At 55.5% G+C, this 57,671-nt stretch carries 44 protein-coding genes and 1 tRNA gene (2 of these 45 cut by a window edge); 13 read left to right on the forward strand and 32 right to left on the reverse strand.

Translation table 11 applies throughout. The features are described 5' to 3' along the window. From thrS to AC13E3_RS09350, 14 genes are all read right to left on the reverse strand, one after another. Nucleotides 1-65 carry the 5' end (the start) of a threonine--tRNA ligase gene (gene thrS / locus AC13E3_RS09285; RefSeq protein ID WP_008170491.1) on the reverse strand. 1,861 nt of this gene lie to the left of the window's left edge, so only the first 65 of its 1,926 coding nucleotides appear in the window; its start codon is at nucleotides 63-65; the stop codon falls past the left edge of the window. Between the two features lie 152 nt (nucleotides 66-217). Then, nucleotides 218-2,821, reverse strand: coding sequence for a TRAP transporter permease (locus AC13E3_RS09290; RefSeq protein ID WP_008170492.1), 2,604 nt, complete (start codon nucleotides 2,819-2,821; stop codon nucleotides 218-220). A gap of 81 nt (nucleotides 2,822-2,902) precedes the next feature. After that, nucleotides 2,903-3,886: a TAXI family TRAP transporter solute-binding subunit gene (locus tag AC13E3_RS09295; RefSeq protein ID WP_008170494.1), complete on the reverse strand. Its 984-nt coding sequence runs from the start codon at nucleotides 3,884-3,886 to the stop codon at nucleotides 2,903-2,905. 184 nt (nucleotides 3,887-4,070) lie between these two features. Further along, entirely contained in the window at nucleotides 4,071-6,455 is a 2,385-nt protein-coding gene (locus AC13E3_RS09300; RefSeq protein WP_482901938.1) for an efflux RND transporter permease subunit, read from the reverse strand. 46 nt (nucleotides 6,456-6,501) lie between these two features. Continuing rightward, a complete protein-coding gene (locus AC13E3_RS09305; RefSeq protein ID WP_227497736.1) occupies nucleotides 6,502-7,650 on the reverse strand; it encodes a WD40/YVTN/BNR-like repeat-containing protein in 1,149 nt (382 codons plus the stop codon). Between the two features lie 146 nt (nucleotides 7,651-7,796). After that, a complete protein-coding gene (locus AC13E3_RS09310; protein ID WP_008170500.1) occupies nucleotides 7,797-9,182 on the reverse strand; it encodes a DUF1329 domain-containing protein in 1,386 nt (461 codons plus the stop codon). Between the two features lie 139 nt (nucleotides 9,183-9,321). Further along, the gene (gene pepN, locus AC13E3_RS09315; RefSeq protein ID WP_405418975.1) at nucleotides 9,322-11,964 is read right to left on the reverse strand and encodes an aminopeptidase N; all 2,643 of its coding nucleotides are present in this window, start codon (nucleotides 11,962-11,964) and stop codon (nucleotides 9,322-9,324) included. Nucleotides 11,965-12,046: 82 nt separating this feature from the next. Continuing rightward, a complete protein-coding gene (locus tag AC13E3_RS09320) occupies nucleotides 12,047-12,886 on the reverse strand; it encodes a DUF2797 domain-containing protein (protein ID WP_405418973.1) in 840 nt (279 codons plus the stop codon). Further along, nucleotides 12,883-13,173: a YeaC family protein gene (locus AC13E3_RS09325; RefSeq protein WP_008170505.1), complete on the reverse strand. Its 291-nt coding sequence runs from the start codon at nucleotides 13,171-13,173 to the stop codon at nucleotides 12,883-12,885. Before AC13E3_RS09325 ends, AC13E3_RS09320 begins: the two co-directional genes overlap by 4 nt. A 165-nt stretch (nucleotides 13,174-13,338) precedes the next feature. Next, on the reverse strand, nucleotides 13,339-14,202 hold the full coding sequence (locus AC13E3_RS09330; protein ID WP_053114787.1) for a rhomboid family intramembrane serine protease: 864 nt from the start codon (nucleotides 14,200-14,202) through the stop codon (nucleotides 13,339-13,341). A gap of 43 nt (nucleotides 14,203-14,245) precedes the next feature. Then, nucleotides 14,246-15,259: a metallophosphoesterase gene (locus tag AC13E3_RS09335; protein WP_008170510.1), complete on the reverse strand. Its 1,014-nt coding sequence runs from the start codon at nucleotides 15,257-15,259 to the stop codon at nucleotides 14,246-14,248. A gap of 2 nt (nucleotides 15,260-15,261) precedes the next feature. Next, nucleotides 15,262-16,146 (reverse strand): NAD(+) kinase, encoded by an 885-nt coding sequence (locus AC13E3_RS09340; protein ID WP_008170512.1) that lies wholly within the window; start codon nucleotides 16,144-16,146, stop codon nucleotides 15,262-15,264. 111 nt (nucleotides 16,147-16,257) lie between these two features. Then, nucleotides 16,258-17,505, reverse strand: a complete 1,248-nt coding sequence (locus AC13E3_RS09345; RefSeq protein WP_286804082.1) for a DNA repair protein — start codon at nucleotides 17,503-17,505, stop codon at nucleotides 16,258-16,260. A 205-nt stretch (nucleotides 17,506-17,710) separates the two neighbouring features. Next, complete coding sequence (locus AC13E3_RS09350) at nucleotides 17,711-19,780, reverse strand: oxidoreductase (protein ID WP_286804081.1); 2,070 nt, start codon at nucleotides 19,778-19,780, stop codon at nucleotides 17,711-17,713. 154 nt (nucleotides 19,781-19,934) lie between these two features. Here AC13E3_RS09350 and AC13E3_RS09355 point away from each other — a divergent pair, with 154 nt between their 5' ends. Then, entirely contained in the window at nucleotides 19,935-20,984 is a 1,050-nt protein-coding gene (locus AC13E3_RS09355; protein WP_273073179.1) for an AraC family transcriptional regulator, read from the forward strand. A 249-nt stretch (nucleotides 20,985-21,233) separates the two neighbouring features. On the opposite strand, the gene AC13E3_RS09360 is transcribed toward AC13E3_RS09355, so the two are convergent. Together AC13E3_RS09360 and AC13E3_RS09365 are read right to left on the reverse strand one after the other, a co-directional pair. Beyond that, nucleotides 21,234-21,310: transfer RNA gene (locus AC13E3_RS09360), tRNA-Asp, on the reverse strand. Nucleotides 21,311-21,448: 138 nt separating this feature from the next. Next, a complete protein-coding gene (locus AC13E3_RS09365; protein ID WP_008170520.1) occupies nucleotides 21,449-22,480 on the reverse strand; it encodes an AraC family transcriptional regulator in 1,032 nt (343 codons plus the stop codon). A gap of 285 nt (nucleotides 22,481-22,765) precedes the next feature. Between AC13E3_RS09365 and AC13E3_RS09370 the strand changes: the two genes are divergently transcribed. Beyond that, nucleotides 22,766-23,641 carry a MaoC family dehydratase gene (locus AC13E3_RS09370; RefSeq protein WP_288365871.1) on the forward strand — a complete coding sequence of 292 codons (876 nt, stop codon included), beginning with the start codon at nucleotides 22,766-22,768 and terminating at the stop codon, nucleotides 23,639-23,641. On the opposite strand, the gene AC13E3_RS09375 is transcribed toward AC13E3_RS09370, so the two are convergent. From AC13E3_RS09375 to AC13E3_RS09385, 3 genes are read right to left on the reverse strand one after another with little or no spacing between them, the layout of a single operon-like run. Then, entirely contained in the window at nucleotides 23,638-25,215 is a 1,578-nt protein-coding gene (locus tag AC13E3_RS09375) for a response regulator (protein WP_476157744.1), read from the reverse strand. The two genes, AC13E3_RS09370 and AC13E3_RS09375, sit on opposite strands and share 4 nt — an antisense overlap. Nucleotides 25,216-25,260: 45 nt before the next feature. Continuing rightward, nucleotides 25,261-25,887 carry a response regulator FixJ gene (gene fixJ, locus AC13E3_RS09380; RefSeq protein ID WP_008170525.1) on the reverse strand — a complete coding sequence of 209 codons (627 nt, stop codon included), beginning with the start codon at nucleotides 25,885-25,887 and terminating at the stop codon, nucleotides 25,261-25,263. 39 nt (nucleotides 25,888-25,926) lie between these two features. After that, on the reverse strand, nucleotides 25,927-28,335 hold the full coding sequence (locus AC13E3_RS09385; protein WP_092031537.1) for an ATP-binding protein: 2,409 nt from the start codon (nucleotides 28,333-28,335) through the stop codon (nucleotides 25,927-25,929). Between the two features lie 217 nt (nucleotides 28,336-28,552). Between AC13E3_RS09385 and AC13E3_RS09390 the strand changes: the two genes are divergently transcribed. After that, on the forward strand, nucleotides 28,553-28,930 hold the full coding sequence (locus AC13E3_RS09390) for a PilZ domain-containing protein (RefSeq protein ID WP_008170530.1): 378 nt from the start codon (nucleotides 28,553-28,555) through the stop codon (nucleotides 28,928-28,930). 15 nt (nucleotides 28,931-28,945) lie between these two features. Here the strand turns inward: AC13E3_RS09390 and AC13E3_RS09395 are convergent, their stop codons facing one another. The 4 genes from AC13E3_RS09395 to AC13E3_RS09410 form a co-directional block, all read right to left on the reverse strand. Next, nucleotides 28,946-29,416, reverse strand: coding sequence for a flavodoxin family protein (locus AC13E3_RS09395; protein ID WP_482901939.1), 471 nt, complete (start codon nucleotides 29,414-29,416; stop codon nucleotides 28,946-28,948). A 20-nt stretch (nucleotides 29,417-29,436) separates the two neighbouring features. Then, nucleotides 29,437-30,483 (reverse strand): recombinase RecA, encoded by a 1,047-nt coding sequence (gene recA, locus AC13E3_RS09400; protein ID WP_008170534.1) that lies wholly within the window; start codon nucleotides 30,481-30,483, stop codon nucleotides 29,437-29,439. A gap of 164 nt (nucleotides 30,484-30,647) precedes the next feature. Next, nucleotides 30,648-31,148 (reverse strand): nicotinamide-nucleotide amidase, encoded by a 501-nt coding sequence (gene pncC, locus AC13E3_RS09405; protein WP_273044418.1) that lies wholly within the window; start codon nucleotides 31,146-31,148, stop codon nucleotides 30,648-30,650. Between the two features lie 693 nt (nucleotides 31,149-31,841). After that, nucleotides 31,842-32,882 carry a LacI family DNA-binding transcriptional regulator gene (locus AC13E3_RS09410; RefSeq protein WP_286804076.1) on the reverse strand — a complete coding sequence of 347 codons (1,041 nt, stop codon included), beginning with the start codon at nucleotides 32,880-32,882 and terminating at the stop codon, nucleotides 31,842-31,844. A gap of 119 nt (nucleotides 32,883-33,001) precedes the next feature. Here AC13E3_RS09410 and ltnD point away from each other — a divergent pair, with 119 nt between their 5' ends. The 10 genes from ltnD (at nucleotide 33,002) to AC13E3_RS09460 (ending at nucleotide 42,959) form a co-directional block, all read left to right on the forward strand. After that, on the forward strand, nucleotides 33,002-33,937 hold the full coding sequence (gene ltnD, locus AC13E3_RS09415) for an L-threonate dehydrogenase (RefSeq protein ID WP_286804075.1): 936 nt from the start codon (nucleotides 33,002-33,004) through the stop codon (nucleotides 33,935-33,937). A gap of 2 nt (nucleotides 33,938-33,939) precedes the next feature. Next, nucleotides 33,940-35,220 carry a 3-oxo-tetronate kinase gene (otnK, locus tag AC13E3_RS09420; protein ID WP_286804074.1) on the forward strand — a complete coding sequence of 427 codons (1,281 nt, stop codon included), beginning with the start codon at nucleotides 33,940-33,942 and terminating at the stop codon, nucleotides 35,218-35,220. Further along, entirely contained in the window at nucleotides 35,217-35,864 is a 648-nt protein-coding gene (gene otnC / locus AC13E3_RS09425; RefSeq protein WP_286804073.1) for a 3-oxo-tetronate 4-phosphate decarboxylase, read from the forward strand. The genes otnK and otnC overlap by 4 nt, the downstream gene beginning before the upstream one ends. A gap of 20 nt (nucleotides 35,865-35,884) precedes the next feature. Continuing rightward, nucleotides 35,885-36,700 (forward strand): 2-oxo-tetronate isomerase, encoded by an 816-nt coding sequence (gene otnI / locus AC13E3_RS09430; protein ID WP_286804072.1) that lies wholly within the window; start codon nucleotides 35,885-35,887, stop codon nucleotides 36,698-36,700. Nucleotides 36,701-36,705: 5 nt separating this feature from the next. Beyond that, nucleotides 36,706-37,668 carry a D-erythronate dehydrogenase gene (denD, locus tag AC13E3_RS09435; protein WP_286804071.1) on the forward strand — a complete coding sequence of 321 codons (963 nt, stop codon included), beginning with the start codon at nucleotides 36,706-36,708 and terminating at the stop codon, nucleotides 37,666-37,668. Nucleotides 37,669-37,730: 62 nt separating this feature from the next. Then, complete coding sequence (locus tag AC13E3_RS09440) at nucleotides 37,731-38,732, forward strand: TRAP transporter substrate-binding protein (RefSeq protein ID WP_339621510.1); 1,002 nt, start codon at nucleotides 37,731-37,733, stop codon at nucleotides 38,730-38,732. 69 nt (nucleotides 38,733-38,801) lie between these two features. Then, entirely contained in the window at nucleotides 38,802-39,314 is a 513-nt protein-coding gene (locus AC13E3_RS09445) for a TRAP transporter small permease (RefSeq protein WP_106763744.1), read from the forward strand. Next, nucleotides 39,311-40,585: a TRAP transporter large permease gene (locus AC13E3_RS09450; RefSeq protein WP_106763390.1), complete on the forward strand. Its 1,275-nt coding sequence runs from the start codon at nucleotides 39,311-39,313 to the stop codon at nucleotides 40,583-40,585. The genes AC13E3_RS09445 and AC13E3_RS09450 overlap by 4 nt, the downstream gene beginning before the upstream one ends. Before the next feature lie 22 nt (nucleotides 40,586-40,607). Continuing rightward, entirely contained in the window at nucleotides 40,608-42,056 is a 1,449-nt protein-coding gene (locus tag AC13E3_RS09455; RefSeq protein ID WP_106763392.1) for an aldehyde dehydrogenase family protein, read from the forward strand. Between the two features lie 30 nt (nucleotides 42,057-42,086). After that, nucleotides 42,087-42,959, forward strand: coding sequence for an NAD(P)-dependent oxidoreductase (locus tag AC13E3_RS09460; RefSeq protein WP_286804067.1), 873 nt, complete (start codon nucleotides 42,087-42,089; stop codon nucleotides 42,957-42,959). Between the two features lie 393 nt (nucleotides 42,960-43,352). On the opposite strand, the gene brxL is transcribed toward AC13E3_RS09460, so the two are convergent. From brxL to pglX, 9 genes are all read right to left on the reverse strand, one after another. Further along, nucleotides 43,353-45,410, reverse strand: a complete 2,058-nt coding sequence (gene brxL, locus AC13E3_RS09465; RefSeq protein WP_482901940.1) for a protease Lon-related BREX system protein BrxL — start codon at nucleotides 45,408-45,410, stop codon at nucleotides 43,353-43,355. Beyond that, entirely contained in the window at nucleotides 45,397-48,018 is a 2,622-nt protein-coding gene (gene pglZ / locus AC13E3_RS09470; RefSeq protein ID WP_339621503.1) for a BREX-1 system phosphatase PglZ type A, read from the reverse strand. Before pglZ ends, brxL begins: the two co-directional genes overlap by 14 nt. A 130-nt stretch (nucleotides 48,019-48,148) precedes the next feature. Then, nucleotides 48,149-49,753: an SNIPE associated domain-containing protein gene (locus tag AC13E3_RS09475; RefSeq protein ID WP_286804065.1), complete on the reverse strand. Its 1,605-nt coding sequence runs from the start codon at nucleotides 49,751-49,753 to the stop codon at nucleotides 48,149-48,151. 59 nt (nucleotides 49,754-49,812) lie between these two features. Next, on the reverse strand, nucleotides 49,813-50,766 hold the full coding sequence (locus tag AC13E3_RS09480; protein WP_482901941.1) for a toll/interleukin-1 receptor domain-containing protein: 954 nt from the start codon (nucleotides 50,764-50,766) through the stop codon (nucleotides 49,813-49,815). Between the two features lie 24 nt (nucleotides 50,767-50,790). Next, nucleotides 50,791-51,099, reverse strand: coding sequence for a hypothetical protein (locus AC13E3_RS09485; RefSeq protein WP_482901942.1), 309 nt, complete (start codon nucleotides 51,097-51,099; stop codon nucleotides 50,791-50,793). Nucleotides 51,100-51,199: 100 nt separating this feature from the next. Next, nucleotides 51,200-51,970, reverse strand: coding sequence for a hypothetical protein (locus AC13E3_RS09490; RefSeq protein WP_286804062.1), 771 nt, complete (start codon nucleotides 51,968-51,970; stop codon nucleotides 51,200-51,202). A gap of 2 nt (nucleotides 51,971-51,972) precedes the next feature. Beyond that, the gene (locus AC13E3_RS09495) at nucleotides 51,973-53,121 is read right to left on the reverse strand and encodes an AAA family ATPase (protein ID WP_286804061.1); all 1,149 of its coding nucleotides are present in this window, start codon (nucleotides 53,119-53,121) and stop codon (nucleotides 51,973-51,975) included. A gap of 147 nt (nucleotides 53,122-53,268) precedes the next feature. Beyond that, nucleotides 53,269-55,278, reverse strand: a complete 2,010-nt coding sequence (locus AC13E3_RS09500) for an AAA family ATPase (protein ID WP_339621498.1) — start codon at nucleotides 55,276-55,278, stop codon at nucleotides 53,269-53,271. Between the two features lie 57 nt (nucleotides 55,279-55,335). Further along, nucleotides 55,336-57,671, reverse strand: partial view of a BREX-1 system adenine-specific DNA-methyltransferase PglX gene (gene pglX / locus AC13E3_RS09505; protein WP_482901943.1) — the 3' portion only. 1,255 nt of this gene lie beyond the right edge of the window; 2,336 of the gene's 3,591 nt are visible here — the last part of the coding sequence; the start codon falls outside the window, past its right edge; it ends in the stop codon at nucleotides 55,336-55,338.

Below are 57,671 nucleotides of genomic sequence, written 5' to 3' on the forward strand. Positions count from 1 at the left end.
TCATGAACGGTTACGGGTTCGGCAAAACTGCGATGGCTACCATCGGGCAGGGTTACGACGGGCATGAAAGGCTCCTGTTGGTTACTCAGCGGTGATCTATACCAGAGACCACATGGTGACGGCACGGCGCGATACAAACCGCGGGCCGCTTCGAGGCGAAGTCTAACAGAAAAAAACCCGGCAGGTTAATGCCGGGTTTGCACGGACAGGTGTGGCGTCAGGCTGGCTGGCCGGCGGCTTCCTCCCTGGCCCGCCGACGCAACTGACCAAACGCCAGAAGGCCGAGTAACACCAGAGCAGGAATGAACATCAGCTCTTTTGGCGGCCGTTCCAGGTCAACCTGCACGGCATCGATGGTCCAGCCAAACTGGATGCCAGCATCCTCCGCCGGGCTACCGAAACCAACGAAGTCTACCGCCATCTTTTCGCCATCCGGGCTGAGTTCAAGGCCGGCGTCCATCAGACGTTGCTCGGGCGTGTCGCCAGCGGGAATCTCAAGCCGCACATAGGTGGTCACCTCGTCGCCGTCAATCGTCATCCCGGAAGCCTTCAGGACAATCGGTTTGTCTGCTGGCACATCCTCAACATACTCCATGATCTCGGCGCCGGGCCGATCTGCCGTGGGCGGGTAAACCATATCCCACCAGAAGCCGGGCCGGAACATGGTGAACGTAATCAGCAGCAATAACAGCGATTCCCACTTATAGCTCTTGGTAAACCAGAACCCCTGCGTGGCCGCGGAAAAGACCAGCATCGCAGTGACTGCACTGAAGATCGTAACCAGCAGGTCAAACCATCCGGTCAACCCAATGAGCAACAACTGGGTATTGAAAATAAACATGAACGGGAGGATCGCCGTACGGATGTCGTAGGTGAAGCCCTGGATACCCGTTCGTATGGGATCGGCGCCGGATATGGCAGCGGCGGCATAAGCCGCCAACCCCACGGGCGGCGTATCGTCCGCCAGAATGCCAAAGTAGAACACAAACAGATGCACCGCAATCAGCGGCACGATCAGCCCATTCTGGGCGCCCAGAGTGACGATTACCGGCGCCATCAGCGTGGACACAACGATGTAGTTGGCAGTGGTCGGCAAACCCATGCCGAGGATCAGGCTGATAATGGCCGTGAAGATCAGCATCAGCAGCAGGTTGCCGCCAGACAGGAACTCGACAAATTCGGTCATCACCAGGCCAATACCGGTCAGGGTAACCGTACCCACCACGATACCGGCGGTGGCAGTTGCCACGCCAATACCCACCATGTTTCGGGCACCGGTGGCGAGCGAATGCGCAAGATCAAACACGCCATCCTTGAACGCAGTGAGGAAGTTGCCGTGCTTGTAGAAAAAGGCCTTCAACGGTCGCTGTGTAACAACAATGAAAATCATGAACAGCGTGGCCCAGAACGCCGACAGCTGTGGCGAGAAACGCTCAACAGTAAGGCACCAGACCAGCACTACAACGGGCAGAAGAAAGTACAGCCCGGTCTTTACAGTTGGGCCAACCGGCGGCAATTCGCCCATGTCCTTATCCGGATCGTCTTCCTCGAGTTCCGGAAATCGGGTGGCATAGCCAACCAGGCCGATATAGATCAGCACCAGCAAAGGTGCCAACACCCACATCGCCGCTTCACCGAAAAGCGTTTTCGTCCAGCCGATCCCGTAATACACCACCAGGGTCAGCACACTCAGGCCGATGAGGATAACGACCCAATTCAGCATCCGCTGGGCAAGAGTCGGCTTGTTGAGACGCTCAATGCCCTGCATGTTCAGCTTGCAGGCCTCAAGGTGCACGATATAAATCAGTGCCACATAGGAAATCATCGCAGGGAGGATGGCGTGCTTGATGACCTCCAGGTAGGAGATACCCACATATTCGACCATCAGGAAAGCGGCCGCGCCCATGATGGGAGGTGTCAGCTGGCCGTTGGTTGATGCGGCCACTTCCACTGCGCCGGCCTTGGTAGCCGGAAAACCAACCCGCTTCATCAGCGGAATGGTGAACGTGCCGGTAGTGACGACGTTGGCAATAGACGAACCGGAAATAACGCCGCTTAAACCACTGGAAACCACCGCAGCTTTGGCGGGACCACCACGCATATGCCCCAACATGGCATAGGCGACTTTAATAAAGTAATTACCGGCGCCTGCTCTCTCAAGCAGCGCGCCAAACAACACGAACAGAAAGACGAAGCTCGTGGAAACCCCAAGTGCAACGCCAAACACGCCCTCAGTGCCCAACCACTGGTGCGACGCCAGCTTACTGAGGCTCACGCCTTTATGGGCAATCACATCCGGCATATAGGGGCCGGCAATCGAGTATGTGATGAAGACCGCAGCAACGATAGTCAGCGGGAGCCCGAGCGACCTACGCGTGGCTTCCAGCAAAAGCACGAGACCGATAAGCGCAACCCACAGATCCTGGGTGATCGGCGCGCCGGGCCGCGTTGAAAGCTCTTCGTAAAAAACGTAGAGGTATGAGGCGCAGAAAGCGGCAACAAGCGCCAGAATCCAGTCATAGATGGGGACGATATTTACATGCCGCCCCTTGATCATCGGGAAGGCAGAAAACGCCAGGAAAACGGCAAACGCAAGATGGATCGAGCGCGCTTCCGTGGAATTAAAGATTGCGAAATTGAAGATATAGGGCAGCGGTGACGCAATCCAGAGCTGAAACAACGACCACACCAGGGGAACGATAAAAAGAATAACCGCAGCATATCCGCTGGTCGCCCTGCCCCCGGTTTCAGTCTGCAGGATCTGGTCTACATTACTGCTACCACCAGCACCAGCTCCGTTAGCCGGATCGCTCGTCGCCATAAATTAGTCCCGTACGTAAAAATCAATCTCTGAAAGGGCGTCACAGCGGGCTTGAGCCCGCTGTGACGGAGTGCAGGCAGATCAGTCGATCAGACCAGCTTCTTTGTAGTACTTGGCAGCACCCGGGTGCAGAGGCGCACTCAGGGCATCAGAGACCATTTCTTCCTTGTTCAGGTTGGCAAATGCAGGATGCAGGCGCTTGAAGCTGTCGAAGTTCTCGAAAACAGCCTTCACAACCGCGTAAACAACGTCATCGGGCACATCAGTGGATGACACAAAGGTTGCCGCAACGCCGAAGGTGGTAACGTCATCGTCACTGCCACGATACATACCACCAGGGATGACTGCCTTACGATAGTACGGGTTTTCGTCGATCAGCTTCTGTGTGGCAGCGTTATCAACGTTAACCAGTACACTGTCACAGGAGGTGGTCGCTTCCTTGATTGCACCAGAGGGGTGGCCAACCGTGTAGAAGAAGGCATCAATGTTACCGTCACACAGGGCCTGGGACTGCTCCGCGGCCTTGATTTCGGCAGCCAGTGAGAACTTGTCCAGCGTCCAGCCCATCTCATCCATCAGGACTTCAGCAGTGGCGCGCTGCCCTGAACCGGGGTTGCCGACAGATACCCGCTTGCCTTCCAGGTCTTCAAAGGTTTTGATGCCTGAGCCCTTGCTGGCAACAACGGTGAACGGCTCCGGATGCAGGGAAAACACCGCCCGAAGGTCCTTGTTCGCGCCATCGTCCTTGAACTGGCTGGTGCCGTTGTACGCGTGGTACTGCCAGTCGGACTGGGCTACGGCCAGATCGAGTTCGCCCTGGCGAATCGCATTCAGGTTGTATACGGAACCACCGGTACTCTCAACGGAGCAGCGGATTCCATGCTCTTTACGGTCCATGTTCACCAGACGACAGATCGCACCGCCGGCCGGATAGTAAACACCGGTTACACCGCCGGTACCGATGGTCACGAAACGCTGCTCCTGCGCGGAAACAGAGGTTGAAGCAGCACCCAGGCTGACTGCGGCAGCGACAGCAAATGCGGAGGCTTTCAGTTTCAGTGTCATGTGAGTTCTTCCTTTTTCTGCTCGTTGTAATTAGATGACCGCCTGTAGGGCGGGCAAGACATACGGTCACGGTAAAACATAGACCACTTCACGTCATAAATAAAGCACGGATTAGCTCGCTAACCGGTTGACCAGACAACAAAAAAGCCCGCAGTGCGGGCTTTTTTGCAGGTCAGTGCGAATGTTATTTCGCAGCTCGGGCCTTGGCAAGCATCTGATCCGGCCGCAGCAGGAACCGGGCCAAAGCCGGCAACAGCCAGATAGCCCCCACCATATTCCAGAGGAACATGAAGAACAGCAGGAAGCCCATGTCAGCCTGGAACTTGATTGGCGAGAATATCCAGGTAACAACGCCCAGACCCAGGGTCACGCCAGTAAACATAACGGCCTTGCCCGTCGAGCGCAGGGTTTCATAGTACGCGTCCTGAAGGGTCTTGCCTTCCAGCAGGTATTTCTCCAGCTTGCTGTAGATATAGATGCCGTAGTCGACACCGATACCGACCCCGAGGGCAATCACCGGCAGGGTGGCCACTTTGATACCGATGCCAGATACCGCCATGATTGCCTCACAGAGGACCGAAGTCAGCCCCAGAGGTATCACGATACACAGCACCGCACGGATCGAACGGAAGGTCGCGAAGCACAGCAAACTCACCACACTGTAAACGAGGATCAGCATCTTATCCTTGGCGCCGGAGATAACCTCGTTAGTAGCGGCCTCGACACCGGCGTTACCCGCCGCTAGCAGGAACCTGTGCTCATCAGTGCTGTTGTTCCCGGCAAACTGTTCGACGCGCTCAACGACGGTTTCCAGAGTTTCTGCCTTGTGGTCCTCAAGGAAGACCAGTACTGGCGTCAGGCTGCAATCAGTGTTGATCAACCCGGCAGGCGCCTCACGAATGGACGCATTGATAATGGTCTGGTTGCGGGAGATCTCATACCACTTCCAGTTGCCCTCGTTCAGAGCCTTGGTCACCATCTTGGAAACATCTGCAAGTGATACCGAAGACTGAACGCCCGGCGTGTTCTGAAGCTCCCACTGCAGAGTATCCATGGCCCGCAGCACATTATACTGCGTGCACTGCTCTTCCGGTGTTTTGACCATCACCACCAATACATCCGCACTGGTCGAGTAATTATTGATGATGTAGGCATTGTCCTTGTTGTAGCGGGAGTCCGCACGAAGCTCAGGCGCACCCTGATCCAGGTCGCCAATCTTCAGGTCCTGCTTGTAATAAAGACCAAGACCGAGACCAATTACAGCAATCAACAACGAAATTGGCGCAACGCCCGGATGGGAGAAGTAGGACAAAACACGCCATTTCCGATCCTGTTTTTCGCCGTGATTCTGCACGTGACGAATACCCCCTTTGGAGATACCGACATAGGACATAATCAATACATGCAAAACCAGGTTGGTGAAGATCACGAACGCCACACCAATACCTGCGGCAACAGCCAGGTCCCGGATAACGTCGATCTCGATAAAGAACAGGGTCAGGAAACCAAAGGCATCCGAAATCAGAGCCAGCATGCCCGGAATGTAAAGAGCACGGAAAGCCAGGCGCGCAGCGGTCACCGCATCAAAGCCCTTGGCAGCTTCAACCGCCATGGCATTCACAATCTGAACGCCGTGACTGATACCAATCGCAAACACCAGGAATGGCACCAGCACCGAATAAGGATCCAGCCCGTAGCCCAGCAGCCGAAGCGTACCCAACTGCAGGAACACTGCAATGATTGAGGTAAAGACAGGAACCAGGGTGCCGGCAATAGCCCGCGAGTACCAGAACAGAAGCAGCGTGGTCAGCAGAATGGTAATCCCTGCAAACCAGGCAATAGAACCAATCCCCTCAATCAGATCGCCGACCTTCTTGGCGAAACCGACTATATGAATCTTGATGTTCGGGTTCTGTTCTTCGTACTTTTCACGAATCTTTTCTTCAAGCTGACGGGAAAATTCGCCGTAGTCCAGAGCCTCACCGGTCTCCGGATTCTTCTCGTACAGCGGCGCGTAAACGATCGTTGATTGGAAGTTATCAGAGATCAGGCGCCCGACTTCGTTGGAACGAAGAACGTTCTGGCGAAGCTTCTCCAGACTGTCCCGGGAGCCGTCATAGCCGTCCGGTATGACAGTGCCACCCTGAAAACCCTGTTCGGTAACCTCAACCCAGCGGACATTCGACGTCCAGAGGGATTTGAGACCCGAACGATCCACGCCGTTGAGATAAAAAACCTCGTCGGTGATCTGCTTCAGGGTTTCCATGTACTCTTGGGTGAAAATATCGCCCTCTTCTACCTCGACGGCGATACGAACGAAGTTACCGAGGTTTTCAAGATCATCCCGGTGCTCAAGCATATTTACAATGTAGGGATGCTCAAGCGGAATCATTCGCTCGAAGCTGGCATCCGGCTGGATCTTGACGGCGTTATACCCCAGAAACAGCGTCAACACGGCGAAGACGACAAGAATGATTGGCCGATTATTGAAGATCAGCCTTTCGAGAAAGGGTTCGGCCTTGGGCGTGGTCAGATAGTGCTCGCCCTTGTCATGCTTAGGGTTGGACATTCAAAAGCCCCTCTATTATTCGTTCGGTTGTTGCCACATCAGGGCGTTATTGAAGGTTTCTTCCACGGGCGTCTGTGATTTTTACGCCACCTTCGCCGACAATCAGCAGGTCTGTTCCTGAGATAGGCACCGCGCTCATGACACCTTCACGATCACTTCTGAAATGCTCGCGGAAGGTTTCGGCGCCATTGGTGCTCATCAGTACCGCACCACTATTACCTACCAGGGTGATACGACCATCTTCCGAAACGACGCCGTCGTTGAGCGTAGCCCCAGCTGAATTGGGGACCATCCGCCAGCTTCTGCCGAGGTCTGAAGAGAACAGCATGTTGCCACGAAGGCCGAAGGCGAGCATCTCGTTCACCCGGCCTGTACCGATGACACCGAACAGGGAGCCTTCATAAGGCGCCTCACGGCGCTCAAAGGTCTCACCACCGTCTACAGAGACATGTATCTGACCGGCTTCACCAACGACCACCAGTGCACCACCCGTGATCCGGGTAATGCCATTGAGATGGAAGTTCTGCCGGTTATCAATTCTTGGCGCCCAGTCTTTCCAGGTCTCACCACCGTCCATGGTGCGCAGGAACATACCGTAAGCGCCTACCACAAAACCGCGGTTCTCGTTTTCAAACCAGACATCCAGCAGCGGGTTAACTGGACCAATGTCCATATCCGCCTGAATGTTCTCGAGGGCAAAGTAAAGGTCGTCCAGTGCCCACTCGAGATCCTCTTTCTCTTCTTCGGGCGCTTCTTCGATGCGCTCCTCCATGGCGGCAATCTGCTCTTCCCGGCTCTCAATGGCCAGTTCCATGGCGCGGATACCGTCAATCTGAAGGTCCCAGGTGGCCCCGGCGTCGCTGGTATGGAGGACAACGCCGCTGTGGCCCACGGCCCAGCCATGGCTGTCGGAGCCAAAATCGATCCCTGTCAGGGTCACAGAAACAGGTACCTCACCCTGAACCCAGGTTTTCCCCTCATCATCCGAGTAGATGATATGGCCGCGTTCTCCCACGGCCACAATGCGATCCCCAACCCGGGTCGCATCGGTGAGAAGATTTTCCGGGGCCAGATCCGTCGGCCGGGCCGGGGTTTCGATGATATCTGCAAGCGCAAACGCTGCAGGGGCAGACCAGACCATGGAAAGTCCAAGGCAGGCAGCGCCCAGAGTCTTGCACATCAACCTTTTAGCCATTCAGATTGCCTATTATGTTGTATTGAACTGTGTCTCTGACCGGCAAAGCCGGGAATAACTGTAAACATACCGGCAACCTTACGATTGCCGGTATGTCGGGTCGCCACTTCCTGTGGGCGGGGACGCATCCCTCGGCCAACAGTGCGTTAGCGAACACTCCTGCGGCGCAGGGAAGCCGGCGAGAAGTAACGCTTGTTCGGGACCTCATTGGTGAACACGCGGGTATTGGCCTCTTCTGTGTCCAAACCGAGTACATGATAACGACGGGCCTGAAGGTCATGATAGACGTCAAGAACCGTCCACACACCTGGAAGTTCATAATAATTTTTCGGCAGCCCCATCGTGACACGCCAGAGTTCGCCGCGACCGTCGTATTGATCCAGCAGAACCGTGTTCCAGCTGTCCTCGTCGATATAGAAGCGGCGCTTGCCATAGATATGGCGCTCACCGTCTTTCAGTGTGGCTTCTACCACGTGCACACGGTGAAGCTCCCAGCGGGTGAGGTCCGGATTCAGATGGGAGATACCGAGGATTTCCTCGTAAGGAAGACCTTTTTCCCCAATTCGGTAATTGTTGTAGGGGATGTAGATTTCCCGCTTGCCTTCGTAATTCCAGTTATAGCGATCCAGGGCCCCGTTGAAGATATCGGTATCATCTGCGGTCCGGAGGTTGTCAGCCGCTGCAATCGGGGAGTCGTACCCCAGGTTTGGCGCCCGACGTACCCGACGCTGACCGGCGTTGTAGCCCCAACCATTCCGGGGATTGATGATCTGATTCAGGGTCTCATGAATCAGAATGGCGCCACCGGCAAGGCGGGGTGGTGACTGGGTAAACGACAGGTAGTAGAAGATCACGTTATCCAGATCTTCTTCACCGCCTTCCGGGTTGTAGTAGTTGAAGAAGGCTTCCTGTTGAGAGGTAACCAGCGAGTAGTCACCGTTGGTCTGGACTGCCACCTCACTGGAGCGACGGGTTATATTCACGCCCCGCCAGCGGGTCAGGTGGTTCCAGACCGCCTGCCAGGCCTTCTGCTCGTCATTGCCGTGCAGGATCGGGAATGGGTAACCGCCAAAGGCTCCGTCCAGGCCTTCGCCCTGGCCAACAATCTCCGCGCTTACCGCGTTTTCACGGGTATTCTCAGCCACCCAATCAGGGACCGCATGGGTACGACGGGACTGGTAAACGGGCACACGGAATGTGGTCGGGTAGGTTTCGAGCATCGCCTTCACACCGTCAGTGAGGTACTCCTCATACTGATCCATGTTGGCAGGCGTAATGGTAAAAAGGACTTCATCATCCGGGAACGGATTAATGTGGTGCTGTCCGCTTCCCTCATAGCCGGGAGGCGGCTCTGTCAAGCCTCCGGTCCAGGCCGGAATGGTTCCGGCGCTGTTGCCGGCCTTGGGCGAGCCAAAGGGTGTCAACTCCTGGCCCAGACGGGCCGCTTCACTGGCGGAGACCGCCGCCCACGCAGGCGCTGATGCCACGGAGAAAGCCAGCAGGCCGCCGAGAATCGCATTTTTGTTATACATCATTGTGAAACCTTAAGTGCGTCTGGAAGCCTCTGCGGAGGCTTTTTTATTGTCGTCTGATGGAATTACAGACCTTACTCCAGATTACCCGATCCCAGACTAAAGTCTATCGACCGAAAGTGCGATTTTGTATCTGGCTTCACTCCGCGAGGCTCTTGTGCACCACCTCATAAACATCCCGGGACAATCCGGATTTGTCGCGAATACGCTCCAGGGCAGATTTCATCTGAGCGCTGTACGCGGGCGCAAACTTTCTCCATCGGGTAAGCGGCGTCACCAGGCGCGCAGCAATCTGCGGGTTGCTGTCGTCCAGGCGGCAGACCTGATCCGCCAGGAATTCATAACCAGAACCGTCAGGCTTGTGGAAAGCAGCCAGATTCTGACCCGCAAACGCACCCACCACAGAGCGAATCTTGTTGGGGTTTTTCCAGTCGAACGCCGGATGCTCCAGAAGCTTACGGATGTCCGCCAACTGCCCGGCCTGATCACTGGACGCCTGCACAGAGAACCACTGTTCAACAACCTGCGGATCTTCCTGGAACCGATCATAGAAGTGATCAAGCGCCTGCCGGCGATCAGCCTCAAAGCCCGAATTGACGAGCGCACGCAAAGCACCCATGCGATCGGTCATATTGTCAGCAGCGTTCAACTGGCTCACAGCCAGGCCCCGACCCTCCTCGTCATCAATCATCAGCAACCAGGCCAAAGCGGTATTGCGCAGGCTACGACGGGCAATGGCCTCCGGCGTCACCTCGTAGGGACCACTGTCCTGTTGGCGCTGGTAGCAATCAATCAGCTCGCCTTTCAGGGCACCGGCCAGGTGCCGCAGCACTGAGTCACGAGCCCGGTGAATGGCTGGCACATCGGCGTTTTCGGTAAGCTCAATCAGGTACGCTTCCGAAGGAAGCTGTAGCATTTTCGCCACCAGGGCCTGATCCAGATCGGTGTCGGAAATCAGCTTGCGATAAGCCTCAACCAGTCTTGGTTCGATGTCCGCATCGTCCGGCGCTCCGACCAGTGACTGGATGACATCGACGGCCAGTCTCTGGCCCGCATCCCAGCGGTTGAAACCGTCCGGATCATGGCTCATCAGGAAGAGCAGCTGTTCTCGGCTCCAGTTGTAGCGAACCCGAACCGGCGCGGAGAAGTGCCGCAAAAGTGATGGCACAGGTCTGGATTCGACGCCATGGAATTCGAACGTGTGGACGGCTTCGGTCAGCTCAAGCACCCGCTCCGTCGGCGCACCCGAATCTCCGGATTCAAGCTGCAACGGCAGGGGCTGGCCATCCTGTCCAAGCAGACCCAGCGCAAACGGGATGTGCTGGGGTTTTTTGTTGGTCTGGCCCGGGGTATCCGGAATGCTTTGCTCAATAGTCAGGCGGTACACACCTGTCTCCGCGTCAAAGTCGTCCGAAATGGCCAACACCGGCGTGCCGGCCTGCTCGTACCACAGACGGAACTGGCTCAGATCACGGCCGGAGGCATCCTCCATGGCTTTTACAAAATCATCGGTTGTGACGGCCTGGCCATCGTGGCGCTTGAAATACAGGTCACTGCCCTTGCGGAACATGTCCGGCCCCAGCAGGGTATGGATCATGCGTACGACCTCTGCACCTTTCTCATAAATGGTCAGGGTGTAGAAGTTAGAGATTTCCATATAGGAAGCCGGCCGCACCGGATGCGACATCGGGCCTCCGTCTTCAGCAAACTGGGCGGTACGCAGCAGCGTGACATCCTCAATCCGCTTCACAGTCGGCGAACCCATGTCTGCCGAGAACTGGGAATCCCGGAAAACGGTAAAGCCCTCTTTCAGGCTGAGCTGAAACCAGTCGCGGCAGGTGACCCGGTTACCTGACCAGTTGTGGAAATATTCGTGGGCGACGATGGCCTCAATGCGCTGGAACGCCAAGTCCGTAGCGGTTTCCTGGCTGGCCAGAACACAGGACGAGTTGAAGATGTTGAGCCCCTTGTTCTCCATGGCGCCCATGTTGAAGTCGTCTACCGCCACAATCATGAAAATATCGAGGTCGTATTCTCGACCATAGACTTCCTCATCCCAGCGCATGGAACGCTTCAGCGAGTCCATGGCGTGATCGCATTTCTCGGCGTTGCGGGGCTCCACATACATGCGCAGATCGATGTCGCGGCCAGAGCACGTGGAAAACGTGTCCCGTTTCTCAACCAGATCTCCGGCCACCAGGGCGAAGAGGTAGCAGGGCTTGGGGAACGGGTCTTCCCAGGTGACAAAATGCCGGCCGTTTTCCAACTCGCCTTTTTCCACATCGTTGCCGTTAGAGAGAAGGACCGGATAGGCGTCCTTGTTGGCTTCGATGCGGGTTCGGAAACGTGCCATCACGTCCGGACGGTCCGGGAAGAAAGTAATGCAGCGGAAGCCTTCTGCCTCACACTGGGTACAGAACATGCCGGAGGATTTGTACAGACCTTCCAGGCGGGTATTATTCTGGGGCTCAATCCAGGTCACCACGGTCAACGTGAACTGCTCCGGTACCGAGCGAATAACAAGCTGGTCGCCCCGGTCCTCATAGTCTCCCGCAGCCAGGTCGGCACCATCCAGGGCGACGGATTCCAGCGTCAGACTGTCGCCGTCAAGCTCCAGAGGTGCAGACACTTCATCAGATTCCGGGTTGCGGCGAACGTCAAGCGTGCTGTGCACACGCGCCCCGTCTTCAAAGAGCTCGAACCTCAGGTCTACGGTGTCGACCAGATACGCCGGCACCTTGTAATCGCTCAGATAAATGGTCTGTGGCTGGCTGGTACGCATTGGTTTTCTCCAGAGTTCGCGGTCTGCAGGTGCGTATGATCAGCACCTGCAGACATGAAAAGAAGGGCCGGGCAAGGCGCTGTCAGCCTTCCATGACCCGGAAACGGACTTCATAACCGGTGAATTTCCGAATGTTGATCACACCGGTATCCAGGATAAGGTACTGCCCCTTTATGCCCTCGAGCACGCCCTCCACTTCCGGCGTTTTGTCGAGGTTATGGGTTTTGATCTTTTCTGGCCAGACCTTGACGGGATAGCTCAGGCCAAGACCCTGTTCGTCAACTTCCCGGATCGAATCCTGACCGTGGGTCTGCCTGAGGGCCTCAAGATCGTCAGCGATCAGCCCAAGCATGCGCTGACGCTCCTGTGCCAGATCGAGCTCAGGAACATCGCCCTTGAGCATGGCCCGCCAGTTGGTCCGGTCAGCGACATGGGCCTTGCAGGCGACTTCCACAAGGCCTGCGAGGTATCGCGTTGCAACGCGCACCATCGGTATAGCGTCAACAGCCCCCTGGTCAATCCACCGTGTTGGCACCTGGGACGCCCGGGTAATACCAACCTTGAGACCCGACGAGTTCGCAAGGTACACCACATGCTCCACCATGCAATGGGTTTCTCCCCATTCCGGCTCCCGACAGGTACCAAGGTGATAGTGGCACTTCTCCGGACTCATGATGCAGCTGTCACAAGCGGCAAGCTTGCGGAAACAGGGGTAACAAAAGCCCTGATTGAAGCTTTTGTTGGTTTTCCTGTCGCAATGAATACAACGAATCACGCCATCAAAATCCAGGCGCAAAGGCCTGCCGATCAGATCATTCAGAGGAATGCGGGTATCGCCAACGGCAATGGAGTAGGCCACCGGGTTTCCGGCCTCCGCCGGCATTTTCCGGAGCCGGCCGGTGACATCAATCAGTTCGCTCAAGACTTGACCTCGACAAACTGGCTGGGATCCATATCGTCTTTATCCTGCTTGCGCTGCACCGAAGGATCGCAGGCGGTACCGGCTTTGCTGCCCCGATCCAGGTAGCCAGTGCGCTCTTCTTCAGGAATGTTGTGAAGGTTCTCGTAGTAGATCACCGCTTCCAGGCTGATTTCACGCTGTTCGGGCGTCAGTTTTCGGCCATCAGGCCATTTGCCGAGTTCAATTGACTGCCGGAGGCTCCGGTAGACATTGGGATCCAGTCGCTCGATCAGTTCTTCGTAAGTCATCCCGCTCTCCTGAAAAAACGTTCATTAAAAATATGGCGGAACCGTTTGACAGCATCAAACGATAATGATTATCATTACTTCACCAAATGACGACGGTCGTATCATTTGGTCTCTCTCATCAGGAGCTAAAAGCTCTTTTAACGCCCCGCCTCTGGCGGGGCTTTTTTATGCGCCCCTTCTGCCTTTTACGGGCAAAACCACCGCAAGGGCCAGGCCGGCAACAAACCCGCCCAGGTGCGCCTCGTTGGCCATACGCCCGAGCCCGATCATTTCGGGCAGCGGGGTAAATCCGATGACCATCCACGCAACGGCAAAGGTTACCAACGCAGGTGGAAACTGAAACCTCGGTGCCGATCGCTGGCTGAGCCAGCAATAACCCAGAATCCCATAAACCACTCCCGATAGCCCACCGAACAGCGGACCCGAGACAAAATACTGCAGGCCGTTGGAAATCAGGCTGGTGATCACAAACAGCATGATTAGCCGGGCGCGACCATCAAACCACTCGATCTGGCTACCCAGAAACCAGAGCATAACCGAATTGAAAATGATGTGGGTCCAGCTGAAGTGCAGAAAATCCGGCGTCAGCAGCCGCCAGACCTGGCCGCTTGCCAGCGTCGCTGTCAGCGCTTCAATGCGGCCGGCCATGGTGCTCCAGTCGTAATCCCGGGGGTCGATCACCATCAGGCTGGCCGCCAGCTCATTCTGCCCCATGGCCGTGAGCCAGACCATGGTTACGGCAAACACGATAATCCCCAGCACCAGCGGCGCATGACGTGGAGAAGGTTGCCAGCGGCCACCAACAAACACCGGTGAGCGGTTCTGACGATCCACCGCTTCCCTGATTTCCGGTTCCGCCATAAAACGGTCAAGGGCCGAGAGCACGGGTTCCGCATGGGCAGGATCTTCCAGCCAGAGCACCTGGAACCCGCCCTCTTCCGTGATGCGGTGGGTCACACCCTGACCGTTCAGCCAACGGCTGAAGCCCGCCAGGTTTACCGTGGTATCCAATTGCTTGACTCGGTACACCGCTTACTCCGCCTCCGGAAATGATTCAGACACAACGCTCGGTCTAGCGTGCAAGACTGTCCTCGCTATTGGGATAATCCGCTTGCTCCGGTCTTTCCACATCAACCCAGACAAATTTGTCCCGGGAAAGTGCCCGCTCACCATCCATTCGGTAAGCGACCAACCGCCCGTACTTCACGGCACTGTAGTCGATGCACGCGACATTGGATTTGAGCGGCGCCGGCTCTCCTTCCATCCAGTAATGCCCGACAAAAACCGGGGGCGCATCGAGAGGATAACTGATCAGCTGCTTTCGCTCGCTTTCCGTCAATACGCGGCTTGCCACTTCCGGTGGCAACGGGTCCGGCTGGAAGACAACATCGGCATAGGTATGGGGATCGTCGGCCCAAAACTTGGTTCGGAAAAACTCGCGCACATAGCCATCCCGACCGGTGATGGTCATTCCCCGGGGGAGCCGTAGATCCGTCCCCCTCAAAAGGGTATCCATAACCTGCCCGGCAAAAGACTCGATGGCGGCAGAGGCGTGCAGGAAATCCTCATCAATGCACGCACCACCCTGCGACTGCTTGAATTTCTCGATCAGGTCGCCATCCCAACAGGCGTGCACAACGCGGAAATCCTCGTCGTCGATGAACAGCGGTATGGTGTAGAACCACTCGAGAAACTCATTCCACTCGTAGGGGTGCGCTTCGAACTGCTCGAGAGTCTCGCGGATCAGGCGGTCGTGACGCGCGTTGTGCTCGCGCAGGAAGGTTTTGCCGCTGCCCGGGCGCGCCCGCGTACAGTAACCCAGGGCATTGTACTCATGGTTGCCCATGACAATTCGAGCCGAACCATGTTCCACCATATCGCGCACAAGGTGCAGGGCTTCACGGATGCGTGGGCCACGATCAATGATATCGCCGATGAAGATCGCCTGACGACGGGGGTGCTGGTAGACCCCGTTGATCTTCCGATAGCCCATCTGGTCCAGCAATCGGGCCAGGGTATTGGCACAGCCGTGAATGTCGCCAATGATGTCGTAACCGCGGTTTGCGGTCGGTTTTGTAGCAGCCATGATCAACTCGCTGATATTTCACTAGCCCAGCCAAGCTTGTCACGGCAGGTGGCGTAGAAATTATGGTCTGTGGGGTGAATCAACCGGATCTTGAACGGCTTTTTGGTAATGCGAATGATATCGCCTGGCGCGCAGGCAATGTTCATCTGGCCGTCAAAGCTGATTTGCGGATAGGTTTCATTGGTCTCCCCGATCACCAGTTTGATTTCACTCTTGCCATCGACAACGATCGGCCGGCTACTGAGAGTGTGGGGAAACATGGGCACCAGAACAATGGCGTCCAGCTTCGGGTGCATAATCGGACCACCGGCAGACAGCGAATAGGCGGTAGACCCTGTCGGCGTAGAGACAATCAGGCCATCCGAACGCTGGCTGTAGACGAAATGGCCGTCGATGAAGAGGTCAAAGCCAATCATCCGGGTGGATTTACCGGGATGCAGTACGACATCGTTCAGGGCCGTACCAAACCCCAGGGGCTGGCCGTTGCGCTCAACATTGCCATCCAGCAGGAACCGCGTCTCCTCCATGTACTCGCCTTCCAGAACCTTGCCCAGGCGTTCCTCAAGATCGGACGGCGAAATGTCAGTCAGGAAGCCCAACCGCCCACGGTTCACCCCAAGCAGGGGAATCTTGGACTTGGCCAGCTCCCGGGCGGCGCCCAGAAGGCTGCCATCCCCGCCAACCACGATGACCAGATCACAAATTTCGCCCAGAAGCTTTTTGCTGGCCACCTGCAGGCCATGCCCTGGCAGCATGCTGGCTGTGTCTTCTTCAAGAATGACGTGGTAATTGTTGGTGATCAGGTACTGTTTGAGCTGGCGCAGTGATTCAACCACTTTCACACTGCCCATTCGGCCAATTACACCAATGTTCCTGAACTGATCCATGAAGTTTCCTGTGATGTCGGGATGCGGCGGGGACCAACGAAACCGTTACCCCGGTGACAATCTGGCGTACAGTTTAACGAAAGTCACCCCGATACTGAAAAAGTTCAAACCTCAGGCCTGGTGTTTCTCACACCGATCGTCAACGCCCGGGCGGAATTCCGAGGGCTGGCTTACCCGCAGGATCGGCTCACCACAGGGTTTGCCATCGTTGCCCTTGTGGGTGCACACAGGATTTTCATAGTGATCCAGCCATTCACGATAGGCGGGCTCATTCATGCCGCAGCGTTCCGCGGCGTAGGCGGTGGGGTTGCTGAAGTAGGTCTCAATGTCCTTGAAGGGCAGCGTTACGTGACCGGCGCCTGGCTGGTAGGCCACCAGGAACACCGTCTGGCGCTTCAAATGGTCCATGATGGAGTCTTCCGGAGGTTCGCGGTTTCTCAGCTCGTGGTTCTCTTCCTCGAGAGCGACAATCTTCTCGTCTCTCAGCTCGAGTTCGCGCTGACGCCGCTCCAGCTGCTCCCTGAGGAGCAGGAGCTCGGCACCCGCGTTTGAATCCTCCCGCTGTTTCTCCTCACCTACCGCGGCCATCTGCTCCTGCATGGCGAGGTACTGCTCGTTTCTTTCGGAAAGTCGCTTCTTGAGCTGCTCATTACTGAGGCGCTGGCGTTCGTATTTCTGCTCGAGATCCGCAATATCACTGCGTAACCCCTGGACCTCCAGCCGGTGCTCTCGCTGGATATCCGAAAGCGCATCGCGGTGGACACTCTGGAGGGTCTTGATCCGCAGGCGTTGCTCACGAATCAACTGCGCCAGGCGGGAACGGTCGGCGGCGGCTGCGGCCTCTTCGCGCTCCGAAGAATCTTCTGCCTGCTCATTCAGAACCGGAATATTCTCTTCCTGTACCGGCTCAACTTTGCGGAATTTAAGGCTATTGGCCTCTACTGCCTTGCGAATGGCCTGGAAATGATTATTCCCCGGGGTCATGTCCGGGTCCCAAAGATCCTCCTTGAACTTGGGATCGGGGCATTGGCTTCGGCAAACCAGCCGGATCGGACCACCGCCCATGTCCGGCCCCTTGGCGCCTTGCCTGGCGAGCTCTTCAATCGGCAGGTTCCAGTGACTGTCTGCCCTGCCCTCCTCATCAAACCAGATTCGGAAGAACACGAGTGCCTGAACCCGAAGATCGGGACTCAACTCAACCAGAACAGCCCTGACATCGGTTTCGGCAAGATCGGACAGCCCAACGTAGCCATCCAGGAAAGCGCCGAATTCCGTGGCCCGCATTTCGCGAGCCACCTGGCTTCCTTCCACAAAAAATACCGCCGAATAACCATCGGTTGCCTGGTCGGCAGACACCATTGCACGTTCTCCAAAGTTCAACGACTCGACACCACACGACAGAACACTGAGAGATGTTCCATCCGATCGTGGTGCCGGCCTCTTCAACCCCAGCCTCCCGGAGCCGGGGCGAAGACGCAAGCTGACAGACTCAAAGCTATTAGTCTAGCCAGACAATCGTTTCTGCACAGGGAAAAAGTGCAACGATTTGTGATCGTGTTTGCGCTTAAAGCTCTGCTGCCAGGCGACTGCCCTGGTTGATCGCTCGCTTGGCATCGAGTTCAGCCGCCACATCCGAGCCACCAATCAGGTGAACTGGCAGGCCCGCTGCCTCGAGTTCGCTTTGCAGTTCGCGCAGCGGCTCCTGGCCCGCGCAGACGATAATGGTATCCACGGGCAGCACACGATCTTCGCCCTGCTCTGCGCCTTTCGGCGTGACCGTTATATGCAGCCCCTCATCATCGATTTTACGATAGGTCACACCGGGCACCATCTGAACCTGACGGTTTTTCAGGGAAGTCCGGTGAATCCAGCCGGTGGTCTTGCCCAGGTTCTTACCCACTTTCGAGGCCTTGCGCTGAAGCAGATAGACTTCCCGGGCAGGCTCCGGTACCTGGGGCTCAACGCCCTGGATGCCACCACGATGCTCAACACTGAGATCCACACCCCACTCACGCATGAAGTGATCGGTATCCAAAGCAGCTGACGTGCCCTTGTGGACGATAAACTCGGAGACATCGAAACCGATACCGCCGGCGCCGATCACGGCCACTTTCTGGCCAACCGGCTTGCGCTCCAGCAGCGCGTCCAGATAACCGATCACTTTGGGATGATCGATACCCTCGATTTCCGGCGTACGCGGCTTTACGCCAGTGGCCAGAATCACTTCGTCAAAGCCACCGGCTTTCACGTCGTCAGCGCTAACCCGGGTGTTCAGGCGTAAATCGACCTGATGCTTGTCGAGCATCACCCGGAAGTAACGCAACGTCTCGTAAAACTCTTCCTTGCCCGGAATCAGCTTGGCAACGTTGAACTGGCCACCAATCTCACTGCCGGCGTCAAACAGTGTCACCTTATGGCCACGCTCTGCCGCCACGGAAGCAAAAGCCAGTCCTGCCGGGCCGGCACCAACCACCGCGATGGATTTGGGCTTCGCGGTCTTCACGTAGGTCAGCTCGGTTTCATGACAGGCGCGGGGATTGACCAGGCAGGACGTCAGCTTGCCACTGAAGGTGTGATCAAGGCAGGCCTGATTACAGCCGATGCAAGTGTTGATCTCCTCCGCGCGATCTTCCGCCGCCTTCAGAACCAGATCGGCGTCTGCGAGGAACGGCCGGGCCATGGACACCATATCGGCATCGCCCTCGGCCAGAATCTTCTCGGCCACATCCGGCATGTTAATCCGGTTGGTGGTGACCAGAGGAATGCTCACTTCACCTTTCAAGCGCGCGGTCACCTTGGTAAATGCGCCCCGGGGAACTGAGGTGGCAATGGTAGGTACGCGGGCCTCATGCCAGCCAATACCCGTATTGATGATGGTTGCACCCGCCTTCTCGATTTCCTTGGCCAGATGCACCACCTCTTCCCAGGTACTGCCGTCTTCAATCAGATCCAGCATGGACAGGCGGTAAATCAGGATAAAGTTCTCGCCCACTCGTTCACGAACCCGGCGAACGATTTCGATGGGCAGACGAATGCGGTTTTCGTAACTGCCACCCCAACGGTCAGTCCGATGGTTGGTATGAGACACAATGAACTGGTTAATGAAGTAACCCTCTGACCCCATCACTTCAACGCCGTCATAACCGGCGCTTTGTGCCAGTGCGGCGCACTCCGCATAGTCCTGAATCTGCTTCTCGATGCCGTCTTCATCCAGCTCCCGGGGCTTGAACGGATTGATTGGCGCCTGAATGGCCGAGGGTGCCACCAGCTCCGGAGAATAGGCGTAGCGGCCAGCGTGGAGGATCTGCATGCAGATCTTGCCATCAGCTCCATGCACCGCATCGGTAATGACCCTGTGCTTCTCGACTTCCTCTTCGGTGGTCATCTTGGCGGCGTGCTGGAAAACGCCCCCCTCCACATTCGGAGCAATACCGCCAGTCACGATCAGGCCGGCACCGCCACGGGCACGCTCTGCATAGAATGCCGCAAGGCGTTCGAAGCCATTTTTGGCCTCTTCCAGGCCGGTGTGCATGGAGCCCATCAGGGTGCGGTTACGCAGTTTGGTAAAACCAAGGTCCAGTGGCTCAAGCAGGTTCGGGTACTTGGCAACGCCTGGCGTCGTGCTCGCGGTCATGTTTGCTCTCCTCATCGTGATCTCGGGCGGAACGCCTATAAATGACAGGGCTCCGTTCATTGTTGAGCCTTAAACTACCCGCGCATCTTGCCATCGACAATATCCAGGGATAACATTTTATTATCCTTGCATAACATGTCAGACAAAGGCTTCAATGAACGCCCACCTCTCCAGCCCGTCAAAAAACCGAAACTCACTCGGGGACATCAGTGTTCTCTATGCGTCGGCTCTTTTGCGGGCCGCCGAAGCCGAAGGCGCCAGCAGCGCAGAACTGGCATCCCGTTTCCAGCTTGACCATCAGACCCTGACATCACCGGAAGCGCGCATCAGCATCCCGCGGTTTATGCGTCTGGGGCATGCCGCGATCAACGAGACCGGCAACCCGGCTCTCGGGCTGAGGATGGGTGCGCTATCACGCCCTGTCGACGCGGGTATTGCAGGGCTGGCCGGAGAAACCGCCGGCACCACTGGCGCAGCACTCGCCACGCTGATTCGATACGCTCTGCTAACCAGCCGCAATAGCCGTGGCGTTCCAACGGTCCAACCGGAAACCCGGCAAGCAAAGTTCTACTCGATTCGTCCCTATAACGGCTTCAACTACTTCGTGGTGGATTCCGTTCTTGCCGCGTGGACCCAGTTTCTCAGGACCGTTACGGGCCGTTATGACGTTCTGGAGAAGGTCACTATCGAATACCGATCAATCGGCCAGGATGATTTGTTCGAGAGCTGGTTCCGCTGCCCCGTGCAGTTTGGAGCTTCGAACAACAGCCTTACCGTTCGTCAGGACATTTGGGAAAGCGCCAGCCAGCAGGCTCAGCCCGCCATGCATGAAAAGCTTTCGGATCTCTGCGAACGGGAACTGCAGCAGATACGACGGGGGTGGACCACAGGCGACCGCGTAAAAAACCTTCTCACACCCCTGTTTCGGGGCGAGACACCCAGCCTGGAAACCATTGCAGTTAAACTGGGGATTGCGCCATGGACGCTCCAGAGACAACTGGCCGCCGAGGGAACCGGATTCAGGGAACTGGTGGATGAAACGCGAAAACAGTTAGCGCGGGATTATATTCGGGAGACAGAGACATCACTGGCGGAGATTGCCTGGCTTCTGGGTTTTGCCAATCCTGCGGCCTTCCACAAGGCCTACCGGCGCTGGTTCAATCTAAGCCCCGGGGAGCACCGAAAGCAGATCAGACATGGGTGACATCGGTGATGGTTTCATCCCTTGCCTATAACTCCATGGCGTCGTCCCAGCCATCATCGTCTTCATATTCTTCGAACTGGTTTTCAATCAACTCTTCTTCGTAATCCCGCATCACAGCCTTCCTGATTCCTGAATTTTCAGAAATAGCCTAGAAGTTCTCAATGACAGAACGATGACAATGAAGCTTGGCGTTGAATGTAATGCAACTGGAGAAGTCGGATAACGTGAAAGGTAAAACGAGGGAAAAAATGGCGGAGCGGACGGGACTCGAACCCGCGACCCCCGGCGTGACAGGCCGGTATTCTAACCAACTGAACTACCGCTCCGTGCGGGTCATCACAACTTGCCTTGAAAAGGCTTGGCAATCAAGGGTGTGATTGCTCTGTGACAACGAGGGCGCATTATAAAGAGGCGCCCTGTTATGTCAACGCTTTTTCTTAAATATTTTCAGAAAAAGCGTTCTGTTACATGGCATCGACCATCGCGTCCTTGCCCTGGGCGGTTTTGCGGTATTCGATAGGTGTCATTCCGGACCAGCGTTTGAATGCGCGATAAAAAGTGCTGGGCTCAGAAAAGCCGGTCAGGTAGACAATCTCATCAATGGATTCATCGGTAGTTGCCAGCAACTGACGGGCCAGGCGATAGCGAAAATCCGCGAGTACCTGATTGAAACTGGTCTCGGCCTCTGTCAGCCGGGTACGCAGGGTCCTCGGCTTGATGCCGAGCCGCTCGGCGACGGCATCGAGGGTGACCTCTCCACTATCGAGGAGCTCTGCGACAATCCGCTCCACCTGACCAACGATGTCTTTCTTCTCCAACCGGGCAACCTGTTCGCTGGCAAACCGCTCGTGCAGATCCAGCAGCTCCGGCTCGGCATGCGGCGAAGCATGGGAAAGCAGCTTGGCCGGGAAATACAGCCGGTTTTCCGGCGCACCGAAGGTGACATCGCACCCCAGCACCTCGCGAACATGATCCTGGCCCTCGGCACGCTCATGCTCGAACTCGATGCGTGACGGGTAAAAGTTGCCATCGGTGATGGAGCGGAAAAAGGTAATCAGTCCCAGCACGAAACATTCATTGAAATGCCGTAAACGACGTACATCATCAGACGCTGCATCCAGAACCATGCAGGCATCGTCGCCCTCAATGAAGAAATCGGTGTTAGCGGCATCACTCAGCAGACGCTGATAGTTCTGGGCCCGACGCAGGCCCTCGCCGAAGGTTGGGCTGCTCAGAAAAAGGTATTCCAGCACCTGCCCCTTATACGCTGGCAGCAACTGTCCCAGATGCAGGCCAACATCCGGATCGCCGGAAACATCCTCAACAGCCTGCCAGAAGTACATCTGCGCACTGTGGGGAGTTCGAAGCTGTTCGGTATAAACGTAATTTTCATCCACACCCAGACGGCTGAAAATCGCATTGGTATCGATTCCCTTCTTTTTCATCGCCTCATAAATCAGGCGCAACATCACTCCCGCGTCACGAAGTTCCTGCATAAGATCCCGTTTTCTTATTTGTTGACTTCTACTTTGGCCGGCCGGACAGTCGCCGGGGCTCGCCAGGTCAATGCCTGATCTGGCAGGGTTTGCCACACTCCAGAGGTTTGTCAGATCCAGAGGGCCCAGAAAAGGCACCCTGTTAGACAATCGTCTTATATTAGAGCATATCAGGCCACGAACGCCGAGTTGTACCAAAATGTAAAAAAAAGCATATCCTCTGCTACTACGCTTTTACTCAGGCAGCGCCGGCATTTCCGGTCGAGGCTATAAAGGAGAACATCCATGCCAGAGACCCTCGTTTACCACACGACACCACCCGCCCTATTGCCCATGTATGGCAGAACACTGCTGCCGAAACAAAAGCAAACCGGCGGTGACGTCAGCATCCCGGAGTTAGCCGCCAGCCTGCTTGGCGTCAGTACTGCCGGCAAGAACCTCAAGCGCTACCAGCAGGTCTGTGGCTTCGCGGCAGGTAGTCATCTGCCCGTTACCTGGCCCCATGTGCTGGCTTTTCCACTGCACCTGAAACTGCTCACCGAGAAGGCCTTCCCCCTGCCGCTGCTGGGCCTGGTGCACCTGCGAAACACCATTACCCAGCACCGGCCGATCGGCACCGGGGAGAACCTGGATTTATCTGTACGACTGGGGAATACCGTGAAAAGTGACCGGGGCGTGGAGTTTGATCTCATCACCGAGGCTCGCTCGGCTGGCAAACTGGTCTGGGAAGAAGCGAGCACGACGTTGTTCCGACAACCGGATGGCGAGAGCAAGTCGTCCGGCAAAAAAACACCGCCAGAGCTGGAACGTTATCCAAACACCGAAAATTTCAAGGCGCCCGAATCGATTGGCCGGCAATACGCCCGGGTATCCGGCGACAGCAACCCGATCCACATGCATGCCCTGAGCGCCAAAGCGTTCGGCTTTCCACGGGCAATCGCCCACGGTATGTGGACCAAAGCCCACGCACTGGCGCTACTGGAACAACAGGAAGGCTGGCAAGCCAGTGCCCTCAGCATCAGCTGCCAGTTCAAGAAACCGCTGTTTCTGCCTGGTACAGCCCAGCTGAACTGGAAAACCGGAGAAACGGGGTGGGACTACCAGGTGCTGAATGCCAAAGGCGATGCGCCCCATCTAACCGGGCGCGTCGACTGGCTTTAGGCAGGCTTGCCATCCGGTGCGCAGGGGGAACCCTGGGCGCCGGCAACGGGCAACGTGAAATAGAAACAGGCACCACCGCCTTCCGGCCGCTCGAAACCGATGTCGCCACCCTGCGCCTGTATGAGGGAACGGCAGGTTGAAAGACCAATCCCCATCCCTTCATCCTTGGTCGTGAAGAACGGCAGGAACAGTTTCTCTTCGGCATCTTCCGAGAGGCCGATGCCGTGATCCCGCACCTGGATTCGAACACAGGTGCCACCCTGCACACTGGCACTCACTTCTACCGGCGCGCTGGAATCAATACTGCTGGTCGCTTCCAGAGCGTTGCGAATCAGATTCAGGGCGACCTGCTGTACCTGAACCGGATCGGCCAGAACCTCAGGCATATCCCCAGGCACGGACAGCTCAATAGCGCCCTTGTTATTACGCATATCCACCTCGGCAAACTGCCGGGTGTCTTCCAGCAACGCAGGCACCGACAGTACTTCCTTGCCCGTCGCCGGTTTTTTCATGAATCGACGAATGCGTCGGATGATTTCACTGGCGCGGTGGGACTGTGCCTCGATCTTGTCGAGGGTCTCCTGGAGCAGCCCCATATCAGGGCTTTCCTTTGCCATCATCCGCTTGGCGACCCGGGCATAATTGGTGATGGCGGTCAGCGGCTGGTTCACCTCATGGGCAACGCCGGCGGCCATTTCACCCATGGTGGTCAGGCGCGAGGTATGGGCAAGCTGATCGCGCTGTTCCTGAACCAGTTGCCGGGCATCCTCCAGCGCCTTTTCATTGTCCAGTTCGGCGGTGATATCCCGGAATACAACAACAGCACCGTGGAGCTCGTCAGAGTCCAGTTTCGGCGTTGAGCGGTACTCCGCCGGAAATCCGGTTCCGTCGGCCCTTAGCATTCGGATATCCCGCTGGTTCTCGGCCACACCCTGCTGACAGGTCGCCTTCACCGGCAGTCCGTCCGGATTGTCACCGGCAGTCGCGAAGTGGGTTTCGAAGAAATCACGACCAATCAACTCTTCCACCGGGCAGCCAACAATTGATGCCGCCGCCGGATTGGCAAATTCAATAATGCCGTTCTCATCGAGGCCGTAGATGCCTTCGCTGATGGAGTTCAGAATCCGGGCCTGGTCACTCTGCAGCTCCCGGTTGCGGGCCTGCAACTCTCTTTCAAGACGAATAACGCTGGCGTGGGTTTTCACGCGAGCGATCACTTCCTGGGACTGGAACGGCTTGGAGATGTAGTCGGCACCGCCGAGTGAAAAGCCCTTCACCTTTGCCTGCAGGTCGTCCAGCGCAGACAGAAAGACGACGGCACAGTCGGCCGTCTGCGGGGCGGCCTTGAGGCGCTCGCAGACTTCATAGCCGTCCATCTCCGGCATCATGATATCGAGGAGAATCACTTCGGGCTGATGGCGGTGGGCAAGGTCGAGGGCCTTTTCACCCTCGTTGGCAATGAGTAGCCGGTAACCTTTGTCTTTCAGGGTCTCATAGAGGACTTTGAGGTTCTGCGGATTGTCATCCACGAGCAGAACCGTCACCTCCGAGTTCTCGCTGACAGCTTCAGTCATAAATGTCGGGCCGGTTAGAAAAGTAACCGTATGATGCCGCCGGGATCACCCTGCGTCGATAAGGTCCTTTACGGACAGGACCATACGAACGAGATGTGCCAGGGAATGGGTCCCCATCTTGTGCATAACGCGGGAACGGTGGATCTCGACCGTGCGCTGGCTGATTTCCAGCTCAATGGCAATCACCTTGTTGGCCTGACCGGCAATCATACGGTCCATGATCTCGTGTTCCCGGGGGGTCAAGCTCTTGATGCGGCGAATGATCTCCTGCTTCTCGTCCAGAGACTTTCGCTGCTCAAGATCCTGTTTGAGGGCTGCCTCAATTTTCTCCAGCAGTGCCTCCTCACGGTAGGGCTTTTGAATGAAGTCCACAGCGCCCTCTTTCATGGCGTCGACGGCCATGGGGACGTCACCGTGACCCGTCACAAAGATAATCGGCAATATAGAGTGTTTTTCATTGAGCTTTTTCTGGAGCTCCATACCGTCCATGCCCGGCATGCGAATATCCAGCACAATGCAGCCTGCCATCTTGTCGGAGTAGTCCTTCAGGAAAGCGGTTGCACTCTCATAGGTCTTTACCGGCTTGCCGTCGGATTTCAGCAGCAGCTCCAGGGAATCGCGGACTGCTTCATCGTCCTCAACAACGTACACGGTTTGCTGGATATCAGTCATGGGTGTGTTCTCTCCTGTCCGTTTTCTTATGATCGCCGGTCAGTGAATTGACGGGTCTTTATGGTCGTCACGGGCATGTTCCTGGCGCTCGTGTTCCCGCATTTTTTCTAGCCGTTGCTGGATAATGCCAAAAACGCTCTGCTTCGGGTACCTGCCTTTGTCATCGGCCTTGCCCGCAGGCTTTCCAAGCAGCAGCGTGATGGCCTCTTCAACACGGGCGACCGCGTAAACCGCAAACTGCCCCCCGCGCACTGCCTGCACCACTTCGCTGTCAAGCATCAGGTTCTGCACATTGGTGGATGGCACAATGACACCCTGGCTGCCTGAAAGCCCACCCTTGAGCTGGCAGGTGGTAAAAAAGCCTTCCACTTTTTCGTTGACACCGCCAATGGGCTGAACCTCACCAAACTGGTTGACCGACCCCGTAATCGCAAGATCCTGCCGAACCGGTATACCGGAAAGAGACGAAATCAGCGCGCACAGCTCTGCCAGAGAAGCACTGTCTCCGTCCACTTCACCGTAGTTCTGCTCGAAGGTCAGACTGGCCGACAGGTGCATCGGATCGTTGACCGCAAAATGGGAGGCTAGCCAGGAGCTCAGGATCATCACGCCCTTGGAGTGCAGATTGCCACCAAGCTTTACATCTCGCTCAATATCCATGACCGCGCCATCTCCATAATAGCAGGTAGCGGTGACACGGTTGGAAAGACCGAACTCAAATCCACCCGTGGACAGCACCGAGAGTGCATTAACCTGGCCAACACACGTGCCACTTGTAGTTACGAGCGTTGTGCCGTCACGGATGGAATCATAGAACTGATCCCGTATCCGGCTGCTGCGGTATTTCGCGCTTTCCAGCGCTCGCTCAACGTGCAGGTCCTGGATCAGCTTGGCACCGGCCTGACGGGCCCAGAAATCGGATTCCCGCAGCAGGTTGGCAATATCGGCTGCATGCAGGGACAGTCGATCCTGATGCTCGGCCATACGGGCACTGTGTTCAATCACCCGGGCAACCGCCTTGTTCGAACAGTGCAGTAGCTTCTTCTCGCTCACCAGGCTGGCGATGAACTTGGCATATAACAGCTGACTGTCATCGGAACGGTACATTTCGTTCTCGAAATCCGCCGTGACTCGAAACAGCTCGGCGAATTCGGAATCGTATTCCTGCAGCAACATCCAGGTTTCACGGTCGCCGAACAGAACAATCTTGACGTCCAGGGGCACCGATTCCGGTTCAATTGAGATGGTTCCGGACAGCGTCAGTTCCCGTTCCAGTGAATTTATCTGTATGGACTTCGAACGCAGCGCACGCTTGAGGCCATCCCATACAAACGGTTGCTCCAGAACCTTGATGGCGTCCATCAACAGATAGCCGCCGTTGGCCCTGTGCAGGCTGCCCGGGCGAATCAGGGAGAAATCCGTGAACACGGTGCCCTTGTAGGTGACGTTCTCAACGTAACCGAACAGGTTGTGGTAGGTGGGGTTATCCTCCACAACCATCGGCACTTCGTTGGTTTTCTGATGCACCAGAACATTGACGAGGTAACGGCGGGGCATCTTCTTGTCGAGGGACGCATACGCAATCGCTGCCTGTTCCTCGTTGTCATCGAGGAAAATCTCGAGATTTTCAACCAGGTCCGCCCGAACCGCTTCAAAGAAGGCGACCACGTCCGGCAGATCCTTGTATTTCTCGATCAGCTCATCAATCTGATGGCCTGAGATACTCTCGAGGGTCTCCTGGTTCAGGGCTTGCTGTTTATCAGCGTATTCCTGCTCCCAGTCCGCCAGTTTGCGAAGCGCCTGCCGGAGCTTTTTCTCAAGCTTGTTGATGGCATCTTCGAACTTGTCGCGCTGCTCATCGGTCAGAGCCTGGAAAGATTCCGCAGTGTGGGGTTCGTCGCCATTCATGGCCACCAACCGATAACCGCCCGGGGTTGTCACAGTGAGGCTGACTTTTTTGCGCTTGGCCTGAGCCGCCACCTTCTCCAGCTCGTCTTCCTGCTTTTTGCCGTATTCGTTTTTCAACTGTTCCGAGCGCTCAAGAAAGCTGTCGCTGTCAAAGGTCTGGGGAATAACCTTGACCAGGCGACTCATCAGCTTTTCCATATCCTGTTTGAGCTGGGTACCCTTCCCGGCCGGGAGCTGCAACAGCTTCGGAATGCGCGGCTCCTCGAAGTTGGCCACGTAGCACCAGTCATGGCTCTGCTGATCCGTATCCACATGATGCTCGAGGTAACGCAGCATCATGGTGCGCTTACCCAGGCCATTACGGCCAACGGCATAGACGTTGTAACCGCCATGGGGCATTGCCAGAGCAAAACGCACAGCCTCCTGGGCACGGTTCTGGCCAACGATTTCAGCCAGGGGCTCCAGTTGCTTGGTGGTTTTGAACGGCAGATCTTTCAGAACACAGGCTTTGTAAAGCTGGTGCAGAGGCAGTGACTTCAAGGTTTGGTCCTGTAACGGTTAACACATTGGCCGGTCATTGTAGATTCTGCGGTCGGCTCTGTCGCGTTCAGCACGAAGATTTCTGGAGTCGCGCACAGTGCGCGGGATTTTGTTAGGCAGTTCACAATTCCGCCGCCGCTCATTTTTCAGCCAGCCTTTCCGGAACTACACTTCATGTCCCAACCACAAAAACAATGCACGCAACGGACGCCAGCGTATGACCAATGATTCCGCAGAGCGCAGAATCAAGGATCGTTACCCCGCCTCCTGCCTGAAGGTCCAGCTCCGGGAGCGTAGCTTCCTTGGTCGTGGCAAACACCCCACGCCGGTTACCTGCCTGGACCTAAACCGGTACGGAATGGCAGTGCTATGCCCCCGACCAGTAGAGCCGGGCGCCCGTCTGTTCATGGATTTTGACGGCAAGTACATCAGCGAATCGCGGGTTTGTGCCCGGGTGGTGGAATGCCAGCCCTTCCAGACCGGCTATCGCGTCAGTGTCCAGTTCAGCTATTGCCTGGACAAGAAGGGCTATTCACGAACTGTCGACAATGCCCTGTCGCGGATTGAAGGCTTCTACAACCGGTTTGCCAGCTGAGCCAGGCCTTCGCAATCAAACCAGCCCGGCGTCAAGGCTGGCCGCAACATACATCCCCAGCTCCCGACACTGATCTTCAAACTCTTCCCGGTATTCACCCCGGCAGATCAAAGGCTCCTGGACCAGCTTCCAGCGCAGCCCGGTGGTAATGCTTTCTATTGCCCGCTTGGTGCCCGTGCCGTCATGGCCGGCGCGAATGTAATAGGCAAAAGGCAGCCCCTGGGTTTGCTCGAGGCAGGGATAGTAGCTGCGATCGAAGAAGTCTTTTAAAGCACCACTCATATACCCGAGATTCTCAGTGGTGCCCAGAATAATGGCGTCGCAGGCCAGAACGTCATCGGGACCGGCGTCCAACGGTGCCAGAACGGTTACTTCAACGTTTTCGATATCTTCATGGCGGGCACCCTCATCCACAGCTTCTCGTAGGCGGAGGGTGTTCGGGGAAGGCGCATGGGCAACAATCAAAAGTTTCTTCATGCCACCCATACGTCCTCCCTACATCAAGCTTAGAGCAGCTCGCCGTTGGCTTCTGCAGGCTCTTCTTTTGCGTCTTTCTTCGGTTCAGGCTTGGGCATCAACTTGTCCCGAACCTTGGCTTCGATCTCGTTGGCAATGTCCATGTTTTCTTCCAGGAACTTGCAGGCGTTGGCCTTGCCCTGACCGATCTTGTCGCCATTGTAGGCGTACCAGGCTCCGGACTTGTCGACAAAGCCTTCCTTGACGCCCATATCCAGCACTTCCGCCATGTGGTAAATGCCCTTACCGTACATAATCTGGAACTCGGCCTGCTTGAACGGCGGCGATACTTTGTTCTTGACTACTTTCACGCGGGTCTCGTTACCGACCACTTCGTCACCATCTTTCACGGCACCAATGCGGCGGATATCAAGGCGAACGGAGGAGTAGAATTTCAGCGCGTTACCACCGGTGGTGGTTTCGGGCGAGCCAAACATAACCCCGATTTTCATACGGATCTGGTTGATGAAAATCATCAGGCAGTTAGCGTGTTTGACATTACCGGTCAGCTTGCGAAGCGCCTGGGACATCAGTCGCGCCTGCAGACCCACGTGGCTGTCGCCCATTTCACCCTCGATTTCCGCTTTCGGGGTCAGGGCCGCCACGGAGTCCACGATGATCACGTCTACCGCATTGGAACGAACCAGCATGTCGGCAATTTCCAGGGCCTGCTCACCGGTATCCGGCTGGGACACCAGAAGGTCGTCCACATTGACGCCCAGCTTTTCGGCGTAAACCGGATCGAGCGCGTGCTCGGCATCCACGAATGCACAGGTTTTGCCGGCTTTTTGTGCTTCGGCAATTACCTGGAGGGTGAGCGTCGTCTTACCGGAACTTTCCGGACCGTAGATTTCGCAAATTCGACCATATGGAAGACCGCCAATACCCAGGGCAACGTCCAGGCCAAGGGAACCGGTGGAGACCGCAGGAATGGCTTCGCGGGGCTGATCGCCCATTTTCATCACGGCGCCCTTGCCGAACTGGCGCTCAATCTGCCCAAGTGCTGCGCTCAATGCTTTCTTGCGGTTGTCTTCCATCAGTGCAAACCCTCTGTCGCCTGGGCCGCCACCCTCAGGAAAAGGCTGGCAGCGAAATAGTGAATCGGGAATCTGTACAGCTCGAACAGCCCATTCCCTGTATATTTGAACAGTATTAAAACATAACCCGCAGAGGAGACCAACCCCTCCGGATGTGAAAGCCGTCAGACTTCGTCCACAAAATTGTTAACCCCTTGAAGGGCAAAGAGAACGGCCTGCCTGCGGACCTGATCACGATCACCCTCAAAGTGTTTTACCACCGCCACGGCGGAGGCCGGGCTGCTACCCCAGGCAAACCAGACGGTGCCCACAGGCTTGTCATCGCTGCCACCGCCGGGCCCGGCAACACCACTGATAGCCACGGCAACGTCAGCATCTGTCGCCACCAGGGCACCGGCAACCATTTCCCGCACCACCGGTTCGCTGACCGCACCGTGTTCATCCAGCGATTTCCGGGTTACGCCCAGAAGCCCCTGCTTGGCCTCATTGCTGTACGTGACAAGGCCACCCAGCACGTAGGCCGAAGAACCGGCACGATCGGTCAGTACCTTCGCAACCCAGCCGCCGGTGCAACTCTCCGCCGTCGCAACGGTACGGCCGGTTGTCAGCAGTCGTTCACCAAGGCGGTTGCCTGCCTCTTCCAATTCCTGATCGCTGGCCAGCATAATGACCTCCTTCGTTTCATCACGGCGGTTATTTTCTTACAATTCACGCCTTCATCCAAAGCAAGGCTACCGGACCCGTTCATGTCAGCAGCTCAGACCAAAAGAGACCGAGCCTCAAAACACGGATAAACACGCCCCCTTTCGCCCCAACTTTGACCCAACTACCCTCCCCTATGTCCGCAGACTAGCTTCGTCCGCGAAAGACCATCAATCGGTTCGATAAAAGCGTTAGGTGTCAGTCTGGAGCGCTGGTGCGGGAATCTCAACAGGAGGAATACTAAACTCGGAACCAAAAACAGAGTAAGAGTAAAAGGCACTACTGTTGACGAGTAATTTACTGCGGAACTAACGGCTCCAGCTGACCAAGTTGCTACCAAACCTGGCCAACTGAGTGTTTACCTCAAAGATTCGCAGCGTACCTCTCCCGCCCCATAGTAGCAGGCCGCTTGAAAGATACCTGAGGAACTATTGGAGCGCATTGACTTAAGAACAATAAGCTCCGGTTGGGTTCTACCCCGGTCCCAAGGACGGTTTTAACCCGGCTCACCAAAATGCACAGCACTTGGGCTCGGCTATTTTCCACAGATGAACACTTTGGTGACATGATTGCCACCTACGTTGGCCTCCGGAATCATTGTTCCCGCAACCGCAAGTATTGATTCCCGGCTGAGCCGTTAAGGCATTTCTATAGGTTCAGGTGCTTTCACCAATGAGGGTGCGGAATGCCACGTTCAATTGTTTATCGGTTATGGGTTCGTCGTTCAGGCGCCTCAGTATTTGCTCGGCTGCAAGCCGCCCCATGGTCTCCCTGGGAGACTGAATAGTTGTCAGTCTCGGCGTCACCTGCTGGCCAAGGGGCAGGCCGTTGAACCCGGCGATGGCGATGTCCTGTGGCACGCCAAGGCCCAGCCGTTGGGCGTGTAGCAAAGCGCCAGTGGCGAGGTCGTCGTTGGCGAAATGGATGGCATCAGTTCTGGGGCATTGCTCCAGAACCATGTCGAGCGCAACCGCGCCGGCTTCCAGGCTGCCGAGTCTGTCCAGCTCAATTATCGGCGCTTCCAGCCCCGCTTGCGCGAGAATTTCTTTGTGTCCCTCATACCGCATGTTAGCCCGGTAATCCCTGTCCATACAGGCGCCCACATAGATGATGGAGCGATAGTGCCTGTCTAACAGGTGCCTGGCCATACAAGCGCCCGCTTCCCGGTGGTCCAGCCCCACGTTCAAGTCCAACCCTTTACCCAATTCCATCATTTCCACGATCGGCTTGTTCCAGGTTTCCAGAAGGCCTTGGCAGGCTTTGCTGTGGCGCAAGCCGGCAATCACCAGTCCGGAACAGGACCATCCCAGAAAGGTTCGTACCAGTTGGTGCTCCCTCTGAAGATCGTAATCGGTATTGCCGAGCAGTATCTGGTAGCCCTTGGCTTCGAAAGCTTCCTGAAGCCCCTTGATCACTTCAATGAAAACTGCGTTGGCGAGCGAAGGAACGATAACGGCAATAAATCGCGAACTGGCCGAGGCCAGGCTGCCGGCGATCAGGTTGGGTACGTAGCCCAGTTGCTCCACGGCTTCGGTGACCCGTCGGCGGGTTTCCTTGTTCACGCGGTCTGGCGTGTTCAGGGCCCGGGATACCGTGATGGGGGAAACCCCGGCCGCTTCCGCGACCTGTTTCAGCGTTGGTTTATCAGAACCTCTCCGCTTGCGGGGTTCCGGGGAAGAGGCTTCCATGTTAGACATTGGTCGTAGTCCTCGCGACGGTAACTTGCTGATCGCAATCTTATCAACTAAAACGATGGTAGCGCTAACATGGTAGCGCTACCATCAAACAATCAAAACAAGAATCAGGAGGCCAGCAAGTGACAAGCTTATCCGGAACAAAGCCCCGCGTCGGTGTGGTAGGTCTGGGCGCCATGGGAATGGGAACAGCTACGGCCCTGCTTGAGTGTGGGTTTGAGGTTACCGGGTGTGATGTCAGCGAAAAGGCCCGGGCGGGCTTTGAGCACGCTGGTGGTCGCACTGTGAGTGCGCTCGCTGAACTGGCTGCCAAAAGCGATGTTGTGTTGTTGGTGGTAGTGAATGCGGCCCAGGTCGAACAGGTGCTTTTTGGTGAATCCGGGCTTCTTGCCGGCTTAAAGCCGGGCAGCCTGGTGATTCAGTGCGCAACAGTGGCGCCGGCGATTGCCCGTGATCTTGCTGAACGGCTCGGCCAGGCGGGTATCGAGATGCTGGATGCACCCATCAGTGGCGGTGCGGCCAAAGCGAGGGCTGGCCAGCTTTCGGTGATGGCCTCGGGAAGCACGGATGCGTTCGGCCTTGCCGAGCCGGTCCTTGATGCCATGGCGGCGACCGTCTACCGGTTGGGAGATGCGCCCGGAATCGGGTCGAGTATGAAGCTGGTCAATCAGCTGCTGGCCGGGGTTCATATTGCTGCAGCAGCGGAGGCCATGGCTATGGCGATCCGGATGGGATTGCCGCCCGAGGTCGTTTACGAGGTAATTACTCACTCAGCCGGTAACTCCTGGATGTTCGAGAACCGCGTCCCGCATATTCTCAAGGGCGATTACTCCCCTCTCTCAGCGGTCGATATCTTCGTTAAGGATCTCAATATTGTTCACGACACCGGGCGGGAGCTGGCCATGCCAACCCCCGTGGCCGCCAGTGCGCTTCAGCAGTTTACCGCAGCGAAGGCGGCCGGGTTCGGGAAGGAAGACGATTCAGCGGTGATCAAGGTCTACGAACGGCTTGCCGGCATCACGTTGCCGGATGCCGCCAACGACAGTGGTGAGGAGTGAGCATGAGTATTGTGTTGGGCGCAATCGCCGATGACTTCACCGGGGCAACCGATCTGGCGAACAATCTGGTTCGCAGCGGTATGCGCTGTATTCAGGTAATTGGCGTGCCTGAGGGTAAACCCGACCTGAGCAACGTTGATGCTGTTGTGGTGGCGCTTAAATCACGCTCATGCCCCGCCGAGCAGGCGGTCACTGAGTCACTGGCGGCCCTGGCCTGGCTTCAGGACCTCGGTGCCCGGCAGATTTTCTTCAAGTACTGCTCCACGTTTGATTCCACGGATCGCGGCAATATTGGCCCGGTCAGCGATGCTCTTCTGGATGCCCTGAACGCCCGCCAGACGGTGATGGTGCCGGCGTTCCCGGTTAATGGCCGTACGGTGTATCAGGGGCATCTGTTTGTGGGTGACCGGCTTTTGAATGACAGCGGCATGCAGGACCACCCACTCAACCCAATGAAGGATGCCGATCTGGTGCGTGTGCTGGCTCGGCAAACAAAGGGCAACGTGGGCCTGCTGCCATGGCCGGTACTGAGGCAGGGGCCCGGTACCGCCGGCGAGAGACTGAAGGCCCTGGAATCCGACGGTGTCCGGCATGTGATTTGTGACACCCTGGATGGATCGGATCTCGCAACCCTGGCCGGTGCGGTTGTTGATAAGCCGCTGGTGACCGGAGGCTCCGGCCTGGGCCAGGCGCTGCCCGCGGAGTACCGCTCACGCGGCTGGCTGGCGAATGTGTCCGAAGCCGGGCGCCTGGAGCCGGGTGTTGGCGGTGCACTGGTGTTGTCCGGCAGCTGTTCGAGGGCAACGCTGGGGCAGGTGGCGGATTTTCTGGGCAAGGGTGAAGGCTTTGCCCTTGATCCTTTGAAGCTTGCGGAGGGTGATGATCATCTGGAGGCGGCCCTGGCTTTCGCTCGCGAAAGACTGAGGGCGGGAGCGCCGGTTCTGGTTTACGCCTCCTCGGATCCGGATCAGGTCCGGCAGGCTCAAGCGACATTGGGGGCGGAGCGTGCCGGCGAGCTTGTCGAGTCTGCCCTTGGCCACCTCGCCGTTACCCTGGTTAATGAAGGGGTTGGCCGCCTGGTGGTGGCCGGAGGCGAGACCTCGGGTGCGGTTGTGTCGGCGCTTGGTATTCGCACGTTGCGGATCGGCGACCAGATTGATCCGGGCGTGCCCTGGACCCAAGCCGCCGATGTAGGCGGGCCGGGACCGCTGTCTCTGGCTTTGAAGTCGGGCAATTTCGGCGGGCCGGATTTCTTTACACGTGCGTTTGAGGTGTTGCCATGAATGTCAGTGAAGTAAATCAACTGCGAGAGCAGATTGCGACGCTCGGCCAGTCACTGTTTGATCGCGGGTTGACGATGGGTTCGAGCGGCAATATCAGCGTTCGCCTCGACGATGGCGGCTGGTTGATGACCCCCACCAACGCCTGCCTTGGGCGGCTTGATCCCCAGCGAATTTCCCGGCTTGACCGCTCAGGGCGTTTGCTGGAGGGCGATAAGCCGACGAAGGAGCAGTTTCTGCACACGGCCATGTACGAGGAGCGTCCTCAGTCGGGCGCCATTGTGCACCTGCATTCAACCCATTCGGTGGCGGTGTCCTGCCTGCCCGATATCAACCCCTGCGACTGCATTCCACCATTAACGGCCTATTACGTGATGCGGGTGGGTCGGCTGCCCCTGGTGCCTTATCACATGCCCGGGGACCCGCAGCTGGGTGACGCGGTTCGCGGTCTGGCCGGCGAGCACAGTGCCGTGCTGCTCGCCAACCACGGGCCGGTGGTCGCTGGAAAAAACCTGGAGGCGGCGGTGTATGCCACGGAGGAGCTGGAGGAGACGGCGAAGCTGTTTCTGCTTCTTCGCGGGGAAAACCCACGAGCGCTGACAGCTGAACAGGTTTCGGCGCTGGAACAGCGGTTCCCCAGGGACTGAACCTCCAGGAGGGTGCTGTAATGATCAGACTGGCCGCGAACTTGAGCATGCTGTTCCCGGAACATGATTTTCTGGACCGGTTCGGTGCCGCAGCGAAGGCGGGGTTCCGGGGCGTTGAGTATCTGTTTCCCTACGCCTATCGCCCGGAAGATTTGGCGGGTTGCCTGCGCGAGGCCGGGCTGGAACAGGTGCTGTTTAACCTTCCGCCCGGCAACTGGGAGGCTGGTGAGCGCGGGCTTGCCAGCCTGCCCGGAAGGGAGGCGGAGTTTCAGGCTTCAGTGGCCGAGGCGCTGCGTTATGCCGAGGTGCTGGATTGCCCCCGCATCCATGCGATGGCGGGTCTGCTCCCGGAGAGCGCCGATCGGAAGACGGTCGAGGCTCATCACCACACCTACCTGAAAAATCTTCGCTTTGCCGCCGGGGAGGCCGCGAAAGCGGGCCGGGATCTCCTGATCGAGCCGATCAATCGACGGGATATGCCGGGGTATTTCCTGTCCAGGCAGGCAGACGCCATCAAGGTGATTGATGAGGTGGGCGCGGACAACCTGAAACTGCAGTTTGATGTCTACCACTGCCAGATTATGGACGGCGACCTGATTAGTCACATGGAACGTCAGTTCCACGCCATCGGGCATGTGCAGATTGCCGGTGTGCCGGAACGCCATGAACCGGATGTAGGGGAGGTCTGTTACCCAGAGGTGCTCGCGAGACTGGATTCGCTGGGTTATACCGGATGGGTGGGCTGCGAGTATCGACCAGCCGATAACACCCGGGCCGGTCTGGGATGGGGACAGGCCTACGGGCTGAACGCCGACACAACAACAAGAGGTCAGTAAAGGTTATGCATATTGTCATTACTGGAGCCGCGGGCTTTCTCGGGCAGCGGTTGGTCGATCATCTCGTCAGCGCTGGGCAACTGGCCGGTAACTCGCTGAGCCGTCTGACTCTGATCGATCAGACTGAGCCGCCCTGCCCGGAGGCCGGCGACTTGGCCACTAAAACGCTCGCACGGGATATCAGCCAACCCGGTGCGCTGGATGATGTCCTTGCCGAGCAACCGGATGTGATTTACCACCTCGCAGCGGTGGTCAGCAGTGCTGCGGAAGGCGATCTGGATTTGGGAATGAGGGTCAATTTCGATGCAACCCGCGATTTACTCGAAGGTTGCCGGAAGCATGGCCTCAACCGGACACGGCTGATCATGGCAAGCTCCGTGGCCGCCTACGGCGGAGATTTGCCGTACACCCTTGATGATATGACGGCATTGCATCCCCAGAATTCTTACGGTGCCCAGAAAGCCATGAGCGAGTTGCTGATCAATGACTACAGTCGCCGTGGCATTGTCGATGGGCTGGTGCTGCGCCTGCCCACCATTGTGATCCGTCCTGGCCGTCCGAATGCGGCGGCCTCCAGTTTTGCCTCAAGTATCCTGCGCGAACCCCTCAAGGGTGAGGATGCCATCTGCCCGGTTTCGCCCGATCTGGAACTGTTCATTATGTCTCCCGCAACGGTGGTTGATGCCCTTGTGCACGGGGCCGAGGTTCCGGGTGAGGATCTCGGTGCTTTCCGGGCTTTCATGTTGCCGGGTATTACCGTCAGCGTTTCGGAAATGCTGGAATCATTGCGTGAAGTGGGAGGCGAATCGGCGCTCGCCCGCGTTCAGTTCCGGCCGGATTCGAAAATTGAGGCGATTGTCGGCAGCTGGCCATCGAGATTCAGTAACCTCCGGGCGAGCAAGCTCGGATTCAGAAGCGATAAGGATTTTCGTGAAATCGTAAGGGCTTTTATGGACGAGAATGCCTGATTCCGGGCCTACGCACCCCGGAATTTACCCAAAGCGTGACAATGCAAAATGAGGTAACAACAATGAAAGCAACGTTCGCACGCCGTAGCCTGACCACCGCCATCGCCGGTGCCACTTCAGCTTTGCTTGCCGTGACAGCAGTGAATGCACAGGCAGCAAGAACCATTAACCTTGGCCATACGCTGTCTGACAGTTCCCACTATTCCGTGGGCGCCGATGCCTTTGAGGAAACTCTGGAGCGCCTCAGTGGCGGAGAGTTTGAGGTCGCCGAGCACCCTTCCGGTTCCCTGGGCGGGGAGCGGGCCATGATCGAGGGCCTGCAGATTGGCACCGTTGATGTTGTGATTACATCGACAGGTCCTTTGGGGAATTTCGTACCGGAAAGTTATGTGCTTGACCTGCCGTTTCTTTTCAAGAGTTACGAAGAGGCCCGCTGTGTACTTGATGGCGAGATCGGCCAGGACCTGTTGAACAAGATGTCTGACCATAACCTGGTGGGCCTTGCCTGGTCGGAAAACGGCTTCCGCCACATGACCAACAGTGTTCGCCCTGTGACCAGCCCTGACGATGCCAAGGGGTTGAAGGTGCGTACCATGGAAAACAAGGTACACATGGAGGCCTTCGAGCAGATGGGCGTTCATCCCACCCCAATGGCGTTCCCGGAAGTGTTTACCGCGTTGCAGCAGGGCACCGTTGATGGCCAGGAAAATCCCATCACCGTGATCGTCGCCACGAAGTTCTGGGAAGTTCAGGATCACCTTTCGTTGACCGGACACGTCTATTCACCCGCCGCGGTGCTTGGCTCCCCGGTGCTCCTTGACAGTCTTACAGAAGAGGAGCGGAGTTGGTTCGAGCAGGCCGCCAAGGCATCCGCCGAAGCGACCCGTGAAGAAGTCTCCCGCCTGGAGCGCGACGGCGTGAAGCTGTTGCGTGAAAAAGGGATGACGGTCAAGACCGATATCAACAAGGCACCCTTCCAGGAGGCGGTCGAGCCCGCCTACAAGATCTACACAGATCAGTATGGAAGCGAGATGCTGGACCGCATTCGCGCCAGCGGCTGCTAAACCACCAATCCAATTCCCCGGTACCTGTCACGTTGACGGTGCCGGGATTGCTTTCTAATGGTGGCCACGATGCTGCAACTTCTTTTTAGCATTGAACGCCAGACAACTCGATTGGCCCTTCTCGGTGCCGTCGTGATGCTGGTGATTTCTGTGACCCTTGGTTTCTATCAGGTACTCACACGATTTGTTTTTGATGCGCCGTCGACCTGGTCTGAGGTGATTTCCCGCTCCACGATGATCTGGTGTGTCTTTCTTGGTGCCGCTCCGGGGTTCCGGGGTGGATTCATGATGTCCGTAGAGGTGATCTACAAGTTGGTGCCGGGGCGAAAACTGGTATGGGTTGAACTCTTCATTGCAAGCTGCTGCGCACTGGTTCTGTTGGTGCTGATCTACTTCGGGACGGCAATGGCAATCCGGGTGCAATCACAAATGCTCGCGGGGCTTGGCATTTCCATCGCCTGGGCATATGCCGCGATGCCCGTGGGTGCCGGTTTTACTCTGATCGCCGTTGTGACTCGACTGATTGCCCAAATAAGGGGCCAGGAGTCTATTGGCCCTGTCCACGGGGGGGACCCGGTATGAATGCTGCTATTGGCCTGTCACTGATCATACTTTTCAGTCTGGGCGTTCCTATTGCCATTTCGATTGTGCTGGCATCCATCATCGGCATTGAGTTTTTTTCCCCTCTGCCGCTGTTGCTGGTTCCCCAGCAAATGTTTGTCGGTATCGACAGCTTTCCGTTGATGGCGATTCCGTTTTTCATTCTGGCGGGCAATCTGATGTCCGCGGGCGGTATCTCCCGACGGCTGGTGGATCTTGCCAAATCCATGGTAGGTGGCCTTCAGGGTGGTCTTGCCATGACCTGCGTTCTGACCTGCATGATGTTTGCAGCGGTGTCCGGGTCCAGCGTGGCAACAACCTTTGCAATTGGCTCAATTCTTATTCCCGCCATGGTCAAGCATGACTATCCGCGCCCACTGGCTGCGTCGATCCAGGCTTCGTCGGCTGAACTGGGCGTTCTGATCCCGCCTTCCATTCCTCTGATTCTCTACGGCGTGAGCACGGATACCTCCATTGGAAAGCTCTTCATTGCCGGTATCGGCCCGGGGCTTCTGATTGGTGGCGCGTTACTGCTGTTCCTTTTCCTGTTCTGCAAGAAACGCGGGTATGGATTGCGAGACAGAGAGGATCGTCATGACTTTATGACCGCCTTCAAGCGCGCATGGGCGGCTTTGCTGATGCCGGTCGTTGTTATTGGCGGTATTTACGGTGGTGTGTTTACGCCCACTGAGGCTTCTGCAGTGGCGGTCGTTTACGCCCTGATCGTTGGGGGACTGGTATATCGGGAACTGCCAATGGCTGAACTGTTCCCGATTTTTCGGGAAAGTGTCATATCAACGGCAGCTGTGATGCTGATCATTGCGGCGGCGGCGCTGTTCAGCTTCCTGATCAGCCGTTCTGGGCTGCCGGGTGAAGTTGCTGCATGGGTGACTCAAATTTTTGAGAGCCCTATTGCCTTTTTGCTGGCGGTTAACGTGATGCTGTTAATCGTCGGTATGTTTATTGAGACGTCGGCAGCAATTCTGGTGCTGGCGCCAATATTTACCCCCATCGCAATCCAGTACGGTATCGACCCGGTTCATTTTGGCCTGATCGTTGTTGTGAATCTGGCGCTTGGGATGTTCACACCGCCGTTGGGGGTCAATCTGTTTGCAGCGTGTGCCGTCGCGAAACTGTCTATTGATCAGCTACTACCCTGGTTGATGCGGTTTGTGCTCGTAGTATTGGCATGCCTCCTTGCCATCACCTATATGCCCTGGATCTCTATGGGGCTTGTGGACCTTCTGTACTGATCGCTAACCATGGAGGCCGGACATGCTTTCGTTACCCGATATGCCAACAGAAAAAGCATTGATTGGCGGTGAATGGGTCGCCACCCGCTCCACGCTCACGGTTGAGGCGCCCTCCTACGGAGAACCCATCGGCCAGATTGCCAGGTGTGGGGCTGGTGAAGTTGACGCCGCGGTCCGCGCGGCTTCGGGCGCACTCACTGGCTGGTTGACGTGGACAGCGCGTTCACGTGGCCAGTGGCTCCTGGACTTTGCCCAGGAGATTGAACGAAACGAGGAGCAGTTGTCGGCCCTGGAGTGTGCCGATACTGGCAAACCGATGTCTCAGGCTCGGGGAGACATAAAGGCGTGTGCCCGCTACTTCCGTTTCTATGCCGGCGCCGCCGATAAACTCCATGGGGAAACAATCCCTTTCGAAAGTGGCTTTTCGGTCATGACGTTGCGGGAGCCTTTCGGAGTGTGCGCGCAGATTATCCCCTGGAATTATCCGGCGCAGATTTTCGGGCGTTGCGTTGCCGCATCCCTGGCGGCGGGTAACACGGTTGTGGTCAAACCGGCCGAAGATGCCTGTCTGAGCGTGTTGCGACTGGCTGAACTGGCGATGGAGTGCGGTCTTCCTGCGGGCGTGCTCAATGTTGTTCCCGGGCTTGGGCGCGAGGCTGGCGCTGCCTTGGCGGCTCATCCACGGATTGACCATCTGTCGTTCACCGGCTCACCGGAGACGGGCACCCTGGTGACTCAGGCGGCGGCCAGGCACCACGTGCCCGTTACCCTTGAGCTGGGTGGTAAGTCGCCACAGATCGTGTTTGCCGATACCGATATTGAGGCAGCACTTGAGGCAGTCGTAAGAGGCATTGTTCAGAACGCGGGCCAGACCTGTTCAGCGGGTAGCCGATTGCTTATCGACGACGCGGTGGCGGATCAATTTCTTGATCGCCTTGCTGAGCGCTTTTTCGCATTGCGCTGTGATGTCGGTGAGGCCGATGCGGATTGCGGCCCCTTGATCAATGCACGGCAAAAATCCGTGCTGGAATCGAGGCTTGAGGCGGCGCTTTCCAGTGGTGTACGAGTTCTTGCGAAAGGCAGGCTGGCCGATACGGCACCAGGAGCAGGACATTTTGTAGAGCCGCAGGTTCTGGTTGATATTCCTGAGGGCCATGAACTGTTGAGGGAGGAGTTGTTCGGACCTGTGCTGGTTGTACAGCGTTTCCGGTCTGAGGACGAGGCCCTTGCGTTGGCCAACGAAACGGACTTTGGCTTGTGCGCGGGCGTGTGGACGACGGACGGCGGGCGGCAATGGCGCCTGGCCAGACAGCTTCGATGTGGGCAGGTGTTTATCAATAATTACGGTGCCGGTGGTGGCATAGAGCTGCCTTTCGGCGGGGTCGGGCGTTCGGGCCATGGTCGCGAGAAAGGTTTTGAGGGATTGCGCAGCTTCACCCGCATTAAAACGGTCGCAGTTCGGCATGGCTAACCATCAAATCGCTGTTTGGGAGAGAGCATAATGTCGCATAGGGACAGAGTCGGAGTTATTGGTGTTGGCCTGATGGGCCATGGTATCGCGCGGAACCTTCAACGGGCAGGGTATCCCCTGAGTTTTCTTGAGCATCCTGGCAATCAACCCGCTGAGGATCTGGTGTCTGCGGGAGCCACGCCTCTGAAAAGTGCTGGTGAGGTGGCCCGGCATTCTGACATCGTTATCCTGTGCGTGACCGGCTCACCTCAGGTCAAGGCGGTGCTCTTTGAGTCTGGGGGTGTGTTGGAGGGGCTGCGCCCGGGAACCATAGTAATTGATTGTTCCACAGCGTTGCCCAGCTCGACAGCAGAGGTTGCCAGGCAGGTTAATGAAGCTGGCGGACGGTTCATGGACGCCGCCATGACCCGGACGCCCAAGGAAGCGGAAGAAGGGCGACTTAATCTGATCGTTGGCGCGCCTGATGCCCTGTTCTCGGAAACATTGCCGTTGCTTCAGAGTTTCGCGGAAACCATTACCCATGCCGGTGGTGTGGGAGCAGGGCACACTCTGAAACTTGTGCATAACTTCGTGTCGCTGGGTTTTTCGGCGGTTCTTTCCGAGGCGGTCGCGGCGTCTCGCAAGGCGGGTATTGACGACGAATCTCTGCTTTCCGTTCTCGGCAATGGTGGAGGCGGTGGTGTGATTCTGGAGAGATTGCGGCCCTATATCGAACGGAATGATCCGTCAGGTTTCCGGTTCAGCATTGCCAATGCAAATAAGGACGTCGGTTACTATCGGGCCATGCTTGAAGATTTAAAAAGCGCCAGAGCCATTGCAGATACGGTCGGTGAACTCTACGGCTCCATCGATGATCAAGATGCCACTGTGCCGGAATTGATTCGACTTCTGCAAACACATTAATGTTTGACGTAGATACCCACGCCCTTGGCCCTGAGGGCGTCCAGAGATCGTTGTCGATTCTCCGCTGGCCATCGGGGTCTCCCCGAACCTACCGGGATTTGAAGTCGTTAAATGCGTGTTTCTGGATGGGCACTAAGTAGGGGCAACCCGGTGCTTTTGAAGTTGCATTGAACCACAGAGTCAGCCGCGGCCTTTCCCGACCAGGGAAGGAGGTTTTAGATATTTTCGCAAACCGATGCGGGCGATAAAGAACGTGGATTCTGGCCGGCGGTGTGGCACATTCAGGGCAAAATACTAAGATAATATGCCCAATCTGCCACACCTAGACGGGGTAGCCAGTGACAACTCGCCAGCACCCCACCCGCTTATCTCTGGTCGGGGTGCCTTTAGATCTCAATCTACCCCCAAAACCTTGAACACCGCATCCACCGGATCCGCATAGAAGTTGGTCTGGAATTTGGTAAACAACTCCCCAGGCACGGTCGGAATATCCCCAGCACTGGTAATCGGCAGAGCCACTCGCTTACCACCACCATCAAGGGCAATCTGCAAACACTCAGCGAGACTCTGCACAGCGTTTACACTGCCACCCAGACTCATGTCACCAAGTACGACGAGCTGAGCCTGGGCTGGTCGCCCCATGATCCCGGAAGCAAAGGCCACAAGGCTGGGAATGGAGAGCGACTGGATGGGGCCGCCGTTTTGCAGATCCACCACGTGCAGGTGGAAGTCGTGGTCCATTACCTTGGTTGCACCAGAGATGCGGGAGATGTTGGCCTTAAAATAGTCAAAGGCCATTTTCACCTGCTCTTTGGCCGCAGGGTTGGTAACTTGGCCCGAGGTAGCCAGTTTGCCGGAGCCTTTGGTTACCTGAAGCTCGATGCGGTAAAGGGTCGGAACCCCTTTAGCGCTCACACCGATAGTATGTACTACTCCCGGTTTTGAAGGACCTTCCGGTATCAACTTGCCACCACCCTGCTCTTTCACAGTGACAAAGTGTTCTTCCAGATCTTCGTTGTCGATGTAGCTGAAATGCACATCGTAGAATTCCATGCCACCGATCTTCTTGAGCTGTTCCTTAACCCTGCGACGCACTTCCAGGGCGTATTCCAGGCACTGGCGCACGGCTTCCTTGTCAAATTCGCCGTGGGGGTACAGCAACTTCAGCAGGCCGGAAACTGTCTTCCGCACGGCAATCGTATCCCGCTGATTTAGGTCCCCACCCAGCTTGAAATATCTATCCAGAGCATCAGCAAAACTACGCTTGCGCATCTCCCGGTAAAACTCAGCCAGGTAGTCCACAATCAGCCCGTATCGGTTGGTGAAGAACTCAGGACGCATCTTGGGAATTTCCCAGCCGGGGATGTAAGCGTGGAACCGGTCAAAGAAAGCAGAATCGATCATCTGTTCAGGGAAGGGAGCCAACAGATGGCTGGTTTTGACGAGCGACTCTACAGACTGATTGATGTTGCCCACAAACACCATGGAGGCATTGGCTTCCATCTGCTCACGGCCGCGGGCGAAGGAGCCGGAGGCCATGTAGTCCTTCATGATCTGGACGCCATCCTTTTCCTTGAAGTTGATGCCCGCCACTTCATCAAAGGCCACAAGGTCCCACATGCCCACCAGGCCGATTTTGCGGCTGCTCATGTTGTAGAAGAGGTTCGCCACCGTTGTCTGACCGCCGGACACCAGAATGCTATTGGGTGAGCACTCTTTGTAGATATGACTCTTACCCGTGCCCCTAGGGCCCAGCTCACAGACGTTGTAGTTGTTCTCCACAAACGGAATCATCCGCGCCAGCAGGTGCCACTGCACCGACTGATCCAGCGAGGCAGGCTCCATCCCAATTGAACGAATCAGCGTCTCCCGCCACTGGTCAACGGTCAGCGCGGCACGGCCGGCGAACAACTCAGCCATATTCATGTTGGGCATCTGAATCGGCTTAAGGGTGCTTACGCCAAAGGGCGAGCCTTTCTGCCCTTCCTCATGGTAATAACTCAGAGTCGCAATCACCCAGATCCCGCCGACCAACAGCTTCTCGTTTTCTTTAACGATACCGGCCCCAATCTCCGCATCCCTGATGCCCAAGTTGGAAAAAGCCGCCTCGTAACAGTCTTTCTTCTCGTTCAGGCGAACGGTCACCCGGTCGATCACCTTGTAACTGCCCCGCTCACGCACCAGAGATTTCACCTTCTCGGCCTCGTCAGGGCGCACGTAGTTCTCAGACAGCACGGTTTTGACGTTCCGCAGGCCCGTTTCGATCACCTCCGGGTCATCCGAGGCGCAATACATGCCCAGCAGGTACTCCAGCACGTACACGGGCACATTCGCGCCCTCTTTGATCTGCTTGGTCAGATCCTTGCGCACCACCCGGCCCGCAAAGTGCTCGTTGAGTAACTGATCCAGATCTTTATCTTCCTGCATGGCCACTGCCTTAGAAAAAGTCATCTGTAAACGCCAGGTCTATCACCACCCGATAGCGCTCAATTTCGGTGTTGAAGTCTTTATCCCGGAGTACCAGGAAATAATCCCGTTTGCGGTCAAAGTCTTTACCGGACAACGACAATCGCACTTGTTTAACCCGCTCCGTCATGGAGTCTGAAGCGCTATCAAAGGTCACCACCTCTTCGCTGGACACCTGCTCCGCCCCTTCGTAGATCGCGACCGCTATGGTTACTGGCAGCACCTGATCGCTCACCGCCTCCGTCTGCATCAGGTCAAACCGCTGGATGTTGTTGACCATCTTCAGAGTCGGCTTGGGCGAGATGACCTCCACCTTGCGCTTGGAACGACTTTCAGCCTTCTCACCACGCAACTGCTTTACTGTCAGCACCGGCACCACGATTTCCTGCGGCATAGCGCCACCGTGGACAAACCGTGCGCCACCGACAAAGTGGAAGCGGTTAGCCCCTTTCGGAATCCAGAATCGGGTATCAGACGCCGTACCAGCGGTATGGCGGGTAGAGCCACACCAGGCATCTTTGGCATCCGGCAAGTCGTGGCCAATAACGTAACGCTTTTTACTCTTGAGAGCATTGCTTGGCTTGTCAGCAAGCGAGGTTCTGTCTGCGGCCTCCAGCTTGCTGTGCTGGAACAAGAAACCATGGTCTGCCGTCACCAACACCGTGCTGGTGTTGAAGTGCATCATGATCTTGCGGGTCAGTTCCGTCAGCTCTTCGATGGCGTGTTCCACCGCATTGAAGGTTTCTGATTCCGTCGACGCGCTATCCCCCCTCGCATCCACCACGTTGTGGTAGACATAAACCAGGTGCTGATCCCTAAGGGCGTCACGCCCCTCTTCCCGGCTCCAGGCTTTTACGGTTTCTGCCTGCACCGCCATCCCGTTGTAACTGGCCAGAACCCGATTGCGGTTATCGCTGCCCTTGGTGGATTTGCCGTCTACAAACACGTCATCACTCACCCCCTCCCGGTATTCCAGGGTTTGATGAGGCAACAGAGAGGCCATACCCAGCGTGGTATAACTGGGCAACACCCCTAACTGGCTGGACAGCTTCGCCTCGCTATAGCGTTTCACATTGATGCGATCCCGCAACTCCACCGCCGCCTCATAGCGAAACGCATCACTGATGATGACCACCAGGCGTTTATTGCGGGCGCTGTCCAGCTTGGGCTTTACCAGGGTGTCGTAGAAGTGGTGCTGATTGGGCACACCACCAATGGCCCAGTGCTCCAGTAGCTTCTCGCCTTCCACCAGGTCACCCCAATTGCGGGCCAGTTGGTCCAGATACCAATAGGCATAACACTGCTCTACGGCCTCATCCAGCGCCTTCAGAATCTCCACATGCGCCTTGCGAGAAGCCGCGCAGTAGTGGCGATATTCGGTGTCAAACCGGTAGAGGTCGGCCTCATAGGCCTGATAAAGCGCCTCAGCACTAGTGAAATGAAAGCCCTCCGGGTGCGCCTGGCGTAACGCAAACAAATCAATCGCAGCGGACAGCGCTGAATAGATGGTCCGGAATCTCCGGCGAACATCATCGTCTTTGTGACGAGACGCCCAATAGCCGTCTAGCCGGTCCGAAATAACCCGGGCGAACAGGTTCAAATCCGCTGGCCGGGCTTCCGGAATGGCTTTCACCAAATCGACGATAATGCGGTTCTCAGCTTCCCGGAAGGTGGCGACATTGGCTAGCACCTCAATCGAGTAGTCCTCAATGCGGGACTTGATATTGAGGGCCGTGGAAACCCAGTCGGCGATCACATCATAAGCCGGGTAATAGCGAGAGCTGTCGCGCCAACGGGACAAGAGCGCCCGCGAGGTGGCTCTGGCATTGGCCGATGAAATGGCCACCGAGCGGGCCCAGTCCGGGACTTCTGAAATGCTTTCGCAAAAACCCGTGGCCAGCAGGCGAATTAGAAAATGCCCGAAGCTAAATGGGGCCTCACCGCGCAGCTCTTCTTCGGAGGCTGGATAACCCACCTCCTCCTGGAATGCCCGAACCAGTGGTGGCACCAGACCATACTTCTCTAACTCGTTGATGGACTCCGGCACCTGCTCCAGCCCGCCATCAGCCTTCACCAGCTCATCGCCCAGCGTAAACAGGATATTAGCGATATCCGGCGATTCGGCCCGGGTAACCACCGCAATCATGGCCAAATCCAACGCGACTTCGTCAAAGTCCGGCTGGACAAAGCGCTTGAGAGCTGCCAAACGGGCCTTACTCAGAAACTTCTCACGCCGGGCAAGGTGAGCCCGAAGGCTCTGCTGCTGCAAGCCCAGCTCGTTGAAGATGATGGAAATGCGATCCGCATGGAAGGTGCGGGAATACAGTTTCATGTCCAGCAACCAGTCGTCTTCCGGTTCCGGCTCTGCGTGGGGGAAATACAGCAAGTACCTGCCGCTCTGGTCTTCCAGCTCCAGTTTCAGCTTAAGGGCCATAGACGACTCGCCGGCCATGTCTACCACCTGAACATCCGGCAAATCGATATTGGCCAGCTCATCGCCAAAGCTTTGCTCGGGGTCGTACCAGAACACCAGTCGGTGGTTTTCGGAGAAAAAAGCTTGCTGAAGCCCTTGGGTGAGCTTTTTTGAGTCCATGAACCACGCCTTATTCAAACATCTTTTTATTCAGTATGTTAGGACAATGTAACACAGGTTTGCGAGGTCAAAGGATGACAACGCAAAACATAGTGCCTACAGACACCCCTTTTGATCCGAATATTCTGACTTATGCAGTAACCGGCGCTTCCATAGCCTGCTTTCTGGAAATACTCAGCGACTCCCGATACTCCGCCGCTTCCGCTTTCATGGTCCAGTGTATTTCGTTCATGCCCTGCTGCTCCACCGCCTGGCGAATCTCTGCAACGTTCAGGTTAAAGAATTCCTTGCGGGGGTTAACCTTGTTCACTGATGCCTCATCAAACCGGCGGTGCAGAGCCTTTTCCAGCGCTGGCGCATCGTCACTGTAGATCATGGCATGGACATCAAAGTCGAAGGGAACGGACGCATCACCCAGCTCTTTCACCCGGTCTGAAGGCTCCAGCCGGCGCGTCATACCTATCTTGAATACGTTCTCACCAAAGCTGCCAATGTTACTGATGACATAAACATGGCCTCGCCTGGTCTGTTGCGCCATCGAAATCGCCCGCTGCCCCCGGCTCTCTGCCTCTGCCAGTTTGAATTCCAGCTCAGCGAGCTGGGCTTCGTACTCTGCACGCTGCTCACCGTGAGCAGAAGCCAGCTCCTTACGAGCAGTCTCCATGGCCTTTTGTAGCATGCGTTCTTCTTTTTCGGCCTCTTTAATGGCCTTCTCTATTTCGCGGCGAGCTTTTTCTTCCTCACGCATTTGCTCCCGAATGGCCCGCTGCTCCTCCCGTTCGATCTGCCTCAGCTCGTGAGTGGCAACCGCCCACGTTAGCTCTTCCAAGCGAGCCTCCAGGTATTCCTGGTTAATGCGAGCATTACGAAATGGCATACCGTTGTGATTCACCAGGGCGAACGCATCCAGGATTTCCTGTTTGATCTTGCCGTAGTTGTCGTGCTTGACCTTGGCCAACGCCGAATCGACTTTGCCGTTGAAGGCATCCACGGCGAAATGTATTGCAAAAGCTCGTCGGTTTGCCTCCGCATAATCGCAGGCCCCCGCGTTGCCATTTTTGACCATGTCCCGAACGCGCTTTCTTGCTCGCTTCAATTGCTCGCCGGCTTCCTTATGGCTGTATTCCTCCGCCAGCTCATCCAGAACCGCATGATTAGGAATGATATAGTCATCTTTGTAGCCTTGGATGGTGTTGCGCATGGCAACCACAGTGGCCTCGTACAGGTCAGCCTTCCCCTTGGCCGCGAGCGCGTCACCAGCTACTTCTTCCGCCTGTCGTTTGGCGAAATCGAGTACCCTCTCAGCCTCTGCCCGACCGTCAGCCTCAATCTGATCGGCCTTCAGCCTGGCCTCTCTGAGCGCTGCCTTTGCTTCCGTACTGATTTGACCTGCCTCTTCCGTGGCCTCGCTCAGTCTTTTCTCAGCTTCGGAATACACACGTTCCGCATCATTCCTGACCGCCTGCGCCTGCATCTCCGCCTTACCCAGTAACAGCCGCGCGTGCTGTTCCATATCGGTAATGGGCTTGTATCTGGCATCCAGGTCGGCGCTGTAATTTTCCGCTTCCCTTTTCTTCTCTTCAGCCTGCTTCAAAGCCAGCATCGCCTCCGCCAGCTTTTTCTTCATAGCATTTCGGCTTCGCCTGGAAAGCCACGCGATCACGACCGGAGTAAAGAAAATAAGAAGGGTGACGATGACGATGACAGCATCGACGGCTGAGGTTGGCTCTTCCATGTGTTTTCCTAATTATCGTTTTTGGTTTTCAGTAAATGCCTGAGCAGCGCAGGCAATGCTCATTTGAGGGGGCGAATAAAGCTGTCCCAAAAGTACTCGGCGACGCCCTCGCACGTGAGCAAACTGTCACGACCGTACCCGGACATTCCGCCCATCATCGAGCGGAACCCAAGCATAGTTCCATCGTCTTCTAACGTAACGGCATCATTACAGCTATTGGTCGAGACCCCGGATTGGCTGTAACAAATATCTCCCAGCGCCATACCTCCGCCGGTTTTCCATATGCCACAGTGGCAAACTCTTTGCCCATTTTGGTAAAGAGAAGCCTCGAAGCTGTCGGCATCCTTCTGGTGAAAATCCTGCTCCAGCTCGGGATTCCGGGCGCAGATCTCCTTCAAGGAATTTTCAAAGAAACGAGACAGGAACTGAATTCCTTCCCGACGAGCAAGGTCTTTATCTCTGTCACTGAATTCCTTTCGAATGCCCAAATTGCTGCTGCGAGGACCAGAATCGACCGGCTTTACGAATGATGGCGATGTAGCCGGGCGGGTATTGTCAGTAGGAGAGTTCTGGGCCGTGGCACCCAATTCCTTCAAAACAGATTTGATGGCCTGAGCGACTTGGTAGAAACCATCTTCGACGTGAGTGAATTTCGAGATCTGATAACCATCCTCTGGGGTGGCCATCAGCTTTCCGAATGGCAGATCATGCCAGTCACAGGTTTTCAGAATCACCGGAACCACACGCGCCTCACCTTTATTGTGCCGCTTGAGGGCGTGCTTCACTTCAATGTCGTAGCAATAATCTGAATTGATGAAGTCGGGGCTAATCAGCAAAAGGATGATGTCTGCATCTTCAAAGTGCTGGCCTATTTCCCCATGCAGTTCGGTACCGGCTGTTATGCGCCGGTCATGCCAGGTGGAAATGAGCCCTCGCCTTTTGAGGGGCATCAGATGCTTTTCCAGCTCATCCCTCAGAGCCTCATGGGAATAAGAGAAAACCAGCTTCGCCATACATCATCCTTAACTTTTCAGAACCTAAACCAGCGCTCGCAATCGCTGAAGAAACGCAACCAGCTTACCGCTGTTAAGATCCCCATGCCCCAAACCAAAATGCGACCAGAGATCTAAAATCTGTTGCTCTTTTGCGTTGGGCCGCCTGGAACCGCCAGGCCCCACGGGGCAGGCTCCCGATGAAACACCAACATTGATGTCCGATGTATGCACTCCTACCTGCACACAAACCGACTCGCCCGCTTTCTGACGCCGCCTTATTTGCTCATGAAGCCAACTTTCAGAAAGTCCTTCCAGAGGCTGCTCCATTCCTGCAACGGTTACTGTGATCATGAATATGACTCCTTCGGTTCAGTTCACCTTGACAGTCTCATGATCATGCGACATTTGGCGTCGCACCCAGCGTCTTTTTACCATCAGAACCAAACAGACATTACGTATCTCTTACGGGTCTCAACAACCTAGAAACCGCTTCTGACAAGGCTTCTCTAAATTCACGTAATGACGGCATATCAATCTGTAGGACATCAATGCTGCGGTCCTTCACGAGATCTGAAAGCTTGTCTGAAGAAGGATACCCACCCATGGCAGCCTCAAGTTGCTCCTTTAGTGGATTCAAACCTTTGTCATTGCCAGACATTTCCTCCAATGCATCACAGTGTTGATAGGGTGACTGCGACTTTACCGCGCAGAGCAGCCAGGCTTCGGATTTCGGGTTGGGCATCATTGGCACACCATAATCAAAACGGGCCGCCTTAAAACCGTTTTCCATCGATTCGACTTTTTTTCGACGAAGACCTCTATTGGATGATGCAGTGCGATCACTGTCCCGAAACAGAACAGCAATAACAGAGTCCTGCACTTCGTCCGCCAGCCTATGAGCCAACTCCCCCAAGCCCCGAGCATTCCGGAAGAAATAACTTGTTTCCTGCCCCGTTTTTTTACCTGGCAGTCGGATCTTCCGGCCGCCACTTGCTTGTTTGCAGTGTTGGCTGAGTGACTTCTCGCTGACAAACCCAACCTGTCCATACTCGATATGGGACATCTCAAAGCCCTGGAGCTGATCAACAAACTGCTCAACCAATTGATCGACGAACCAAGCCATTGGCCCCGGCAGAAAGTGTTCACCTTTACAAATTTCAACAGCTTCAACGATGCTGCAGCCAATATCAGAGGGGCCCTCGCCACTAAGCAACAAAAACATCGTTACTTGTCACCATTAATTTGCCGGATTTCCTCGGCAAGTTCTGACAGCCGGGTATCAACGAATACTTCACCCGGGCCCATTACCGACAGCTTCTCTGCCATGGAGGGAATCGAGAAGAGTGGTATAGCCCTGGTCGCACCCTTGGTAGTTTTGTAGAGGTAAATCACGCCATCTTTTGCGATATCGTCTTCGAGGTAGTTCAAGATCAAAGGGCTGTGTGTTGTAACCAAAACTTGATGGTTACTGCCAACCAGTGCGTCCACCAAAAACTCGACCAACTCCGGATTAATGCCGTTCTCGATCTCATCAAAAATCAGAAAGTGCTGATCCGAATCCAACTGAGAGAGTACCGCCATTAAACGCAGCATACCGTCGTTGATGTGTTCCGCCGAAGTGGACAACAACTGTTCGCCAAAGCGTTCTTTGACACCAAGCTGTTTCCAGCCAGACCGAAGAGATTTCGTATCAATACTCTCAAGCTGCCCATACACACCTTCAAGTCGTTTTCTGAGCGCCTCACGCTTGTCTTTACCCAATTCATGCAGGTACGCGGACAACCGTTGTCCACCCAGACCTAACTGACCATCCGCACTGCGTGTCTTAAGGCGGAGTTGGGCTGGGGATAATAGATCAAGCGAGTGCACCTTCAACATTTCAGTCCGCAATGTGAGCAGCGGACCTTTGATTTGACTTTCCTTAAGCTGCGAAAGTATCGAACCTTGATAGTCAAAAACGACTTTGAATTTTTCGGCCTTACGACCTTCATGAGGTCTGAGTGTGCACTCCCCTTCGTGGACCCTAAGGAGAGGCACCCCGTTAAGAACCACCGTTTCAGTCGTACACTGAAGAGAGTTCCGGTTAACGCTCCCGCTCCATACAAATTCACCATTGGTGGGAATACTCAGAGTGAGCGTGAACTCGATATTCTGGCGCGCAGATAACTTTGAGTTCAGGTCAGCCTTTGACCATCCTCTTTCCTTCAACCAGCTTTTGAGATCGCCCCGCATAAGTTGTGAGAGGAAATCCATAGCCTGAAGCACCGTCGACTTGCCGGCTCCGTTCAGACCCACAAGGCAGCTGAATTTCGCCACGGGCATCCGAAAATCAACCAGGGATTTGAAGTTGTCTATACGAATATGTGTAATCATGTTTGTTCCAATTTCATTTTCTGGCTGACGTACTCCCGGAGTTCTTTCAAATTCTGGAAGTGCCGGTGCTCATCTACGCTTGCAAGTGCCGATTTGGCACGGGAAATTTTTTTGGCCAAACCCGTAGAATTAGTCGAAGCATTACACCTACTTAAGCGCTTTATTAATTTTGGTGATCAATGCCGTCCACTGCTGTCGTTCATCCAAAGTTAATTCGTTTGCATCATGGGTGCGAGCCCAGCGCAGAAATGCCTTGGAGAGCTTATACTTTGAGAAGTCAGATATCTCCGCACCGAAGATATCAACAATAGGTCGGCTGTCTTGACGCTGTGCTGTGCTCCTGATTTCCCAACCGAGTTCTTCCTGTGCCACATTGATTAAAGTTTCTCGAAGGAGATCCTCGATTTCAGGGGCATTGACGCTACCAGAGTACGAGTCCTTTGTTCGAAGGATCCTTTTGTTTCCCAGGGAGTGGACAAGAATGTCTTGCTCAGCAGCTTGATTGCCTGCTGTATCCGAGTCGAGAAGCGCTGCGACCTTCAACTTATTAGCATGCAAGATGGTGGCAAAATACACCACTTTACCTGCAGTATTCGCTGGCACGATAGCGATGCTCTTGTTTAAGTCAGCCTCTCCCGAATCTCGAAGGAGAAGTGCGACCGCTTCCACGTACCAATAATCGGTCAGTCCCTCAACCACAAGGTTCCGGGTCTGTGAAAATAGACTTTGCGCTAGATCGTAGCCAAGCGCCTCCTGTAGTGGCAGCAGAGCTGCAGGATCGCCAGAGGAAAGATCACCATGTATCTTTGTTCCGTCTTTACGGTTCGTCATGTCCACCACGCGAACCATATCCAACTCGTCCGGACCGACAAGGAATGGTGAGTGGGTTGTATATAGAGTCTGGTTTTTGGCGGCTAAACGAGAAATAGTTTCGCGGAAATCACGTTGCTTTAGCCCATGCAGGTGAAGACCAGGCTCGTCCAACAACAGAACAGCGTTCTCATGCTTGTCAGCGGCTTCCGCAAAAAACACAACGAAGAACGAAACCAACCATTGGAAACCTTCGGATCGTTGGTCTAGCTCAATTTCAACACCCAACTCGTCTTCGACGACAACCTTGAGATACTGACCGTCCGCCTTTATTTTAAGTTTGCTCGCCTCAGCTCGCTCCGGGTCCGGATTCCAAACAGAAACGATTTGCTCTGTCAGATCAACACTCGCCGAATTTAATTGATAGTCACGAGAGTCTAACTTGTCTTGGTAGGCCTTTAAGGCTGCAGCATCATTCTGACCTGGCTTCGCTGCGTTCCCAAGCTCCGCAAGCTCCTCCGGAGTAAATCCAAGAAGCTTGAGCAGGCAAAGGTTTCCATAATCGTACTGCTTGTCATCGAGAACTCCGCTCTGGACACGCTGAGCGAGGTGCTCCAAATGGATTCGAGGACGAACTCGGAAATAATTATTGAACAGTACAAACACAGGTAGCCGAGAGTTCAGGTGTTGCAAGACAGAACCACGTTCTTCAACTGCCCGGCACGACTGCATGAGTCGGTCGTATCTATGTTCTTCCGCATCATTCCCTTCCTCAATTAAAGGGAGTGTTTTCTCAAGAAAAGCTTTGAGGTTGCGGGCATGAGTACCGGATAGCCGCGTACTAGGTTTCCAACCGCTAGTAATCGAGACGAGCTGCTCTTTGACGGAAGGCGTTTCTCCTGAACTATGTTTGTCAGCGTGAGCTGCGAGTCTGAGTAAGTCCTTTGATATTGAGTCGTAGGTTGGGAGAGCGGGTCCTCCTTCAATTCGGTGCCAAGCCTCATTATTCAATTTCCGACCGTAAACATAGGTACATTGTTCAAAACCTTCCGGGAGACCTTCCAAGTCAGGCGACTCAAGCTGAAAGTGACCTTCTACGACTGTCACGTCGGAGGCATCAACCAAACCACGGCGGATGTCCTTGTTGTACTGGGATCTGGGATAGTCACGGAGTGGGTCAAACCCCTCCACACCTTCAGGAGCATTCAGCTTTTGAAGTGCCTGAAGAATAACCGTTTTACCAGCCTCATTTGGACCGACCAGGATCGTCTTACCGTTCTCAACCTCAAACTCTCCGGTATCGATCACGCTCCGGTACATTTGGACACGCGCTTTAACTAACCTCATAGTGCCATGCTCCTGTCAATTAGGCTGATCCGAAAAGGTATCCCTTCACTTGGTTACTCACTGTGGCTTCTCGCCCGTCACCGCCTTTACCTCAGCTAACAAATCGCCAAACTTCCCATAATTCACCTTCACACCATCATCCAGATCCAGGCTGATGCGCTGGTCGGCGTAGTGGCGGAGTTTTTCATCGAATTCGGCGAGTTCGACCTGTTGTTTGTGCAGGGTGGCGATTTCTTTTTCCAGGCGCTTGGTTTCAGCGGCTGAGGTACTGGCTTCTTTGTCTTGTTCCAGCTTTTCAGCGTAGGCGTTGAGCTTGGCGCTGAGGGGAATGACGTATTCAGTACGCATCCGTGCCAACGTACCTTCGTTGTAGCGGTGCAGGTAAACCAGGCACTCGAAGGCTTTGTGTTTGCCGGAGCTGAAGAGCCAGTAGATCGGGCGCTTTTTATAGGTGCGCAGGTGATCCTTATAGAACTGGGTGCTCAGGTAGCGGCGGATGGTGTCCATGGCGGATTCGCCTCGCTTGGGCTTGATGGCGTGCAGGCAGAGACTTTCCGCTACAAAATCCAGATTTTCCTGTAGATGCTCATCGCCCCAGACCACGCGGACAAATTCGCGAAAGCGGTTGGTGGCATCGTCGGCGAACCATTCCTGATCATTAATCGGAACAATACCATCATCATCAGGTAGGAACCTTGGAGCTTTCACCTGATCGAGATAGTCTTTTAGGTTTTGATTTTGATTCGCTAGAATCAATCCGGGCTTATCCAGGGAAAAACGCCCCATTGTGCAGCCCATCGCATAACTTATCAGATCTCGGGCAAGAAATTTATCCTCCTTCCTTTCAGTTGACTCGACAACATTTTCCTTTAATGTCAAACCTACTAACTTTTCATAAAACTGATCATTTTCGATTTCGAGATTGAAAAGCGCATTTCTATCTTCCAGAGTATTTCTATCTTTTAAGTCAAATGCTCTTCTTATGCTGACATTATCCAGACCAATAACATCCAAAGTGGAAAAACCATAAGAAGACTCATGAGAGTCATAATTTTTTTTTGACAATGAAACTAACTTTCTGTGCCCCTCTGTATTAAAATTCAATGGAGTTGGTATCTTTGAAACATAACCAACCTCAAACCCAAGAGTCGGATTTATTAAAGAAAGTAGCTTAGCGCAAACAGAGCTATTTAAATATGTCAGAAGCTTTGTGGAATCCTGATCATCAAATATTCCCGGCCCCTTGCTACCAAATATATAACCTTGGCCATACTCCCTAAACGTTGGCTTCCCCTGAGCGATAACCGTCCAAGTAATTCCTGGCCTGAAGTAATACTTTGTATTCTGTATTTGCCGAGAAGCAGACCCATAAAGCTCTTTGTTTAGATCATATATTTCTCGCCCAGAATCCTGCCAATTTATAATATAATCATTATTACCATACCATTTCTGTGAGCCGCCACCTTTATTAAACGGAATCCATTTTTTACCAGAAACCTTCATCTCTTCGTGAGATCCAATTGAAAATCCAATTTTCTCAAAAGAAACCTCATGCCAAAATCTTAAAAATCGCTCATTATCGCTGGTTATGAGCCCCTTCTTAGCCATGAAGTTTTCGCTCAGAGGAGGAAGCTGCTCAAAGATCTTCAACTCTCTTAGAGATGCCCAATACGAAATCGGCATCCCGGGTAATGAAAACAATTTCCCCTGAGGAATCGATTTATAAAAATTCGATTTATTTAGTAGTAGTTGCTTCTTTTCCTCTTCAGAACCATCTACTAGCCTAAAAAACATCGGGTTATATTCAGAAATCATAGTGGATCTCATAATCCAAGCTACAGACTGAACAACCTCTCCAGAAATAGTACCAAATGCTCTAGCACCAAGATGAGCAAGCGTTATTATAGTAGCCCGATCCAATAATTTAGCCCTAAGGGCTTCGAAGGTTGAAAGGAACATCCATGAATGCATATTTATTTGAGCGTTGTAACCAAGAGTTTTGAGCAACAAAAATGCTCGCTCCATAAACATGGCGAAGAGATCTGACTTGCTGTTCGGGTAGGCATCTTTTGCGAACTTTTTCAACGATGCATTCATGCCTTTGCTGCCCATGTAGGGTGGGTTCGCAATAACCGCATCATATCTCTGGCCCAGCATCCAAGCCTGCTGAACATACGGTAGCAACATTTCCACCGCTGGTTTCTGCATCACGTCACCCATGCGGGCTAACTGTTCCAGCTCATCAACTAGGGCTTTCAGCGGTGCTGCGTCTTCCTCGGGCACTTCGATCAAGGAGCCGAAGGTTTTGGCTTCTTCAAACCGCTCCAACGTGCGTTGCAGCAGTTGATAGCGTTCATCGGCACTCGCACTGCTCAAGTCAGCCTGCTCACTCT

It is taken from the genome of Marinobacter sp. L-80 (assembly GCF_056859395.1).

Bases quoted from the DNA above. Each gene is read 5' to 3' on its own strand.
- AC13E3_RS09440 (WP_339621510.1), top strand. From the start codon at position 37,731: ATGAAAGCAACGTTCGCACGCCGTAGCCTGACCACCGCCATCGCCGGT.
- AC13E3_RS09475 (WP_286804065.1), bottom strand. From the start codon at position 49,753: ATGGAAGAGCCAACCTCAGCCGTCGATGCTGTCATCGTCATCGTCACC.
- pglZ (WP_339621503.1), bottom strand. From the start codon at position 48,018: ATGGACTCAAAAAAGCTCACCCAAGGGCTTCAGCAAGCTTTTTTCTCC.
- denD (WP_286804071.1), top strand. From the start codon at position 36,706: ATGCATATTGTCATTACTGGAGCCGCGGGCTTTCTCGGGCAGCGGTTG.
- AC13E3_RS09460 (WP_286804067.1), top strand. From the start codon at position 42,087: ATGTCGCATAGGGACAGAGTCGGAGTTATTGGTGTTGGCCTGATGGGC.
- AC13E3_RS09495 (WP_286804061.1), bottom strand. From the start codon at position 53,121: ATGATTACACATATTCGTATAGACAACTTCAAATCCCTGGTTGATTTT.
- AC13E3_RS09325 (WP_008170505.1), bottom strand. From the start codon at position 13,173: ATGACTTACGAAGAACTGATCGAGCGACTGGATCCCAATGTCTACCGG.
- AC13E3_RS09485 (WP_482901942.1), bottom strand. From the start codon at position 51,099: ATGATCACAGTAACCGTTGCAGGAATGGAGCAGCCTCTGGAAGGACTT.
- AC13E3_RS09450 (WP_106763390.1), top strand. From the start codon at position 39,311: ATGAATGCTGCTATTGGCCTGTCACTGATCATACTTTTCAGTCTGGGC.
- AC13E3_RS09490 (WP_286804062.1), bottom strand. From the start codon at position 51,970: ATGTTTTTGTTGCTTAGTGGCGAGGGCCCCTCTGATATTGGCTGCAGC.
- pepN (WP_405418975.1), bottom strand. From the start codon at position 11,964: ATGCGTACCAGCCAGCCACAGACCATTTATCTGAGCGATTACAAGGTG.
- AC13E3_RS09290 (WP_008170492.1), bottom strand. From the start codon at position 2,821: ATGGCGACGAGCGATCCGGCTAACGGAGCTGGTGCTGGTGGTAGCAGT.
- AC13E3_RS09500 (WP_339621498.1), bottom strand. From the start codon at position 55,278: ATGAGGTTAGTTAAAGCGCGTGTCCAAATGTACCGGAGCGTGATCGAT.
- AC13E3_RS09310 (WP_008170500.1), bottom strand. From the start codon at position 9,182: ATGTATAACAAAAATGCGATTCTCGGCGGCCTGCTGGCTTTCTCCGTG.
- brxL (WP_482901940.1), bottom strand. From the start codon at position 45,410: ATGACTTTTTCTAAGGCAGTGGCCATGCAGGAAGATAAAGATCTGGAT.
- AC13E3_RS09300 (WP_482901938.1), bottom strand. From the start codon at position 6,455: ATGTCCAACCCTAAGCATGACAAGGGCGAGCACTATCTGACCACGCCC.
- AC13E3_RS09410 (WP_286804076.1), bottom strand. From the start codon at position 32,882: ATGTCTAACATGGAAGCCTCTTCCCCGGAACCCCGCAAGCGGAGAGGT.
- AC13E3_RS09375 (WP_476157744.1), bottom strand. From the start codon at position 25,215: ATGACTGAAGCTGTCAGCGAGAACTCGGAGGTGACGGTTCTGCTCGTG.
- AC13E3_RS09335 (WP_008170510.1), bottom strand. From the start codon at position 15,259: ATGGCTGCTACAAAACCGACCGCAAACCGCGGTTACGACATCATTGGC.
- pncC (WP_273044418.1), bottom strand. From the start codon at position 31,148: ATGCTGGCCAGCGATCAGGAATTGGAAGAGGCAGGCAACCGCCTTGGT.
- AC13E3_RS09305 (WP_227497736.1), bottom strand. From the start codon at position 7,650: ATGGCTAAAAGGTTGATGTGCAAGACTCTGGGCGCTGCCTGCCTTGGA.
- otnI (WP_286804072.1), top strand. From the start codon at position 35,885: ATGATCAGACTGGCCGCGAACTTGAGCATGCTGTTCCCGGAACATGAT.
- AC13E3_RS09455 (WP_106763392.1), top strand. From the start codon at position 40,608: ATGCTTTCGTTACCCGATATGCCAACAGAAAAAGCATTGATTGGCGGT.
- AC13E3_RS09395 (WP_482901939.1), bottom strand. From the start codon at position 29,416: ATGGGTGGCATGAAGAAACTTTTGATTGTTGCCCATGCGCCTTCCCCG.
- AC13E3_RS09480 (WP_482901941.1), bottom strand. From the start codon at position 50,766: ATGGCGAAGCTGGTTTTCTCTTATTCCCATGAGGCTCTGAGGGATGAG.
- AC13E3_RS09390 (WP_008170530.1), top strand. From the start codon at position 28,553: ATGACCAATGATTCCGCAGAGCGCAGAATCAAGGATCGTTACCCCGCC.
- otnC (WP_286804073.1), top strand. From the start codon at position 35,217: ATGAATGTCAGTGAAGTAAATCAACTGCGAGAGCAGATTGCGACGCTC.
- recA (WP_008170534.1), bottom strand. From the start codon at position 30,483: ATGGAAGACAACCGCAAGAAAGCATTGAGCGCAGCACTTGGGCAGATT.
- AC13E3_RS09295 (WP_008170494.1), bottom strand. From the start codon at position 3,886: ATGACACTGAAACTGAAAGCCTCCGCATTTGCTGTCGCTGCCGCAGTC.
- AC13E3_RS09370 (WP_288365871.1), top strand. From the start codon at position 22,766: ATGCCAGAGACCCTCGTTTACCACACGACACCACCCGCCCTATTGCCC.
- AC13E3_RS09350 (WP_286804081.1), bottom strand. From the start codon at position 19,780: ATGACCGCGAGCACGACGCCAGGCGTTGCCAAGTACCCGAACCTGCTT.
- AC13E3_RS09340 (WP_008170512.1), bottom strand. From the start codon at position 16,146: ATGGATCAGTTCAGGAACATTGGTGTAATTGGCCGAATGGGCAGTGTG.
- AC13E3_RS09355 (WP_273073179.1), top strand. From the start codon at position 19,935: ATGAACGCCCACCTCTCCAGCCCGTCAAAAAACCGAAACTCACTCGGG.
- AC13E3_RS09445 (WP_106763744.1), top strand. From the start codon at position 38,802: ATGCTGCAACTTCTTTTTAGCATTGAACGCCAGACAACTCGATTGGCC.
- AC13E3_RS09345 (WP_286804082.1), bottom strand. From the start codon at position 17,505: ATGGTGTCTGCCGACCAGGCAACCGATGGTTATTCGGCGGTATTTTTT.
- AC13E3_RS09365 (WP_008170520.1), bottom strand. From the start codon at position 22,480: ATGCAGGAACTTCGTGACGCGGGAGTGATGTTGCGCCTGATTTATGAG.
- otnK (WP_286804074.1), top strand. From the start codon at position 33,940: ATGAGTATTGTGTTGGGCGCAATCGCCGATGACTTCACCGGGGCAACC.
- fixJ (WP_008170525.1), bottom strand. From the start codon at position 25,887: ATGACTGATATCCAGCAAACCGTGTACGTTGTTGAGGACGATGAAGCA.